Genomic DNA, 56,413 nt, shown 5'->3' on the forward strand with positions numbered 1-56,413 from the left:
TACGTGTCCGGCGTGCGCGTGCTGGTGGTGGCGAACAACAGTGCGATCAAGGGCGGGACCATTTCCCCCAGCGGCCTGAAAAAGTCCCTGCGCCTGCAACAGATCGCCATGGAGAACAAACTGCCGGTGATCACCCTTGCCGAGAGCGGCGGCGCCAATCTCAATTACGCGGCAGAAATTTTCGTCGAAGGGGCGCGGAGCTTTGCCAATCAGGCGCGGATGTCGGCCATGGGGTTGCCGCAAATCACCGTTGTTCATGGTTCGGCCACGGCGGGTGGCGCCTATCAGCCAGGGTTGTCGGATTACGTGGTGGTGGTGCGTGGCAAGGCGAAGCTGTTTCTGGCCGGCCCGCCGCTGCTCAAGGCCGCGACCGGAGAAGTCGCCACCGATGAAGAACTGGGCGGCGCCGAGATGCACGCGCAAACCGCCGGCACCGCCGAATACCTGGCCGAGAACGATGCCGATGGCGTGCGCCAGGTGCGCGAGATTGTCAGTCTGCTGTCGTGGAATGCACGGTTACCGGCAGCGCCCGCCCGTTACTGGGAAGACCCGCTCTACCCGATCGATGAGCTGCTCGGACTGATTCCCGACGACCCAAAGAAACCCTATGACGTGCGCGAGATCATCGCGCGGATTGCCGACGGTTCGAGCTTCCTCGAGTTCAAGGGTGAGTTCGATCAGCAGACCATCTGCGGCCATTTACACATTCAGGGCCGTGCTTGCGGATTCATCGGCAATAACGGCCCGATCACGCCCAAGGGGGCGAGCAAGGCGGCGCAATTTATTCAGTTATGTGACCAGAGCCGGACGCCGCTGCTGTTTTTCCACAACACCACCGGGTTCATGGTCGGCACCGAATCGGAACAGCAAGGCGTGATCAAGCACGGCGCGAAGATGATTCAAGCGGTGGCCAACGCCCGAGTGCCTAAACTGACCATCGTCGTCGGCGGCTCCTACGGCGCCGGCAACTACGCGATGTGCGGCCGCGGCCTCGACCCGCGGTTCATCTTCGCCTGGCCCAACAGCCGCACCGCCGTCATGGGCGGCGCCCAGGCTGGCAAGGTGCTGCGTATCGTCACCGAGGCCAAACAGCTCAAGGACGGCCTGGTGCCCGACCCGAAAATGCTCGACATGCTCGAACAGGTCACCGCGCAGAAACTCGACAGCCAGTCCACCGCGCTGTATGGCAGCGCCAACCTGTGGGACGACGGACTGATCGACCCGCGGGATACCCGGACCTTGCTCGGTTACTTGCTGGACATCTGTCATGAGGCCGAAGTGCGGCCGCTACAAACCAACAGTTTTGGCGTCGCGAGATTCTGATCGCGGATCACAGGAGAACAATAAAAATGATCTTCACCCAGGAACACGAAGCACTGCGTCGCACGGTCCGCCAATTCGTCGATCACGAGATCAATCCCCACGTCGAAGAGTGGGAGAAGGCCGGGCGCTTCCCGATCCACGAGATTTTCCGCAAGGCCGGCGACCTCGGCTTGCTGGGGATTTCAAAACCGGAAAAATTCGGTGGGATGGGACTCGACTACAGCTATTCGATCGTGGCGGCCGAAGAGTTCGGCACGATTCACTGTGGCGGGATCCCGATGTCCATCGGCGTGCAGACCGACATGTGCACGCCCGCCCTCGCCCGCTTCGGTTCCGATGAACTGCGCGAAGAGTTCCTCCGTCCGGCCATTACCGGCGAACAGGTCGGCTGTATCGGCGTCTCGGAAGTCGGTGCCGGCTCCGACGTCGCTGGCTTGAAAACCAGTGCCCGCAAGGACGGCGACGACTACGTGATCAACGGCAGCAAAATGTGGATCACCAACTCGCCGAGCGCCGACTTCATCTGCCTGCTGGCCAACACCTCCGACGACAAACCGCACGTCAACAAATCGCTGATCATGGTGCCGATGAACACCCCGGGCATCAGCCTCAGTTCGCACCTGGATAAGCTCGGCATGCGCAGTTCGGAAACCGCCCAGGTGTTTTTCGACAACGTGCGCGTGCCGCAGCGCAACCGCATCGGCCATGAAGGCGCCGGCTTCATGATGCAGATGCTGCAATTCCAGGAAGAACGTCTGTTCGGCGCGGCGAACATGATCAAGGGCCTGGAATACTGCGTCGACAGCACCATCGAGTACTGCAAGGAGCGCAAAACCTTCGGCAGCGCGCTGATCGACAATCAGGTCATTCACTTTCGCCTGGCCGAACTGCAAACCGAAATCGAATGCTTGCGAGCGCTGGTCTATCAGGCCACCGAGCAGTACATCAAAGGTCAGGACGTTACGCGCCTGGCATCGATGGCCAAACTCAAGGCCGGGCGCCTGGGCCGCGAAGTCAGCGACAGCTGCCTGCAATATTGGGGCGGCATGGGCTTCATGTGGGACAACCCGGTGGCCCGCGCTTACCGTGACGTGAGACTGGTGTCGATCGGCGGCGGGGCCGACGAAATCATGCTGGGGATCATCTGCAAACTCATGGGCATCCTGCCGGGGAAAAAGAAATGAGCGCCCTGCCGGTTTGCCAGACCTTGCTGCTCGAATCCCATAACGGCGTGCTGCACATCACCCTCAATCGCCCGGAAAGCCGCAACGCCATGAGCTTGCAGATGGTTGCCGAACTGCGTGCGGTGCTGGCTGCGGTGCGTGATGATCGAGCCGTTCGTGCACTGGTGATCGGTGGTGCCGGTGGACATTTTTGTGCCGGCGGCGACATCAAGGACATGGCCAATGCCCGGGCTCAAGGCCCGGACGCCTATCGCGATTTGAATCGAGCGTTCGGCGCGCTGCTTCAAGAGGTGCAACACGCGCCGCAAGTGGTCATTACGGTGCTGCAAGGCGCGGTGCTCGGCGGCGGATTGGGGCTGGCGTGCGTCAGCGACGTCGCGCTGGCCGATCACCTGGCGCAGTTCGGTCTGCCGGAAACCAGCCTCGGTCTGTTGCCCGCGCAGATCGCGCCATTCGTGGTCCAGCGTATCGGCCTGACCCAGGCACGTCGACTGGCGCTGACCGCGGCACGTTTCGATGGCACACACGCACGGCGCATGGGGTTGGTGCATTTTGTCGAGCATGACGCGCAAGCGTTGGCCGAGCGCCTCGATGAAATCCTCGCCCATGTGTTGTGCTGCGCGCCGGGGGCGAATGCCACGACCAAAAAACTGTTGCTGGCGAGTGCGGGGCAGCCTTCGGACGCTTTGCTGGATGAAGCGGCCGGGTGGTTCAGCGAAGCGGTGACCGGGGCTGAAGGAGTCGAGGGGACGATGGCCTTCGTGCAAAAACGCAAACCGGGGTGGGCCCTCTAAAAGCTTCGCGGGCAAGCCTCGCGCCTACAGGTTTTGTGCCGAGCACAAATCCCGCGGCAATCGCTGTACCTGTAGGAACGAGGCTTGCCCGCGAAGAGGCCATCGCATTCACCGCAAAACCAAAGGGAAGACCTATGCCCGGACTCAGCAAAATCCTCATCGCCAATCGCGGTGAAATCGCCTGCCGCATCCAGCGCACCGCCCACGCCCTGGGCTACCGCACCGTCGCCGTATTCAGCGATGCCGACGCCGACGCCCTGCACGTCCAAATGGCCGACGAAGCGGTCAACATAGGCCCGGCCCCGGTGCAGCAGTCCTACCTGAACATCCCGGCGATCATCGACGCCGCCCGGCGCAGCGGTGCCGACGCGATCCATCCCGGCTACGGCTTCCTCTCGGAAAACGCCGAATTCGCCCTCGCCTGCCAACACGCCGGCATTACCTTCATTGGCCCGAGCCCCGAAGCGATCAAGTTGATGGGCAGCAAGCGCCTGTCGAAACTCACCATGCTCGCGGCCGGCGTGCCCTGCATCAAAGGCTATCAGGGCGCCGAACAGGACGATGCAACCCTGAGCCGCGAAGCCGCACGCATCGGCTATCCGCTGATGATCAAGGCCAGCGCTGGCGGTGGCGGGCGCGGCATGCGCCTGGTGCACAGCGCCGACGATTTGCTGGAACAGCTGCGAACCGCGCGCTCCGAAGCGCTGCACGGGTTTGGCAGCGACGAGCTGATTCTCGAACAAGCGCTGATCGATCCCCGTCATGTCGAGGTGCAGGTGTTCGGCGACCAGCACGGCAACCTGATCTACCTCGGTGAACGCGACTGTTCGATCCAGCGTCGCCACCAGAAAGTCATCGAAGAAGCGCCCTGCCCGGTGATGACCACCGATTTGCGCCAGGCCATGGGCGAAGCGGCGCTCAAGGCCGGACGCGCGGTGAATTACGTGGGCGCCGGCACCGTGGAATTCCTGCTGGACGCGCGCGGGCAGTTCTACTTCCTGGAGATGAACACCCGGCTGCAAGTGGAACACCCGGTGACCGAATTGATCACCGGCCTCGATCTGGTGGCCTGGCAGCTGCACGTCGCCGAGGGCCTGCCGCTGCCGTTGAGCCAGGAAGAAGTGCAGCTCAACGGGCATGCCATGGAAGTGCGTTTGTACGCCGAAGACCCGGCCCAGGGCTTTTTGCCGCAAACCGGTCGAATCGAGGCATGGGAGCTCGCGTTGCAAGACGGCGTGCGGATCGATCACGGCTTGATCGAAGGCCAGGACATCAGCCCGTTCTACGATCCGCTGCTGGGCAAGATCATCGCCCATGGCGCGACCCGTGAAGAAGCCCGGCGAAAACTGCTGCGGGCCGTGCAGGACAGCGTGCTGCTGGGCGTAAAAAGCAATCAACGCTTGCTCGCCAGCCTGCTGCAACACCCGCAGTTCATCAGCGGCGAATTCAGCACCGGGTTCATCCCGAGCTGTTTCGCCGACCATCCTTGCCTGCATCCGCCGGTTCCAAGCGCTGAAGAACTGGCGATTGCAGCTGCTTTGTTCTATCACGCGTCAGCGCAGGCTCATCCCGCCTCGCTGGCTGGCTGGCGGAACAACGCCAGCGTGCCTCTGCATTACCGCATCGGCCTGGAGGATCGGGACTGGCCGGTGGCATTGAACGCAGCGCCTGATGCACCGTACCGTTTGCACATCGGCGACCGAACCGTCGAATTGAAGGTCATCCAGTGCGACGGGCACTGGGCCACACTGATAATCGATGGCATTCGCCAACGTCATGCCTACCGCCTCGCGGCCGGGCAACTCTGGTTGTTCACCCGCCCCGGCAGTCTGCGTCTGGTCGATCAAACTCAAGCGCTGGTCAGCAGCCAGGCCAGCGTCAGCTCCGGCACCCTCAAGGCGCCCATGGACGGGGCAATCGTCGACGTACTGGTCAGCGAGGGCAGCCCGGTCAGCAAAGGTCAGCTGCTGGTGGTGCTCGAAGCGATGAAAATGGAACATCCACTTAAATCAGGTATCGATGGGGTGTTGAAACGCTTGCAGGTGCGGGTCGGCGATCAGGTGAAGAATCGTCAGATTTTGTTGGAGGTCGAATAAGCCGCTAGGCGGATCCGCCGGCTTTGGCTACGCTCAAGCCCTATCAGGACGCGGATACCAGGAACCCTGCGATGCCTCACTGGCTGGTGATCGATCTGGAAGCCACCACCGATGACGGTGGCTGGCCAGTTACGGAAATGGAAATCATCGAAATCGGTGCCACCCTGGTGGACCGAAAAGGGCGCGAGGTGGATTGTTTCCAGTGCTTCGTGCGGCCGCTGCGTCGGCCTTTGCTGACGCCGTTTTGCCGGGAGCTGACGCACATCACTCAGGCCAACGTCGACGCAGCGCAGACGCTGAGTGAGGTCTGGCCGTCATTCGAGCAATGGCTCGTGCACCATCAACCGGAGCTGGAGGGCTGGGCCAGTTGGGGCGATTACGATCGCAAGCAACTGCTTCAGGAATGGCAGCGACTGCAACTGGACAGCGTTCTTGCCAGCGTGCCGCACATGAATCTCAAACAGCGCTTTGCCAAGGCCCGGCGCCTGGAACGCCCACTGGGGCTCAACGGCGCGCTGCAACTGGCGGGCATGCAGTTCAATGGCCAACAACATCGGGCACTGGAAGATGCGCGCAATACAGCGCGTCTGTTGCCACAGGTTCTCCCCCTGGAGAGGTGACGCCGGCATGGGCCTTGTGCATACTGGCCGGCCCTTTTTAGCCCTTTTCGAGGAATCGCCCATGTTTAAAGTCAACGAGTACTTCGACGGCACCGTCAAGTCGATCGCCTTTGGCACCGCTGAAGGTCCTGCGACCATCGGCGTCATGGCTCCGGGCGAATACGAATTCGGCACCAGCCAGCGTGAAATCATGCACGTGGTGACCGGCGCCCTGACCGTCAAGCTGCCTGACAGCACTGATTGGGAAACCTTCGCCGCCGGCAGCCAGTTCAATGTGCCAGCCAACAGCAAGTTCCAGTTGAAAGTGGCCGTCGACACCGCTTACCTGTGCGAATACCGCGGCTAAACCCCCGGGTTTTCACAGTGACAAAAAAATGCCCGGGGCCTTTATGGTCCCGGGCATTTTTTATCCGGCGTGTTTATTCCAGGATGGTCACTGGCATGCCGACTTCAAGTTGGCCATTGCTGTCGTTGACCAGGTTCTGCCCGAACATCGCGCCGTCCGCCTCGGAGCGGTATTTCTGCAACGTGGCCAAAGGCTCGCGATCACTGTTGCGCTCACCGGTTTGCGGGTCGATGGTGGTCAGGATGCAGCGCGAACAGGACTTGACCACGCGGAACTCGACATCGCCGATGCGGATACGCTTCCAGGTGTCTTCGGCAAACGCCTCGCTGCCCTCGATCACCAGATTCGGGCGAAAGCGCAGCATTTCCAGCGGGCGCCCGACCTTTTGCGACAAGTCTTCCAGGGACGCTTGCCCGATCAGCAACAGCGGGAAGCCGTCGGCGAACGCCACTTGATCGTCGTCCTTGCCGTAGCCGGCTTGGGTGGTGCGCGCGCGATCCAGAGGAATTTGCACCAGACGCGTCGGCTTTCCAATGAACTCGCTGACCCAGGCACCGGCCTTATCACCGGCATCGGGTACGCGCAGAGTGTCTTTGAAGATCGTTACGCCCCGCAGTTCTGCATCGCTGGCGGGTAATGCAATGTCGATGGGGGAGCGGCCGGGAGCGCTGAGGGTCAAGCCACCGTCGGCATTCCACAGCGCCGACAACTGGCTCATCTGCCCCACCGCGCGCTGGGTCAGGAAGCGCCCGCTGGCCTCGTCCACGAGCATCCAGCGTCGATCACCGTCCAGACCAAGCTTGTCGAGGCTGACCTGTTGCAGGGGCTCGCCCTTGCCGGATTTCAACGGATAACGGTAAAGCGCGCTCAGACGCAACATGGCCAGCTCCCTGGTGGGCAAAAAATGCCACCCTATACGAGCTTGGTCGCCGAATCAAAGGCAGAAAATTGATCTCTGCTTACCTTGTAGGGGCGGGCTTGTTCGCGAAGGCGATGTATCAGCCAATATCAATATTGACGGTGATGGCCTCTTCGCGAGCAGGCTCGCTCCTACAAGTTGATCGTGTGCAGCCTTAGATCGAGATCAGGCCGGCACTTCGTCGAGCATCAGGCGCTGGCGCACCACGTCGACGAGTTTGTCCGGCTGGAACTTGGAGAGGAAATTGTCGCAGCCGACCTTCTTGACCATCGAGTCATTGAAGCTGCCCGACAGCGACGTGTGCAGCACCACATAGAGCCCGCGCAGGCGCGGGTCGTTACGAATTTCGGTGGTCAGGCGATAGCCGTCCATTTCCGGCATTTCCGCGTCGGTAAAGACCATCAGCAGTTTGTCGGTCATCGACACGCCCGTATCGGCCCAGGCCTTGAGCATGTTCAGCGCCTTCAAGCCGTCGCTGGCGATGTGCATCTTCACGCCCAACTGGCCCAGGGTATCGCGCAGTTGCGACAGGGCTACGTTGGAGTCGTCAACCAGCAGCACTTCACGACCACGGGCGCGCTCCAGCACCGGGTCGTCGAGTTTCTCGCGCGAGACCTTGGCGTTATACGGCACAATTTCGGCCAGGACTTTTTCGACGTCGATGATTTCCACCAACTGATCGTCCACCTTGCTGATGGCGGTCAGGTAATGCTGGCGGCCGGCGCTGGTGGGCGGCGGCAGAATGGCTTCCCAGTTCATGTTGACGATGCGGTCTACGCCGCCAACCAGGAACGCCTGCACCGAACGGTTGTACTCGGTGACGATGATCGTACTGGTAGGGCTAGGCACCAGCGGACGCATGCCGATGGCTTGGGACAGATCGATCACCGGCAACGTCTGCCCACGCAAGTTGACCACGCCGCAGACAAACGGATGACGCTGAGGCATCAGGGTCAGCTTCGGCAATTGCAACACTTCCTGCACTTTAAAGACGTTGATCGCGAACAATTGCCGACCGGCCAGCCGGAACATGAGAATTTCCAGGCGATTCTCACCCACCAGTTGCGTGCGTTGGTCTACCGTGTCGAGAATGCCGGCCATTAATGACTCCTGGGCTTGTACTGATGAATTCACTAAAGAGAGTTATCGGCTGTTTTTGCCAGACCTTGACCCTTAGACAAAATGCCACGACCGGGCATTGATGTCACATTAACATCATGCTTTACTGGCGCAGTGATTTCATCTGCTTCATCCCCTGCGGCGCGACCTCGGTTTGCACGTTAGGTTCCCCTGTGTAAGGGATTCCCCTAGTAACAATCAGGCCCAACCTGATATTCGCAATATCCAATAGCCATTAATGTGACGCCATTCTCATTGCATGAACGGAGTCAGGCTTTTGTGTGCGATCGCAGGTAAGTGGCCATCCACCCTCTCGAGTTCCCCAGCCTGCGCCCAGGTCAGCCGGAGCGCGATCTCATGCCGGCACGGCAGCGTCGGGACGCTGGACGTCTTCGTCGACACACACGACATCCCCTCATTTGACATGACGTTGTGGAGATAAGCATGCCGAACGACCCTAAACAGTGGGCTCAGCGTTTACCGGAATTTCTGGTCGAAGCTGAAACACTCCTGGCCAAATCGGAGGAGTGCCTGAGCCATCTGCAGCTCATCAGCAATGACAAGGACGCAATCGATTGCATGCTCAGCAGCCTGCTAAAACTGGCCAGCAGAGCCGACGCTCTGGCGCTGGAAGCGGTGTCCGAATTTTCGCTGCACATCCACGGTTTGCTGAACCACGCCCAAAGCCACATGGAACTGCACGACCAGGCCTTGGGCGCACTGAAGGACTGCTTTACGTTGATGGCCTGGCAACTCGAACTCATCGATCAGACCACCGGCCAACTCAGTCTGGATAACAGTGAACAGACTTCCCTGATTGAAGCCTTTGCGTTTCAGGTCGGACAAAGTCATTTTCAGTTAGCGGTTAACTCCAAACCGTTCACGCTCGTTTCCTATTCTGAGCGGCAGGCTTAATTCTTCCGACAACTAGGCTGTGCTGCGTATTCTTATTGCCATGATGCCGCTCATTAACTTGGGTGCGCTCATGTCGCAATTGAATATTTCATACCTGCCAACGACAGTTCGATACAAATAATTATCCCCCCATAAAACTTTTTCCATTGTGGAACTATCGTCCAGAACTTTAATTCCTGACCGAATAGACATATATAGCAAACGCGACCGACGGTATCTTAAGTGGTATTATGCCGACCTTTAGTTGACGCTAATTAATGGCAATGTGATTCCAGATGACAGCAGCCCGATAAGTTGAAGGCTCTGGTTTCAACCCTGGACAGCACTGCTCAAGACGAGTCACTACAGATTTTCAGACAGAGACCCGTCAACCACGATGGCCGGTCTGCCCGCAGCGAACATCCATTGGCTCCATCCGCTATGTACGCCAGTCTCAAGTCAATCACCCTATGGCCACCCTCCCAAACAAACGCGCGACGGTTCACGCTTTTGCTGTGTACCAGCTCGGCGCTTGGCAGCTTGCTGGCCTTCAGCCTGTCTGTGCCACTACCGGTCAGCCTGCTGGTACTCAATCTGGCGGCACTCGTCTGCGTCTGGGTTCAACATTGCCTCTCGCGCAAGTCGATAAAATTTCAGCCGCAAGAGCTGGCCGATCGTCTGCTGGAAGTACAGGAGAACGAACGTCACCGGCTCAGTCGTGAATTGCATGACGACATCGGCCAGTTGCTGACCGCTGCAAAACTTCAAAGTGAGTGGCTAAAACGTCGTATGCCTGAAGACATGCAAGGCCAGTGCTCGGTGCTCTGCGACACACTGGACGAAACCCTGGCCAAAGTTCGTGATGTCTCGGCCATTCTCAATCCCAGGCAGTTGGCCAGTCTTGGACTGGAAGCCAGTTTGCGTGCGCATCTGCTCAAGACGCTGGTCAATACATCGATGCACTGGAGCCTGGAATGCCATCAACGCCTGACCGGCATACCGGAAGAAATGGCGGTGGCAGCCTTTCGAATCACCCAGGAAGCGGTCACCAACATTCTGCGCCACGCCGAAGCGAACAACCTGTTGATCCGCCTGCAACGCACGCCCCAGGGTTTGGCGCTGTTGATCAGCGACGACGGCCTGGGGTTCGCGCCAGCCGCAGACCCCGGTCGAGAGGGACAACGCGGGATGGCCGGGATGGTGGAACGGATCGATCAACTGGGCGGTACCTTGAACGTGACCAGCGAGCCGGGCAAAGGTACTCAAATTGAAGCACTCTTTCCCTGGGCGCCCCGTGCGCTCGAACGGGCCAGTACGAATAAGGTTATGCATTGACTTGTAACTTACTTCTGGTGGATGACCACTCGCTTATCAGGGCAGGCGTGCGCGCTCTGGTGCTGGATATTCCCGGCTACGCGGTCATTGGTGAGGCCAATGACGGCTCGCAGCTACTCGAGATGGTCGAGAAGCTGTCCCCTGACATCGTTCTTCTGGATATCTCCATGAAGGAGACCGGCGGCCTTGAAGCCTTGCAGCGACTCAAGCGGGTCCGCCCGCAAAGCAAGGTGCTGATCCTGTCGATGCACACTGACCCAGCCCTGATCATGCAGGCGCTTGAGTCCGGTGCTCATGGCTATTTGCTCAAAGACACCACGGCCACCGAGCTGGAACATGCCCTGGATGCCTTGCGCAATAACGAACGCTACCTGAGCCCGGCCATTGCCCACACGGTTATCAACCAGGCACTGATCCGCAACCAGAAGCATCAGCCCGAGCCTGCGGACTCGCACAACCTGACGGCCCGCCAGCTGGAAATCCTGCGGCTGATTGTTCGCGGCAAATCCACCCGGGAAATCGCCAATGGCCTGGGCCTCAGCATCAAAACCGTTGAAACCCATCGCTCGCAGATCATGAAGCGCTTGCAGATCTACGACGTGGCCGGCCTGGTGCTGTTTGCCGTGCGCGAGCAAATCATCAGCCTGGACGACTGACCGTTTTCGAAGCGCTCAGCAGAGGCGAGTTCTGCGGCAAATGCACGCGCAATGCCGCCGGACGCGCCGAGAATCGCAGGCTCTCGCTCTCGATAGGTTCGCCATCCAGATTGATGTAGAGGCCTTCCGCAACCTTGATCTCGACCCATGGCAGGCGAGCTCGCACAAACATGTTGTCGATGCCGAAGCCATCGGCCAGCAACGTTTTCAACGTACCGACCACTTCCTGCGGCGCCGGCAAAATGCTGATATCCAGCAGACCATCGTCAGCCAGGGCCTCCGGGCACAGCACATGACCACCGCCAGCCTGCCGGCCATTGCCGATACCCAACGCCAAAAGCTCACCACTCCATTGAAAGTCCGGCCCCTGCAACTCGCCGTAGGCGGCATGCAGTTCGCTGAAGCGCGATAACCCGGTGAACAGATAAGCCGCGCCCCCGAGGACTTTCTTCAAGTCTTCCGAGGTATTCGCCGTGACCTGACTGCCAAAGCCGCCGGTGGCCATGTTCAGAAAAACTTGACCGCCCACCTCGCCCAGATCGATCGCCTGCGGCGCGACCTCCAGCAGGTCCAGCGCCAGAACGGGTTCGAGCGGCACGCCGGCAGCGCGCGCAAAATCGTTGGCGGTGCCCAGCGGCATCAGCACCAGGCTGGCCTGCGTCGAATGGGCTGCCATGGCCTCGGCGATATCACGCAAGGTGCCATCACCGCCGCCAGCAATCAGTTGCGTATAGCCCGCGCTCAATGCTTCTTCCACCAGCCGCTGCGCGTCACCCGCCTCCCAGGTCAGTCGGACGGCCAACTCCCAGCCCTGCTTGCGCTTAACGTCGACGGCCGCGCGGACCTCCTCGTTGAGCGCCTGCTTGCCATGCAGAATCAACAGCGCCTTGCGCTCATTCATTATTGTCGCTCCCATGTTTGGAATCCGTATGGGAGATGTTGACCTCACCACCCCCTAAAAAAGTCGCACGGATTTGTTTTTTTTTGGCGCGTGCAGCCTTGTGGTCCTACAGCGCGGGAAATTTTCTTACAACATGTGCGGAATCGGCTCAATTGACCAACCTTGGCGATTGGTACACCTTGAGGTCCGCAGCATCAGTCATCAACATTCATCACACAGGGATGTGCAAACCATGAGTAGACCGTCTTCAAGGGCCACACAAAGCGCAATCAACAACAGTGTCGGCCACGCAAAGGGATGTAAGGCAAGGAGCGTTTCAGCCCATGCAAAGCCATGACATCAGGTTACCGATCAGTCAGGTCGCGACAATGGCAGACACTCGCGCCAATCATCAGGCTGAATTCAATAACAACGCAAAGCCCGCCGGAGGAGTTGATATGGAACCTCGCGTCATTGAACTCGAAACACACCTCAAATACATCCGAAGAGACATGGAAGAGGTCCGTGGCGATGTTAAATCCATCAAACACAGGCTGGCCTATTCTGCGGGTGGAACAGCCGTGGTCCTGGGGCTGCTGGGCTGGGTCGCCAACAGCCGCTTTGATCAGGTCGTGTCACTTCTGGTTCGTTAAACGCTAGCCATGCACGCAAGCTCGGGCAAGATCAACCGGGCTTGCGTGGCAAGACTTTCGCCAGAATCAGCCCAGAACTTCGCTCAGCGGAATGAAGTTCACGTAATCGCCTTCGATCAGCGTGCGGTCTTCCAGTACTTCAACCAGACCATCGGCCCAGGCGGCACTGCGGAGCACCCCGGAGCTCTGATTCTTGTAGATGATTGCCCGACCATGCTCCAGGCGTCCACGCAAATACTCTCGGCGATTACCAGCCTTTGGCCAGTCGAACCCTGCAGGCACCTGAAACTTTAATGGCTCGACCTCCCTCACACCCTGGCGGCGCAAAAGATAGGGTCTGGCCAACAAGGCAAATGTAACCAGCGTCGACGCAGGGTTGCCGGGCAAACCAATCACGGGGACGCCGCGAAAATGACCGAACGTCAGCGGCTTGCCTGGTTTGATGGCGAGTTTCCACAGGGTCAACTCGCCCTCTTCGCGCAAGGCAATGCCCAGAAAATCGGCCTCTCCCACAGACACGCCGCCGGTAGAAAGGATCAGGTCGACATCCTTCAACTCGCCAAGGCGGGCACGAGTGGTCGCTAAATCATCGGGGAGTATTCCGGCATCAATCACTTCACAGCCCAAGCGCTGCAACCAACTGCACAGCAACACGCGATTACTGTTGTAAATCTGTCCCGGCCCAAGGGGCTGGCCCGGCTCTATCAATTCGTCTCCGGTTGACATGACCGCAACACGAATCTTGCGAATCACGTCCAGCTCAGCACATCCCAGCGACGCCGCCAGGCCCTGCTCGATAGGTCCGAGGCGTGTACCTGCCGGCAAAACAAGTTCGCCAACGGTGGTTTCCTGGCCTTGCGGGCGAATATTTTGACCCGGGGTCATCGTCTCGATAAAACGGACGCGCTCGTCCGCCTGGACCTCGGCGTTCTCCTGCATCTCGACGCAATCGGCACCCGCCGGTACAGGCGCTCCGGTAAAGATCCGGGCGCAGGTACCTGGCTTCAACGGCTCGGGTGCCTGGCCGGCAAAAATCTTTTGACTGACCACCAAGGGTTCGCCCGCCCAGTCAGCGACGCGCAAGGCATAGCCGTCCATGGCACTGTTCGGCCAGGGCGGCAGATCAAGCATCGAGACCAGGTCATCGGCCAGTATGCGCCCCTGAGCCTGCGCCAACGGCAAGCGCTCACGCTCACGTATCGTTGATGCCTCAGCCATTTCCAGCAAACGCGCCAGCGCCACTTCGACCGCCATCAAGCTGCCGGTTTTGCCGGGCTTACCCACGGGATTCACAGGGTGCCGCCTGTTTCAGGTGAGCGACGAAATTGCAGGGACGGTGCCGCGAATCCAGTTGTTCAGCGAGAATGCCATCCCAGCCAGTGCGCACAGCATTGGTCGAACCCGGCAAACAGCAGACCAGCGTGCCATTGGCCAAACCCGCCAGGGCCCGGGACTGAACAGTCGAAGTGCCGATGTCCGCGACCGAAATTTGCCGGAACAGCTCGCCGAAACCGTCGACTTGCTTGTCCAGCAGACAGCTCACCGCTTCCGGCGTGCTGTCGCGCCCCGTGAACCCCGTACCGCCGGTGATCAACACCACCTGCACGACGTCATCGGCAATCCAGTTGGCGACTTGCGCGCGAATTTTGTAGAGATCATCTTTAAGCAAAACCCGAGCAGCCAGGTTATGGCCGGCAGCGCTCAAACGGTCGACGAAAAGTTGTCCTGACGTATCGGTTTCCAGGGTGCGGGTATCGCTGACAGTCAACACCGCGATGTTGAGCGGCGTGAAAGGTACATCAGCCTTGGCTTTCATAGGCTCGTCCAGTTGTAGGATAAACAGCCCGGTGTTATATCACAGCGCCCCGGTTTTTCGCCGCCCCCATGGAGACGTGCCATGACCTCAAATACACATTTGCCGCCCTGCTCCATTCTGCTCCTGGCAGGTGGTAGAGGCCAACGCATGGGCGGTCAGGACAAGGGTTTGCTGGAATGGCATGGCGAGCCGCTGATTGCGCATCTGCATCGCAAGACCCGCGAGCTGAGCGATGACCTGATCATCTCCTGCAACAGGAACCTGGAAAAGTACGCGCCTTATGCCGACCAGTTGGTCCATGACGATGAAGGCGACTTCCCGGGACCTTTGGCCGGTATTCGCGCCGGTCTCAAGGCCGCCCGTCACCCCTATCTGCTGGTGTTGCCGTGCGACGTGCCGCGCATCGATGCGACCCTGCTCCAGAGCATGCGCGAAACCGCCCGCCAGCATCCGGATAAACCGCTGATGCTGCGCCATAACGAACACTGGGAACCATTGCTGTGCATCATCCCCGTGGCGCTCTCGGCAGACTTCGAAACGGCTTGGCACGACGGCGAACGCAGCCCGGGTCGCCTGATGCGTAAACTGGGTGCTACCGCCCTGCAATGCCCCGACAACGATCCTCGCCTGGCCAACCTCAACACGCCAGAGCTGTTAAGTGAACACAACACTGTGTCAGACTGACACGAGAAGGAACTTGCGCGCGTTGTATACGTCTCAAGCTCAGTAACCAAAAGAATTCATATTCGGAGACACACTCATGACTCAACGGACCCTCGCCACTCTCATGCTCGCACTGGGCCTCGCGACCCTCGCCGGTTGTGCATCGCCTACAGTGATCACCTTGAATGACGGTCGCGAAATCCAGGCTGTCGACGCGCCAAAATACGATGAAGAATCGGGTTTCTACCAGTTCGAACAACTGGACGGCAAACAAACCCGCATCAACAAGGATCAGGTTCGTACCGTTAAAGAGTTGTAATCTTTACGGCACCACCGGATACAGAAAAGCCCGCTTATAGCGGGCTTTTTCGTGCCTGAAGCAATGTAATCACCATTGCAGGGTGATCGTGCTCTCGAATTCACGTTGCTGGCCGGTGACCGGGTCGACAAACCGCAAACCCTGGGCCAACAGCTTCAAGGGATTGGCATAGTCGTCCTCGACATCCTTGAGCACCTGCGGGTAGAACGGGTCGTTGCAGATACTGGCGCCCAAAGCGGTCATATGCACCCGCAACTGATGTTTCTTGCCGGTCACCGGATAAAGTCCATAACGCCAGAGATCGCCGTGCTTCTCACGAACCTCGACTGCCGTCTCGGTGTTGCTGGCACCCGGACCTTCCTGCATGCGAAAGAATGGCTCGCCATCGACCAGCCGACTTTTATGAACCAATGGGAAGCTCAGATCAGGCAATGCGCGGGCGATTGCTTCGTAGCGTTTTTCGATATTCCGTGTAGGGAACAACGACTGGTAAGCCGAGCGACTCTCGGGGTTCGCTGAAAACAACACCAGTCCCGCCGTGTGCCGGTCAATCCGATGCAAAGGCACAAGATTCGGGTTATCCAATCGACGGATCAGCCGTCGCAACAACGTCTGCTCTACGTATTCCCCGGCAGGCGTCACTGGCAGAAAATGCGGCTTGTCCGCCACCACCAGGTGGTCGTCGGCGTACAGGATCGATTCGACCACCGGGATCGGTTTTTCGTCAGGCACCTCACGGAAGTAATGAATCCGCAGGCCTTCCTTGTAACGCAGATCAAGGGCGATCGGTTGACCGTGCCCGTCAAGCACGCGACCGCGAGCAATTCGGTCCAGCCATTGTTCTCGACCGATAGCGCTGAAATGCTCACACAAACAATCGAGCACCGTCTGCCACGGCCCCGGTGGCAAGTAGAGCGTGCTGGCCTGGTTGTGTGCAGCAGAAAAAGATGAAGTGGACATACGAACGCTCTGACCCTCAATGCAGGGCAGCATTATCCAACAGCGGCCGGAACGAACCTAGTAGAGAATCCTCACGCCGGTATCTGCGCGCGTGCCGCCGCCTCGGTGAACTCCTTGAGCCAGCGCAGCACATCGACCGCTTCCCAGCGGCCTGGATCATAAAGCGCATACAACAAGCCCTGATAGCCAACGACATCGAGCTGGCGGTGATAACCCGCGCGCTGGAACAACGCTTCGATTTCGGCAAAACAGGTGTTGAAGTGCAGTTTGTTGAAGGGTGTTTTTCCTTCCAGGACCAGACCATCAAGACGCAGTTCGAGGACCGCCTCGCGCACCACATCGGCCGACATCCGGTTCACACTGTTCTTCAATTGCTCGACATTGACCAAGGCTCATCCCTCTGACTTCCGGGATCGCTTGCCCAAACCCGAAACAGGGAAAAACATGGCAGGCGATCAGAGTTACTGTACGGACATACAGTAACTCAATAATCTGCCTTTCGCCAATGCATCAACGTGGACCGCGACGGGCGGGAGTAGTCCCACACCTGCAATCAGCGCAAGAACGCTACTACCTCATCTGCGTTGAATGGCCAGTCAAGTTCTGCGCCGCTATCAATACGCTTCAGCACCGGAATACGTAGACCGTAGTTTTCAACCCAGTCTTCGCTTTCCGCAATATCGACGAGTTCAACCAACAAACCGTGCTCGACAAACTCCATCAGCATGGCTTCAGCGACTTCACAAAGATGGCAACCAAGGGTGCCGAAAAGCTGACATTCAGGAGGCATGACAAAAAGACCAGTCAAGTTTGGCGTTCATTCTAGGCCCGACGGCAACCGCAGTCGAGCCAAGACCCAAGACCTCTGGCACGGCTGTCGATTTCAAAAGATTTCGGCAAATCCCTGACTCAAATCATTCATGCACAATCTCATTTGCGCGATGCTCGCGGCTATTTTGCCTCTACGCTTGAGTAGCCAACACCCATCACCGGAGTTTTTCGTGTTCGCCAACCTCTTGATCATTCTCGCCTCCTCTTTGGTGGTGATCGCACTGTTCCAGCGCCTGCGTCTGCCGCCGGTGCTGGGCTATCTGTGCGTAGGGCTGATGATCGGGCCGACGGCGTTCAACTGGGTGAATGAAAGCGAAGAGTTGCCAGACCTGGCCGAGCTGGGGGTGGTGTTTCTGCTGTTCTCTCTTGGACTGGAGTTCTCCCTGTCGAAGATGATCGCATTGCGTCGGGTGGTGTTCGGCCTTGGCAGCCTGCAAGTGTTGGTGTCCGGGATTTTGATGGGGGCATTGCTGATGCTGTTCGGCATGCCGGCGACGCCCGCGCTGTTACTCGGTGCCGGTCTGTCGCTGTCCTCTACGGCCATTGTCAGCAAGGAGCTGAGCAGCCTCGGCGAGATATTCAGCAGCCACGGCCAGAATGCCATTGCCGTGCTGCTGTTCCAGGATGTGGTGGCGGTGCTGTTGCTGACCCTGGTGCCGGTGTTCGCCGGCAACAGTGATCAGGCCTGGTATTGGGCATTGCCGTTGACGCTGGGCAAGACCCTGGTGCTGTTCGGTGGTTTGCTGCTGGCCAGTCGATGGTTGTTGCCCCGCCTGTTCCATGAAGTAGCCGCCGCTCGCTCCCCGGAGCTGTTCGTACTGTTGGCGCTGGTCATCGTTTTGCTGACCGCGTGGCTGACTCACTTGCTCGGCCTCTCCCCTGCCCTGGGTGCATTTCTCGCCGGCATGCTGCTGGGGGAAAGCCACTATCGGCACCAGATCGAGGCGGACATCCGGCCGTTCCGCGACATCCTGCTCGGGTTGTTTTTCGTCAGCATCGGCATGCTGATCGACTTGCAGCTATTTGCCAGCCACGGCCTGCTGGTTCTCGGCCTGACGCTTGGGTTACTGCTCATCAAGGGCACCGTGGTCGCGCTGCTGGTCAAATGGCGCGGCAGCGACGGCGAAACCGCCTGGCGCAGTGGCCTGGCCTTGGCTCAGGGTGGCGAGTTCTGCTTTGCCTTGATGGCGCAGATGCAGCAAAACAAACTGATGCCCGCCGACTTCGGAGGTCTTCTGCTGGCCGCGACATTCTGCTCGATGCTGGTGACACCGTTGCTGCTGCGCGCCGCCCCCCACATTGCGACACGCCTGCATCGCAAGCCCAACGAAGAAGCAAAACTGGCAGAAATCAGCGCGCTCAATGCCGACTTGCACAACCACGTCGTGATCTGTGGCTACGGTCGCGTGGGTCAGTCCATCGGCCGCGCGCTGCGTAATGCGCTGCAACCTTACCTCGCACTGGACACCGATCCGATACGTGTCCAGGAAGCCGCCGCGGGTGAAACCTGTGTGCATTACGGCGACTCGCGACGCGGTGAATTGTTGCTCGCGGTCGGGCTGGTGCGGGCAAGGCTGCTGGTGATCGCCGTGGACCAGACCGACATCGCGCTCCTGATTCTCCGAGAGGCGCGCCGATTGAACTCGACGATTCCGATCCTGGTGCGCACTCGGGACGACAGCCAACTGACCGAATTGAAAGCGGCCGGTGCCAGCGAAGTCGTGCCCGAGCTGCTGGAGTCGAGCCTGATGCTCGCCTCCCACGCCCTGATCATGCTGGGTTTACCCGCGCATCAGGTACAGGAGCGGGCCGACCAGATACGGCATGACCGCTATCGCCTGCTGCACGGGTTTTATCCCGGGAGTGACGATGAAGAAAAGTGAATCAGTCCTGACTGACGGCGCCGATCTTGTGCACCGACAAGTCCGCACCGTAATACTCCTCTTCCTGGCTCAGGCGCAGACCATGCAACGCCTTGATCACGCCATACACCACAAATCCACCGAGCAGCGCCACGATCACACCCAACGAGGTGCCGATCACCTGGCTGATCAGGCTCACTCCACCCAGACCGCCCAAGGCGCTTTGGCCGAAGATGCCGCAGGCGAGCCCTCCCCAGACACCGCACAAACCATGCAACGGCCAGACACCCAGCACATCGTCGATGCGCCATTTGACTTGAGCCGCGGTGAAGCACCAGACAAACAGGCTTCCGGCGATCACCCCCGTGACCAGCGCGCCCACCGGGTGCATCAGGTCGGAACCGGCGCAGATCGCCACCAACCCGGCCAGTGGGCCGTTATGCAGAAACCCCGGATCATTGCGTCCGACGATCAGTGCCGCCACGGTGCCGCCGACCATAGCCATCAGCGAGTTCACCGCGACCAATCCGCTGACGCCCTGCAGCGTTTGTGCGCTCATGACGTTGAAGCCGAACCAGCCGACGATCAGAATCCACGAACCCAATGCCAGAAAGGGAATGCTCGACGGTGCGAACGCCACCAGCCGCCCTTCGCGATAACGCCCTTGCCTGGGCCCGAGCAGCAACACCGCCGCGAGCGCCAGCCATCCGCCCATGGCGTGGACCACGACCGAGCCCGCGAAGTCATGGAAGCTGGCGCCAAACTGCTCCAGCAACCAGGCCTGCAACCCGAAGTTGCCGTTCCAGATCATGCCTTCAAAGAAGGGATAGATGAACGCCACGATCAGCGCCGTCGCACACAACTGCGGGACGAATCTGGCGCGCTCGGCAATGCCTCCGGAAATGATCGCCGGAATCGCCGCCGCGAAGGTCAGCAGAAAGAAAAACTTCACCAGCCCGTAGCCATGATCGGCGTTGATCACCGCCGCCGGTTGCATGAAGGTGACCCCGTAGGAAATCCAATAGCCTATAAAGAAGTAGGCAAGAGTCGAAATGGCGAAGTCGCTGAGGATCTTCGACAAGGCGTTGACCTGATTCTTTTGTCGAACCGTGCCGACTTCAAGAAAGGCAAAACCGGCGTGCATGGCCAAAACCATGACCGCACCGATAAGGATGAACAACGTGTTGGAGCTATGGACCAGACTGTCCACAGCGCTTTGCAGATTTTCCATGGGGTTGGCAGACCTGAAGGCTAAAAAAGCACCAAAGCGGTTCGCGCAGGGAGTTTGTGCACCAAGTTGCGGCCCGCAGGATCAAGGCGTTGATCCCGATGAACCGCTTTGGCGCACAAGGCTGAAACCCTGACGCGAGTTTTAATTGTTTGAATCAGGGTTTTCCTGAAATCATGCCCGGCAACAGCGCAACGGCGCGGGCTGATGCACCATGACATAGCAAAAGTTGTACCAGTCATTTGTACTGAACCTTCACACAAGGCTCATACTCGAACGCTTCAGAAGCCACTTACGGAGATCACCAATGGCCAGCATCAAAGCAAAGACTGCTCAAGAAATCCTTATGAACGATTTTCAGACTCTGGTCAGCGACACCGAACGGTTGCTGGAACACACCGCAACCCTGGCTGGCGACCAGGCTGATGAGCTGCGCAGCCAGATCCACGAGAGTCTGCTGCGTGCCCGCGAAACGTTGAAGCTGACCGAAGACTCCCTGCGCGAACGCGGCCAGGCCGCCGTTACCGCTGCCGAAGATTACGTGCAGACCAATCCATGGCAATCGGTCGGAATCGCCGCAGGTGTCGGCTTTCTGATTGGCCTGCTGGCCACTCGGCGCTGATATGTCTATCGGTGAATCCAGCTCGTCCGCGACGGGCACAAGCTCTTCATCGCGGCGCCTGGGTGCCGCTTTTCTTGGACTGTTGCACAGCCATGTCGAACTGTTCGGCATCGAGTTGCAGGAACAAAAAGCGCGCACCGTAAGCCTGTTGCTGTTTGCAGGCCTGGCGCTGGTCTTTGCTTTGCTGTTGCTGGTGGGTTTGTCGACGCTGGTGCTGATCCTGTTTTGGGACACCTACCGTCTGCCGGCGATCATTGGGCTCTGTGTGTTCTACACACTGGCAGCAATATTCTGTGCCATGCGCCTGAAGGCCGCGATTTTCGATGAGTCCTCGCCCTTCCACGGCACCCTGGAAGAATTGGCCAACGATAGGGAGCGCCTGCTGCCATGAGCCTGCCTGAATTGCCCCATAACAGCTCGCGCACCGAAATGCGCAAGGCGCTGATACGCCTGCGCATGGAAATGCATCGCCAGGAAATTCGTCACGAATCCGCGCAACTGCTGCAACCCTTGCAGCGGGTACGCGGGATGACGCAAAACCTGCACGACGGCTTCGGCATCAAGCACGCCCCGCTCTGGGGCATGGCGGCCGTGACGCTGCTCGGTTTTCTGACCGGGAAAGGCGCCAAAGGCGGCGGTACCAGCAGCCTGACTCGACTGGTTCGCTTGGGCACAACGCTGGGCCCCTTGATCAAATTGGTCATGCAGGGTTCTTCGCGCAAAGATTGAATAGCCACTATCTGGCTGCATTCTTGCAACACCACCGGGATTAACCTCTTTATCGAGAGGTTCAATCCTGTGTGCCTACCCGGCGTACAGGTCAATCCAAAAACAAGACCTTACTAAGGAGGCCTCGTGATCGACGGGCAACCGCTCGCCTGCTTTCAACCATTTATCGATACCGCCACGGGCCGTATCGCGGGTGTGGAAGCGCTGGGTCGACTGCGACAGGCCGATGGTCAACTGGCTTCGGTGGGGCCGTTGTTCGCCGACCCGCGAACGCCCGCGATCGCCCTTCGTCGCCTTGACCGGCAGATCCGCGACAACGCTCTGAGCCGTTTGCATGAAGCGCCATCGGACTGGTTTTTGAGCCTGAACATATCACCGCGATGGATCAACCGCTTACGGCCGGACCAGGCGCTACCGAGCCTCAAGCAATTGAGCCGACACAACGTTGATCCGCAACGCATCGTCTTCGAGATCACCGAACTGGGGGGCGACATCCAGCGCCTGGCCGACGTCGTGGCACGCTATCGACACGCCGGGGCACGGATCGCCATCGATGATTTCGGTGCCGGTTACTCGCAACTTGATCGCGTGCTGGCCCTGCAACCGGACATTCTCAAGCTCGATATGCGACTGTTCCAGGCTGCGGCATTGGGCGGACCCAGCAGCGACGTGGTGAAAGCCCTGGCGCAAATGGCCGAGAAAACCGGGTGCTGGATCATTGCCGAAGGGGTGGAAACCGAAGATCAGCTCAATTTCGCCCTGGAATGCGGCTCGCGTTACGTACAGGGGTTTCTGTTCGCCCGGGCGCAGGAGGAATTCTTCGCCACCGACGCTTTTGTCGAACGTTTCGCGCAACTGCGCCAGCGTTATGTTCAGCAGAAACTGGGCGAACGCAGTCGACTGATGATCATGCGCCAGCAACTCTGCGAACTGATGGCGATCCTGCAGGCCTGGGCCCTGGCCCGTGCGCCGCTGAGCGCCTTGCCACAGTTGCACGCGTTTCCATGGCTATTGCGCTTCTATCAATGCGACCGTCACGGCACCCAGTTGACGCCCAATCTGGAATGGCGCAACAACGGCTGGGAGGCCGATAACCGCTACCTGGGTCATAACTGGTCGTGGCGGCCTTATTTCTATCACTTGCTGGCCGAAGGCTGGGAAGAACGGCGCCTGACACTGTCCACGACCTACCGCGATGCCACCAGCAATCAGTACTGCCTGACTGCCGGGCAATTTTTCGACAACGGCGAGCGACTGCTGCTCATCGACATCGACGCCGCCGGGCTCTAGTTCCGCTTGCAGGGGCAGGCACGAACCCGGAAGCTAGGGGCTCAGTCACCTGACGGAGAGTCCAGCCTTGGATTGGCAAACCCTGCTTACCCGCGAACGCCTCGGAAAGCCGCTGCACAGCCCGGAAGAACTCGGCCGCAGCCCTTTCCACAAAGACCACGACCGCATCATTTTCTCGGGTGCTTTTCGCCGCCTCGGGCGCAAGACTCAGGTCCATCCGGTCACCAGCAACGATCACATCCACACGCGCCTGACCCATTCGCTGGAAGTCAGTTGCGTCGGTCGATCCCTGGGCATGCGCGTCGGTGAAACCATTCGCAGCGCCCTGCCCGACTGGTGCGAACCGAGCGATCTGGGGATGGTGGTGCAATCGGCTTGCCTGGCCCATGACATCGGTAATCCACCCTTCGGGCATTCCGGCGAAGACGCAATCCGTCACTGGTTCCAGCAGGCCGCCGGCCGTGGCTGGCTGGACGCCATGAGCGAAGTCGAACGCAATGACTTCCTGAATTTCGAAGGCAACGCCCAAGGCTTCCGGGTGCTCACCCAGCTCGAATACCATCAATTCGACGGCGGCACCCGACTGACCTACGCCACGCTGGGCACCTATCTGAAATACCCGTGGACGGCAAAGCACGCCGATTCACTGGGCTACAAGAAGCACAAGTTCGGCTGCTATCAGAGCGAACTCCCGCTGCTGGAGCAGATCGCGCTTAAGCTCGGCCTGCCGCAACTGGAGGAACAGCGCTGGGCGCGCCATCCACTGGTGTACCTGATGGAGGCCGCCGATGACATCTGTTACGCGCTGATCGATCTGGAAGATGGCCTGGAAATGGACCTGCTGGAGTACGCCGAAGTCGAGTCTTTGCTGCTCGACCTGGTGGGCGATGATCTCCCGGAAACCTATCGCCAACTGGGCCCACTGGATTCGCGTCGGCGCAAACTGGCGATCCTGCGGGGCAAGGCCATCGAGCACCTGACCAATGCCGCCGCCCGGGCCTTCGTCGAGCAACAGGACTCGCTGCTGGCCGGCACGCTGCCCGGCGATCTGGTGGAGCACATGCATGGTCCGGCCAAGCGCTGCGTCTTGAATGCCAAAGACATGGCGCGCAAAAAGATATTCCAGGACAAGCGCAAGACGCTGCACGAAATCGGCGCTTATACCACCCTCGAAATCCTTCTCAACGCGTTCTGCGGCGCGGCACTGGAACAACACAACGGTCGGACACCGTCCTTCAAGAGCCGGCGCATTCTCGACCTGCTAGGCAACAATGCGCCCGATCCTCATGGCCCTTTACACACTTCGTTTCTGAGAATGATCGACTTCATCGCCGGCATGACCGACAGCTATGCCAGTCAAATGGCACTGGAAATGACCGGTCGCTCAAGCCACGGATGACCGTGCATCGTTCAGCCGCGTCAGGGCCTCCTGACCGGCTGATCGACGTTCTGCGCATTTCTCGTTTCAATCCGCGCGTCAACAGAATCGCCCTACACCCTGTGCAGAGCCGACTGATCGAATGAACGGTCTGACCGCGAAATAATCATGCTCCCTCTGCTCGACAGATGAAGCATGAAAAATCCCATGTCTGAACACGATTGGCGCATCTTGCTGGTGGAAGACCACCCCTTCCAGCTCAGGGCAACCCAATGCTTGCTGGAGAGTTACGGCTTCAATCAACTGACCGCCACTGATAGCGCCGAAGCCGCCTTGCAGCAAATGCTCAAGGCGTCGCAACCCTTCGACATCCTTCTGTGCGATCAATGCCTGCCCGACCTTCCCGGTCTGGATCTGATCGAATACGCCAGCCAGCGGGGAATGATCAGACAGGCCATTCTGCTGAGCAGTCTGACATCCATTGAACTGGACGGTCTTGAAAGAATAGCCATCGAACACGGGCTGCCCTTGTTGGGCTATTTGATAAAACCCTTGAAACAATCAGACCTTAGAAACTTATTGACCTTGGCTTCACTATAAAAACACTCAAACAAAGACATACTAAAAAAACATTTAAACACCTATCTAATACATCTCAAATCAACCTGTCCTACCCACCAAACACACATACAACGACTTGACTGATCCTCATGCAAAACCTAGTTGATCCGTAGTCCGATTCTTCTTCGACTGTAGGAATTATCTTATATTGCCACTACAGGCCTGTCAGTTCATGCCCCCCTCAACTATCTGAGCTAAGGTGCGCGCTTTATTTGAGCGCGTATGGGATTTGATTATGAACTCCGTTTTTATTGTCGACGATCACCCCGTCATCCGTCTTGCCGTCCGAATGTTGCTCGAACATGAGGGTTACAAAGTCGTCGGCGAAACTGATAATGGGGTCGATGCCATGCAGATGGTTCGTGAATGCATGCCAGACCTGGTCATTCTTGACATCAGCATCCCCAAACTGGATGGGCTGGAAGTTCTCTCCCGTTTCAACGCAATGAGTACCCCCCTCAAAACCCTGGTGTTAACGGCACAGTGCCCGACGCTTTTCGGTATTCGCTGCATGCAATCCGGCGCGTCCGGGTATGTATGCAAACAGGAAGACCTTAGTGAACTGGTGAGCGCAATTAAAGCCGTACTATCAGGTTACAACTATTTCCCCAGCCAGGCCTTGAATCCTGTCCGTGCTGACGATGAGCGATATGCCGACCTCGAACTGTTCAAGTCAGTGAATGACCGAGAGCTGATGGTATTGCAACTTTTTGCCCAAGGCCGCACTAACAAGGAAATTGCCAAGGGCATGTTCCTGAGTAACAAGACTGTCAGCACTTACAAAAAACGCCTCATGCAAAAACTCAAGGCCAAATCACTCGTTGAACTCATTGATATGGCAAAACGCAACGCGTTAGTGTGAGAAACAGGATGCCCAGTCGTTTAATGGATTATCTGATACCGCTGACTGCAGGTTTATACCTGAGCACCTCAGCGCACGCGGCACCAACGGCGAGCGAGCATTACACCCTGCTCAGTCGTTCAATGACCGGACACATGGAAGTCCAACTGGATAAATCGCAACAACAATGGCTTAACAATAAGCGTGAACTGATTCTGGGCACCTCTGCCCCCGACTACCCTCCTTTCGACCTGACCATCAGCGGCCATGACTACGAAGGTTTCACTGCTGATTACGCGGGCATCCTGGGCAAGGCCACCGGCCTGCCAGTCAAGGTCCAGCGCTACGTTTCCCGGGGAGATGCGATCGAGGCCCTGGACAAAGGCGAGGTCGACATGCTCGGCAGCGCCAATGGTTTTGAAGCCCGCAATGCCGACATCGTACTGTCCTTGCCCTATGCCGTGGATCAACCGGTTCTGGTGACACGGGAAGGCGAAACCAGATCCCTGAGCGACGGCCTCGCCGGGCTGCGCCTGAGCATGGTGTATCACTACTTGCCGCTGGACGAAGTCAAAGCCCTGTACCCGAAAGCGATCATCACGTCCTACCCCTCCTATCAGAATGCAATCAATGCGGTGGCTTTCGACCAGGCCGATGTTTTTCTGGGCGATACCATTTCAACCCATTACATCATCAACAAGGGGTATCTGAACAACATCCGCATGGCCAACTTCGGTAAACACGAGGCCCACGGCTTCAGCTTTGCCGTGCATAAGGGCAACCCGGCGCTGCTCGGGATCATCAACACCATCCTGAAAGCGACCCCTGGCAGCGAACGCGAAAACATCGCCAAACGCTGGAGTGCGGGCAGTGACATTCTTCTCACTGATCAGAAACTGCAACTCACCGACCGTGAACAACGCTGGCTGGCGCAACATCCTGTGGTGCGCGTCGTGGTCAACGAAGCGTTGGCGCCGCTGACTTTTTTCGACAGCGACGGCAACTTTCGGGGCGTATCCGCCGATTTGCTCGAGCTGATCAGATTGCGCACCGGTTTGCGCTTCGAGATCCATCGCAGCCGCAACGATGACGAGATGATCGCGCAGGTCAACAGCCATCAGGCCGACCTGATTGCTGCCCTGCTCCCCAGCACCCAACGTGAAACCATGCTGAACTTCAGCCGTCCTTATCTGGAAAACTCCGTTGTCCTGCTCACTCGCAAAGCTGCCGACAGCCCATCAAATCTGGCGCAACTCACGGACAAACGCCTGGCCATCGCCCAAGGTAATCCAATGGCGGATTACCTGCGCCGCGAGTTCCCGCGAATCCATCTGATCGAAACGCCAGACACCTTCAGTGCCGTGGAATTGCTCGCCGAGGGTCAGGCTGAAGGGACAGTGAGTTCATTGGTGATTGCCAACTATTTCATCTCATCGCGAATTTTCGAGCACACACTTCAAATAAGCACCACCATTGGCACCCGGCAAGCCGCGTTCTCCCTGGCGACCGGGCGCGACGCCAAAGAGCTGGGTTCGATCCTCGACAAGGCACTGCTGAGCATCGCGCCGGAAGAGCTGGGCATAATCAACAGCCGCTGGCGAGGCTACTCATCGGCCTCTCAAAGTACCTGGCGCAACTTTCACCGGCTGTTCTATCAAATCGTTCTGGGTGTTGGCGTGCTGCTGCTGATTTCCATGACCTGGAACGCTTACATGCGTCGCCAGATCAATCAGCGCCTGGCCGCCGAGCTCGCCCTGAACGACCAACTCGAGTTCATGGGATCGCTGGTCAACGGCACGCCTCATCCCATCTACGTGCGTGATCGCCAGGGCTTGCTGCAAAGCTGTAACGACAGTTACCTGGAGGCCTTCTGCGCCAAACGCGAAGACGTGATTGGTAAAAACGTCATGCAGGGCAGCTTGGGCAACTCATTTGAAGCCCAAGAATATCAGGCGGATTACCAACGCGTCGTGGCCGAAGGAACTCCGCTGATTCTCGACCGGCCATTGCATATCGGTGGCCGCACACTGACGATTTATCACTGGATACTTCCCTACCGGGACTCCAGTGGTGACGTCCAAGGCGTCATTGGCGGCTGGATCGACATCAGCGAGCGCCGACAACTGTTCGATGACCTGCGTGCCGCGAAAGAGCGTGCGGATGAAGCCAACCGTGCCAAAAGCACCTTTCTGGCGACCATGAGCCATGAAATCCGCACGCCGATGAACGCCATCATCGGCATGCTCGAACTGACCCTCAAGCGTATCGATCACAGCCACCCAGATCGCCCGGCCATCGACGTGGCCTACCACTCGGCGAAAGACCTGCTGAACTTGATTGGCGACATTCTTGATATTGCGCGAATTGAATCCGGACGACTGAGCCTGAGCCCGGAGCGGGTCAACCTGAGAGAAACCGTAGCCTCGGTGGTACGGATCTTCGACGGACTGGCCCGCCAGAAAAATCTGGGCCTGCGGCTGGACTTCAACCTGGCAGAACCACCCTCCGATGTCCTGTTGGACCCGATGCGCTTCAAGCAGGTGCTGTCCAACCTCGTCAGCAACGCCATCAAGTTTACCGAACAGGGTAAGGTCCGGGTTGTGGTCGAGCTGCATCCAACCGACGAACCCGACCGGGTGCTGTTGCAGTTGGAGGTTCAGGACAGCGGGGTCGGGATCAGCGAACAGGATCAACGGCGTTTGTTCGAGCCTTTCGCCCAGGCCGATCATTCCGGGCAGGCGGCCAGAGGCGGCGCGGGGCTTGGCCTGGTCATCAGCCGCAATCTGTGCGAGATGATGGGCGGCAATCTGCAATTGAGCAGCCAGGCCGGTATCGGCACTCAGGTCCGGATCTCGCTGAACCTTGCAACACTGCCGGCCGAGCGGGTGTCGATAACCGCTGAACCGTCCCTCCACACGACCTCGGCTGTACTGAACGTCCTGGTGGTCGACGACCATCCCGCCAATCGCTTGCTCATGTGTCAGCAACTGGAGTTCCTGGGACATCGTTCCAGCGCCGCACCGGATGGCGAAGCGGGGTTGAAGGCCTGGAAGGACGAGGTGTTCGATCTGGTGATCGTCGATTGCAACATGCCGATCATGGATGGATACGAACTGGCTCGCTCCATTCGCCAACATGAACAGCAAACGCAGAGCCGACCTTGTACCGTATTGGGCTTCACCGCCAACGCACAACCGGAAGAAATACAACGCTGCAAACAAGCCGGAATGGACGACTGCCTGTTCAAGCCCCTGAGCCTGACAGCCTTGAGTCAATGGGTTAAAGGCGTTGCGCCGACGGTCCGCGCCCCGGCCTTCAGCCTTGAAGGCCTGCATCTGCTGACGGGTGGCAGCCCGACACTGGACCAGCGCCTGTTGTCCGAACTGCTGAACAGCAACCGTCTGGATCGGCAAGAGTTGCTGACCTTATCCCCCACAGAAGATCGGCAGGCTTTCATCGAGGTGGCCCATAAAATCAAGGGTGCTGCGCGAATCGTCCAGGCTTGCCGATTGATCGACAGCTGCGAGGCGCTGGAAAACGCCTGTCATGACGTGTTCCACCCTGACGTAGTCGTCAATTGCACCCAGGCCATGGACCGCGCGATGGTCGAACTGGAGCAGGCATTGGAGCAACAGATAGGCCGCAACGAGAAAAGCAGAATGATGGAGCCTTAACTATGCTTGGACGCTGAGCAGTGTGTTAACCATCATGGAGAGAACCGCAATGCCCAGCCCACTGCGCCCGGATCAACGCCGGTTTCCCCTGCACATCCATATCAGTGTGATGTTCACCTTCCTGTTATTGCTGACCGGCGTGGTGCTGGGCATTTTCAACTATGGGCAAACCACGCAGATCATTCTTTCGAGCAGTGAGAAGCTCTTCAATCGCATCGAGCAAGATGTCCGCCTGGACCTGCAAGGCACCTATGAACCGATTCGCCATCTGCTGAGCCTGCTGGCGGACTACCCGGCGACCCGGGCAGCGAATCTGGAACAGCGAATGGCGTTGCTCCAGCCGTTCAGCCAATCGCTCAAGGACAATCCCAACCTGGCATCGTTGTATCTGGGCTACGGCAACGGTGACTTCTTCATGGTTCGCCCCCTGCGGACCACTGCCCTGAGAACCGAGCTGAAAGCCCCTGACACCGCAGCGTTTCAAGTCTGGAGCATCGAGCACAGCAGCAGTGGTCAGATCCGCTCTCAATCGCTGTTTTTTGATCAATCCCTGACACTCATCAACCGTCAGGACAATCCCGACGAAACCTACGATCCCCGCACCCGCGCCTGGTTCTCCAGCGCGAGCGGCGATATGGACCAGATCACCACCGAACCCTACGTTTTTTTCTCCACCCACAACGTCGGCACCACCCTGGCCCGGCGCAGTGGTGAAAACGCGGTGATAGGTGCCGACCTGACCCTGGCCGAATTGTCGGCCACCCTGGCCAAACACGTGGTGACGCCCCATACCGAAATCGTGCTGTTCGATGCCCAGGGTAATGCCATCGCCTACCCCGACAGTAACAAGCTGATCATCGACGACCAGACCGCTCGCCTGAACAAGGCTGCCGACCTGAGCCCCGGCCTCGGCGCCCTGCTCTCCAATCCTCCTGCCGGCAATCGGCTGGACGCCGCCGGGCGTCAATGGATCGTGGCGCGCAGCAGCATGATGGAGGGCGGCCCCCAGGGACTGCAACTGGCGCTGCTGGTGCCGGAGGACGAATTGCTCGCCGATGCCTACCGCATGCGTTGGCAAGGCGCGCTGATTACCCTGGCGACCTTGCTGTTGTGCCTGCCCGTAGGTTGGTTGACCTCCAGAGTCCTGGTCAAGCCCCTGCGCGCGTTGGTGGAGGAAGCCGATGCGGTGCGCAGTTTCAATTTCAACTTTCCGATCGGCCGCAGTTCGCCGGTGCTTGAAATTGACCAACTGGGCGTATCGATGGCGCGGATGAAGGACACCCTCGGCAGTTTTTTCCAGATCACCGATAGCTTGAGCGCCGAGACCCGTTTCGCGCCGTTGCTCCAGCGGGTGCTGTTTGAAACCGTGAAAATCGGGCAAGCCCAGGCCGGTCTGATTTACCTGCGCGAACGTGACAGCGATCGCATGGAGCCCCAGGGTCTGGTCATCAATGGTACTTCACAGGCATTGCCCTCGTTCGGTGTTCAGGGACATGAACTCCAGGATCCGCAAAGTCCACAGTGGCTTCAGCGGTTGTCGAACGCCGACAATATCGTGACCAATCTGGGTTTCGAACAGGCGGGGGATTTGCAGAAGGTGATGCTCGCGCTGGAATGCCCACGGGTGCACCTGATCGGCATCCGTTTGCACAATCGGCACAACGAAACCGTGGGCCTGCTGATCCTGCTTTTGACCGACAGCGGCACACAAAGCGACCTGGAAAAACTGCGCCCGGACCGCATCGCGTTTCTCCAGGCTGTGTCCGGCGCCGCGGCCGTGAGCATTGAGAGTCAGCGCCTGCAAACCAAACAGAAACAACTGCTGGACGCCTTCATTCAACTGCTGGCCGGCGCGATCGATGCCAAGAGCCCTTATACCGGAGGCCACTGCCAGCGAGTGCCGGAGCTGACCCTGATGCTTGCCCATGCGGCTGCCGCCAGTCAGGCCCCGGCCTTCAGCGACTACCAACCCACCGAAGATGAGTGGGAAGCCCTGCACATTGCGGCCTGGCTGCACGACTGCGGAAAGGTCACGACGCCTGAATACGTGGTCGACAAAGCCACCAAGCTGGAGACCCTGAACGACCGCATTCATGAAATCCGCACCCGTTTCGAAGTCCTCAAGCGCGATGCCTGGATCAATTATTGGCAGGCCATCGCCCTGGGCGGTGACGAGCAACACCTGGCCCAATTGCGCAATGCCAACCTGGCCGGGCTGGATGATGATTTCACCTTCGTCGCCCGCTGCAATCTGGGCGCCGAGGCCATGGCCGAGGCCGATCTGCAACGGCTGCGCAGCATTGCCCAGCGCAACTGGACCCGAACCCTGGACGATCGAATCGGTGTGTCCTGGGAGGAAAACCGCCGCCAGGCACGAACCCCGGCACCGACCTTGCCGGTCAGCGAGCCGCTGTTGGCGGATAAACCCGAACACCTGTTCGAACGCGCCGAAAGCGAGCTGATTCCGGAAGACAATCCCTGGGGTTTCAAGCTCGATGTGCCACGCTACAAATACAATCGGGGCGAGCTCTACAACCTGAGCATTTCCCGAGGCACGCTGACCCGCGAGGAGCGTTACATCATCAATCACCACATGGTGCAGACGATCCTGATGCTCAGCCACTTGCCCTTCCCCGGCCACCTCAACAACGTCGCGGAAATTGCCGGCGGCCACCACGAGAAAATGGACGGCACCGGTTACCCCAAACAGTTGAAGCGCGAAGAAATGAGCCTGCCGGCACGGATGATGGCGATTGCCGATATTTTCGAGGCGCTGACCGCCGCCGACCGCCCTTACAAGAAGGCCAAAACCTTGAGCGAAGCGCTGGGCATCATGGCCACCATGTGCCGTGACGCCCATATCGATCCGGAGTTGTTCGGCTTGTTCATCAACGCCGGCATCTATCTGCAATACGCCGACCGATTCCTCGATCCACGCCAGATCGATGCGGTCGACCCGTCAAGCCTGCTGGTCAAGGCCGGCTTGGGGGCGTGATCAGCAATCGGTCAGACGCAGGAAAATCGCCGCCAGTTGCTCGATACCGGCCTGGTCGTCAGCGGTAAACCGCGCCAGGCTCGGGCTGTCGAGGTCCAGCACGCCGATCAGGCGACCGTCCTTGACCAGCGGCACGACCAGCTCGCTGTTCGAGGCGCTGTCGCAGGCAATGTGCCCGGGGAACGCGTGAACATCTTCGACCAGTTGGGTCTGCAAGGTCGCCGCCGCCGTCCCGCACACGCCGCGACCGAACGGAATCCGCACACAGGCGATCTGCCCCTGAAACGGGCCAAGCACCAATTCTTCGTTGCGATTGAGGTAGAAACCGGCCCAGTTCAAGTCGTCGAGCTGGCTATACAGGAACGCCGAAAACTGCGCGGCGTTGGCGATAAAGTCACGCTCGTCCGCCAGTAGCGATTCCAGCTGCGCCCATAACATGCCGTAACCGTCCAGGCCTTGGCCGCTCTTCTGTAAATCGATCATGCTTTGTGCTCCAACAGCTTCAGCCCCACCCAATAGCGGGCAAATTGATACGCGCAACGTCCATTGCGGTTGCCCCGGCCCGTCGCCCAGCGCACGGCGAGGATGTCCAGCTCTTCGTTACGCTGCCACTCAAGGCCGGATTTTCCGGCCAATTGCCCGATCCAGTGCTCGACGACGTCAAGGAAGTGCTCTTGAGTAAACGGATAGAACGACAGCCACAATCCAAAACGGTCCGACAGCGCGATCTTGTCTTCCACCGCCTCGCTGGGATGCAGTTCGCCATCGACCCGTTTCCAGTTTTCGTTATCGCTTTCCTTCTCCGGCACCAGGTGGCGACGGTTGGAGGTGGCGTACAGCAAGACGTTATCCGGCGCCTGTTCGAGCGAGCCGTCGAGCACGCTCTTGAGCACGCGGTAGTCGCCTTCGCCCGACTCAAACGACAGGTCATCGCAGAACAGCACGAAACGCTGAGGCAGCCTGGCGATCTGTTCGACCACGCGCGGCAGGTCCGCCAGGTGATCGCGCTCGATCTCGATCAACCGCAGGCCGGCCTTGGCGTGCTCGGCCAGCAAGGCGCGCACCAGCGACGATTTGCCGGTGCCGCGCGAGCCCCAGAGCAGTGCGTGGTTGGCGGGCATACCGTCGAGGAACTGCTGGGTGTTGCGCCCCAGTTGCTCCACTTGGCGGTCGACACCGATCAGGTCGGACAACCGCGTGTCGAGGCTGACCTGCAGCGGCAGCAGAAACCCGCTGCGGCCCTCGCGTTGCCAGCGCGCGGCAAGGCATTGCGTCCAGTCGATGGCTTGCCGAGGTGCAGGCAAGAGCGGTTCGATACGGGCCAGAACAGCATCGGCGCGTTCAAGAAAAGCATTCAATCGGGAATCCACGTCTTCTCCTCGGGCACGTTCACAGTGATGATGGCACTACAGCGACGCAACACGGCATTCGGCACCCGGTTCATCCCTTGTTGCACAAGGGCTCGCGAGAACATCGGTATCCATGCATGATCGACTATGCTTGAGCAGCGAAGGGATACGGAAGTGGTTCAACACCCCATGGATATCAAGTTCACCCACCGGCTGTCATACAAACAAGCCAGGCTTACCGTGCTTGTCGGTTTCATTCTGGGCACGCTGCTCAGTCTGCTGCAAATAGGCATCGATTATGCCAGCGAAGACGCTTCCATCAACCGCGAAATACTGTCTTTGCTGGAAATCAGCCATAACCCCGCGTCCCGTATCGCCTACAACATCGACGCCGAACTCTCCCAGGAACTGACCATGGGCCTGTTGCGCTCTCCGGCGATCGTCGGTGCGCAATTGACTGACAACAACGGCACCGTACTGGCCAGCGTCAAACGCCCGACCCTGCAAAGCAACTATCGGATGATCAGCGACTTCCTGTTCGGCGCCAACCGCCAGTTTGAAGACCGCCTCTACCTCGACCACTTGCCGAACGAATCCCTCGGCACCTTGCGACTGGAAGTCGATACCTACGCCTTCGGCAGCCGTTTCCTGCGCCGGGCCGAGGTGACGCTGCTCAACGGCTTCGCTCGCAGCCTGATTCTGACCGGCATCCTGTTGGCGCTGTTCTACGTGATGCTGACGAAACCGCTGGTGCGGGTCATCCGCGAACTCAGCGGGCGCGATCCCCGTAGCGCGGAACCGACCTGGCTGGAATACCCGAGCGGGCATAAAAACGATGAAATCGGTGTGCTGGTCAAAGTGGCCAACCAGCAGTTCGAAAACATCGCTACCGAAATCCAGCAGCGGCGCAACGCCGAAAACCGCCTGACCGACTACCTCGGGCAACTGGAAAACATCGTCTCGGCCCGCACCGCGGAGCTCAAGGCGATCAATGCCCGGCTCAGCCAATCCAACCAGGAGCTGGAAGTCGCACGAAGTACCGCCCTCGACATGGCCGAAGCACGCTCAGTGTTCCTCGCCAATATGAGCCATGAAATCCGCACACCGCTCAACGGCCTGCTGGGCATGATCGCGCTCTCGCTGGATGGCCCACTCAACGCCGAACAACAGCAACAGCTGTCCATCGCCCATGACTCGGGCAAAGTGCTGGTGGAACTGCTCAACGATATTCTCGACCTGTCGAAATTCGATGCCGGCCAGCTTGAACTCGAACACATTCCGTTCGACCTCGGGTCGCTGATCGAAGACACCGCCAACCTGCTGTCGCAGAACGCCGCGCCCAGCGTCGAGTTGACCTGCCTGATCGATCCGCACTTTCCGGCGTTGGTCCTGGGGGATCCGACCCGCGTCCGGCAGATCGTCAGCAACCTGTTGTCCAACGCCCTCAAGTTCACCCGTTTCGGTCGGGTCGACGTGCGCCTTTCAACCTTTGAAGACGGCGTCAGAATCGAAGTCTGCGACACCGGCATCGGGATTGCCCAGGATGCTCAGGTCAAAATCTTCCAGCCTTTCACGCAGGCCGGCGCCGGCATTACCCGCCAATTTGGCGGCACCGGGCTGGGCCTGGCGCTGACCTATAACCTCTGCGAAGCGATGCAGGGGCGGCTGACCATCAGCTCGGAAGCGGGTTTCGGCAGCCAGTTCTGCGCCGACCTGCCGTTACCCTGCCACACCCGGGCCATCCCCCCGCAGCCTTTACCGGGCAAGGTCATTGCCATCACCGCGGCCAATAGCGGCCTGGCGGAACTGTTGAAAAACCTGTTGCCCGGCTGGGGTCTCGAGTATCAGCAACGTTCCATCGATGACTCGTTCATCGGCCTCGACCCGGACGTGCTGATCACCGACTGCCCCGAATGCCTGTTTGGCCTGCGCCCGACCCTCGACGCGCCTATCTTGCTGGTAACCGCCTATGGCAGCTTCATGCCGAGCGAAGAAGCGAGCGCCCTGGCGCCCCTGCAACAACAGGCACGTCCTTTGGCGCGCAATGCGCTTTACCAGACATTGCGCCGGGTGCTGCTGCCTGAAAGCAACCTGATCAACGGTGCCCGAGTCGAAGCCCTTACCCCCCAACGGCGCGGACGTGTCCTGCTGGTCGAGGACAACCCGGTCAATCAACTGGTGGCCAAAGGCATGCTCGGCAAACTCGGTTGCGAGGTGATCGTCGCCGCTCACGGTGCCGAAGCCCTGGATCAGCTTGAGCACAGCGAATTCGATCTGGTGCTGATGGACTGCAACATGCCGGTGATGGATGGCTATGAAGCCAGCCGACAAATCCGTCGCAGCGGGCGCTGGCCACAATTGCCCATCGTGGCCTTGACTGCCAACGCCATGTCCGAGGAACGCGAACGCTGCCGTGTGGCGGGCATGAGCGATTACCTGGCCAAGCCCTTTCGCCGAGAAGAACTGGCCGCGCTGCTCGACCTGTGGATACCGACTACGACAGCGCTTTGATTTGCCCCAGCAGGTGATCGAGACCGTCGCGCAGATCATGCAGGCGATCCAGATCGACGCCGCTGTCGCACAGCAACCGGGCCTTGAGCGGCCCGACCTGATCCCGCAAGGCCTTGCCGGTTGGCGAAAGACTCAGGTGCACTTCTCGCTCATCGCGCGCCGAACGCTGGCGCTGCACCAGTTGCAGCTGCTCAAGGCGCTTGAGCAACGGCGTCAGGGTGCCGGAATCCAGCGCCAGGCGTTCGCCCAGCGCCTTGACCGTCGGCTGCTCCGGCGCCGTCTCCTGCCATTCCCACAACACCAGCATCGCCAGGTATTGCGGATAGGTCAGGCCCAGTTGATCGAGCATCGGCTTGTAGGCGCGGATCACCGCCCGAGAAGCGGCATACAGCTTGAAGCAGAGCTGGCTGTCGAGCTTCAGCGAATCGACGGACAGCGTGTTCATTTGAGCAGGGCTTCGATCTCGCGGCTCAGGTCCTGCGGCTTGGTCGCCGGAGCGAAGCGCTTGACCAACTGGCCGTCCTTGCCGATCAGGAACTTGGTGAAGTTCCATTTGATGCCCTGGGAGCCCAACACGCCCGGTGCGCGCTTCTTCAACTGCACAAACAGCGGATGAGCGCCGGCACCATTGACGTCAATCTTCTTGAACAGCGGGAAGCTGACACCGAAGTTCAATTCGCAGAACTCGGAAATCGCCCCTTCGTTACCCGGTTCCTGCTTGCCGAACTGATTGCAGGGGAAGCCGAGCACCACCAGGCCTTGATCCTTGTAGGTCTGCCACAACGCTTCGAGGCCTTTGTACTGAGGGGTGAAACCGCATTTGCTGGCGGTGTTGACCACCAGAACGGCTTTGCCGGCGAAATCGGCCAGGGTTTTTTGTTCACCTTTGATGGTGGTCACCGGGATGCTCAGCAGGTTGTCGCTCATGGGTTTGGCTCGAATTGAAGGAACAAGCCCTGAACATAGCGAGCAATTCAATTGTGTGCAATTTAAATTGTGGGAGGGGGCACCGATCATCGGCAGCAGGCATGGCTTGCCTGCGACAGGGCCCTTTAGGCCGCTATCGCGGGCAAACCCGGCTCCCACACGGCTCGCATTACTCGCGCGGCACCAAGTCCAGGCACACCGAATTGATGCAATAACGCAGACCGGTCGGCGGCGGGCCATCCGGGAACACGTGCCCCAGGTGCGCGTCGCATTTGGCGCAGACCACTTCAGTGCGGACCATGCCGTGGCTGACATCACGGATCTCGACCATGGCGCTGTCGCCGATCGGCGCGTAGAAGCTCGGCCAGCCGCAGCCGGAGTCGAATTTGGTTTTGGCGTCGAACAGCGGCTCGTTGCAGCAGATGCAGTGGTAGACGCCGTCAGTTTTGGTGTCGTTGTATTTGCCGGAGAACGGCCGTTCGGTGCCCTTGAGACGGCAAACGTTGTACTGCTCTGGATCGAGCATCGCCTTCCATTCTTCCAGGGTTTTATCCAACTTTTCCATCGTCACACCTCAGCAGCTGAAAAAGCCCGATCTGTACCTTTTCCACGGATCGGGCGGCACGTATGATTGCGCCTCGTCAAACGCCAGTCTGGCAGCCAGACCACGCGCATTCAAACGGATTTATGGGTGCTGCATCTCAAGGCGTCAGGCCTGTGTGAATACGCAGGATTCCCAGTACGGTAGTTCATACGCCGCCTGGATCGTTCATTTTCGGGAACACATCGCCATGCAGGTCAGCAAATCGAACAAGCTCGCCAACGTCTGCTACGACATTCGCGGCCCAGTGCTCAAGCACGCCAAACGCCTGGAAGAGGAAGGTCATCGCATCCTCAAGCTGAACATCGGCAACCCGGCGCCCTTTGGTTTCGAAGCGCCGGACGAAATCCTCCAGGACGTGATCCGCAACCTGCCGACCGCTCAGGGCTACAGCGACTCCAAAGGCCTGTTCAGCGCGCGCAAGGCCGTCATGCAGTACTACCAGCAAAAGCAGGTGGAAGGCGTCGGCATTGAAGACATCTACCTGGGCAACGGCGTTTCCGAGCTGATCGTGATGTCGATGCAGGCTTTGCTGAACAATGGCGACGAAGTGCTGGTGCCAGCGCCGGACTATCCGCTGTGGACGGCTGCCGTGAGCCTGTCCGGCGGCAACCCGGTGCATTACCTGTGCGACGAGCAGGCCAACTGGTGGCCGGACCTGGCCGACATCAAGGCCAAGATCACTCCGAACACCAAAGCCCTGGTGATCATCAACCCGAACAACCCGACCGGCGCCGTGTACTCGAAGGAAGTGCTGCTGGGCATGCTGGAACTGGCTCGCCAGCACAACCTGGTGGTGTTCTCCGACGAGATCTACGACAAGATCTTGTACGACGATGCCGTGCACATCTGCACCGCGTCCCTGGCGCCGGATCTGCTGTGCCTGACCTTCAACGGTCTGTCCAAGTCGTATCGCGTGGCCGGTTTCCGTTCCGGCTGGATTGCCATCTCCGGCCCGAAACACCACGCCCAGAGCTACATCGAAGGCATCGACATGCTGGCCAACATGCGCCTGTGTGCCAACGTGCCGAGCCAGCACGCGATCCAGACTGCACTCGGCGGATATCAGAGCATCAATGACCTGGTGTTGCCGCAAGGTCGCTTGCTGGAACAGCGCAATCGCACCTGGGAACTGCTCAACGATATTCCGGGCGTGAGCTGCGTCAAGCCGATGGGGGCGTTGTATGCGTTCCCGCGGATCGACCCGAAAGTCTGCCCGATCCACAACGACGAGAAGTTCGTGCTCGACCTGCTGCTCTCCGAGAAGCTGCTGGTGGTGCAAGGCACGGCCTTCAACTGGCCTTGGCCGGATCACTTCCGTGTCGTGACCCTGCCACGGGTGGACGAGCTGGACATGGCCATCGGCCGGATCGGCAACTTCCTCAAATCCTACCGCCAGTAACCTGGACTTCACCGTGCGACGCATGCGTCTGTCGCACGGTGATCAATTCAGCAACATATCTTTGCGCCCCGCCAGACCTCACCGCCCTTATCGCTGACTCATGCCACGTTTCGTAGCCGCGCCTAACAAAGACGGGGCCTGAGACGCGAATTGTCTGTCAAACACGTCCGGCATCGCCGTCGGAATTGCCCTGCAAGCAGCTAGACTGTTGCCGTAGGACACAGTTTGAAATAGTCACTCGGTTGAATAGCCCGGTGCAGCACCTTATATACCCCGCAGTACGCTACATCTTTAGCATGAGGAGATTTCTACAACCATGATGCGCATCCTGCTGTTTTTGGCCACTAACCTGGCGGTCGTGCTGATTGCCAGCATCACCCTGAGCCTTTTCGGCTTCAACGGGTTCATGGCGGCCAACGGGGTTGATCTCAACCTCAATCAGCTGCTGATTTTCTGTGCGGTCTTTGGTTTCGCCGGTTCCCTGTTCTCGCTGTTCATCTCCAAGTGGATGGCGAAGATGAGCACCAGCACCCAAATCATCAGCCAGCCGCGCACACGTCACGAGCAATGGCTGCTGCAAACCGTCGAGCAACTGTCCCGCGAAGCCGGGATCAAGATGCCCGAAGTCGGGATTTTCCCCGCCTACGAGGCCAACGCGTTCGCCACGGGCTGGAACAAGAACGACGCACTGGTCGCGGTCAGCCAAGGCCTGCTCGAACGTTTTTCGCCGGATGAAGTGAAGGCCGTCCTGGCCCACGAAATCGGCCACGTGGCCAATGGCGACATGGTCACCCTGGCGTTGATCCAGGGCGTGGTGAACACCTTTGTGATGTTCTTCGCACGGATCATCGGCAACTTTGTCGACAAGGTGATCTTCAAGAACGAAGAAGGCCAGGGTATCGCCTACTACGTGGCGACCATCGTCGCCGAACTGGTCCTGGGCATTCTGGCCAGCTCCATCGTCATGTGGTTCTCGCGCAAACGTGAGTTCCGTGCCGACGAAGCCGGCGCACGCCTGGCCGGCACAAGTGCGATGATTGGCGCCTTGCAACGCCTTCGTGCAGAACAGGGCCTGCCGGTGCACATGCCGGATACGCTGAATGCCTTTGGCATCAACGGTGGCATCAAACAAGGGTTCGCTCGCATGTTCATGAGCCACCCGCCGCTGGAAGAGCGTATTGACGCGTTGCGTCGTCGAGGCTGATAGCTCTCGCACTACGCATTAAAAGAAAAGGCCCGCAGTGAATGCGGGCCTTTTTTTGTCTGCTGGTTTTGTGGTGTTCATTCGAACCCCATCGCGAGCAAGCTCGCTCCCACAGGTGACAAAGTTGAATCACAATTCTGTGAACGACACAGATCCCCTGTGGGAGCGAGCTTGCTCGCGATGAGGCCAGTTAAACCACTACAAATCTATCGGCTGGAAACCCGATAAACCCGCTCTTCAAGCCGAGTAACACCGCTCTCGACAAATTTCCAGCTCTCGCCCAGCACATCCTGGTCTTCCAGAATCTTCAGCTCCCAGGTTGCCCCGAACAACCGTTGCACTTCGTCATCCAGCACGGCAAATGGCGGGCCTTCCTTCTGCGCCTGGTCGTAATCCAGGGTAATCAAAAGCCCCAGCGAATCTTTCGGCAGTATCCGCTTCAAATGCTCGGCGTACTGTTCACGCATGGTCGGCGGCAAGGCGATCAGCGCCGCGCGGTCGTACAGTGCGCTGCAATCGGCGACATCGCCGGCCGTCAACGCGAAGAAGTCGCCGCACCAGACCTCGATCGAACCCGCCCGATAGACCGTGAAAGGACCCTGGTCACTGACGTCCGGATCAAATTGATGCTCGTGAAAAAAGTCTTCCACCGCCTTTTCCGACAATTCGATGCCCAACACTTCGTGACCGCATTTAGCCAGCCAGAGCAGATCCAGGCTTTTCCCACATAGCGGCACCAGTACGCGCGCGCCCTCCTCCAGGCCCAGCTGCGGCCAGTAGCGTTGCAGATATGGATTCACTTCCGGCAGGTGAAAGCCGATCTGATTCGACGTCCACCGCTTGTGCCAAAACTCCGGCTGCATAATTAATCCCGAAAATTCGATCAAAAGACCCTAAAACTTATATTAGATTTAGATCAATGATCTGACTGAAGATGCTGCCATCTTACCCCTCAGGAGCTCTTTCATGTTCCCCAGCCTCTACATATCCCATGGCTCGCCCATGTTGGCACTGGAACCGGGTGCCAGCGGGCCCGCCCTCGCTCGCCTGGCCGCCGAATTGCCGAAACCGAAAGCCATCGTGATTGTGTCGGCGCACTGGGAAAGCAACGAGCTGCTGGTCAGCGGCAATCCCCAGCCCGAAACCTGGCATGATTTCGGCGGCTTCCCGAAAGCACTGTTCGAAGTGCAATACCCGGCGCCCGGCAATCCTCAACTGGCTGACGAGGTGGTCGAGCTGCTGAAAGCCGGCAACCTGCCGGCACGGATTGATACCAAACGGCCCTTCGACCACGGCGTCTGGGTGCCTTTGTCGTTGATGTATCCGCAGGCCGACATCCCGGTGGTGCAAGTCTCGTTGCCTACCCGTGGCGGCCCTGCCCTGCAAACCCGGGTCGGCCATGCCCTGGCCAGCCTGCGCGAACACGGCGTATTGTTGATCGGCTCCGGCAGCATCACCCATAACCTGCGCGAACTGGACTGGCACGCCGGCCCGGAAAGCGTTGAACCGTGGGCCAAGGTGTTCCGCGACTGGATGATTGAAAAACTCGCCGCCAACGATGAAGCCGCGCTGCACGATTATCGCGAGCAGGCGCCGAACGCAGTGCGCAACCATCCCAGCGATGAGCATTTGCTGCCGCTGTACTTTGCTCGCGGGGCTGGGGGGAAGTTCAGCATCGCCCATCAAGGTTTTACGATGGGCGCGCTGGGAATGGATATTTATCGCTTTGGCTGATCGGTAAACCGAGTCGCCCAGGCCAGGCACAAACAGCAGGCCAAAAAAATCCCCGAACCAGTCGGGGATTTTTTATGTTCGATCAATCAGCCCGGGAGCGGATCAATCTTCGCGATAGCGACGCAGCTTCAACTGCTTACCGGCAACGCGAGTGTCCTTCAGTTTGGTCAGCAGACGCTCCAGACCATCTTCCGGCAGCTCGACGAGGCTGAAGCTGTCACGCACCTGGATGCGACCGATTGCTTCGCGAGCCAAGCCACCCTCGTTGAGGATAGCGCCCAGCAGGTTCTTGGCAGCGATGCCATCACGCGCACCCAGCGCGGTACGGCAACGAGCACGACCTTCGGCCAATGGAACCGGAGCACGACGCTCACGATCACCACGGTCCGGACGGTCACCGGTACGCTCTGGACGATCGCCACGCGGTGCGTTGTTCGGCACCAGTGGACGTTCTTTCTCGATCGCGGCCAGGGTCAGCGCCTGAGCGTTGGTTGCCTTGCGCAACAGAGCAGCGGCCAGTGCACGCGGGGTGCAACCGATGTCGGCAGTCAGGCGATCCAGCAGATCACCGTGGGTCGATTCGGCATCAGCAACCAGTGGCGACAGGCTGTTGGTCAGTTTCTTGATGCGAGCATCGAGAACGGCCTGAGCATCCGGCAGGCGGACTTCGGCAACTTTCTGACCGGTTACACGCTCGATCACTTGCAGCATGCGGCGCTCACGCGGAGTCACCAGCAACAGTGCACGACCTTCGCGACCGGCACGGCCAGTACGGCCGATACGGTGAACGTAGGACTCTGGATCGTATGGCATGTCAACGTTGAACACGTGAGTGATGCGCGGAACGTCCAGGCCACGAGCAGCAACGTCGGTCGCTACAACGATGTCCAGACGGCCATCCTTGAGGGATTCGATCACGCGCTCACGCTGGTTCTGAGCAATGTCACCGTTCAGCGCAGCGGCTTTGTAGCCTTTGGCTTCCAGGGCACTGGCCAGGTCCAGGGTCGCTTGCTTGGTGCGCACGAACATGATCAGGGCGTCGAAGTCTTCCACTTCCAGCAGGCTCAATACAGCCGAGGTCTTCTGGTCAGCGTGAACCAACAGGTGAGCCTGTTCGATCGCGGTAACGGTCTGAGTCTTGGTCTGGATCTTCACGTGTTGCGGATCGCGCAGATGGCGTTCGGCAATGGCACGGATCGACTGCGGCAGGGTGGCCGAGAACAATACGGTCTGGCGGGTTGGTGGCAGAGCCTTGAAGATAACTTCGAGGTCGTCCATGAAACCCAGTTTGAGCATTTCGTCCGCTTCGTCCAGAACCAGGTGGTTCACGGTCGACAGGACTTTTTCGTCACGACGCAGGTGGTCGCACAGACGGCCCGGCGTGGCGACAACGATCTGCGCGCCATTACGGATTGCTTTCAGTTGTGGGCCCATCGGGGCGCCGCCGTAAACGGCCACAACGGTAACGCCCGGCATTTGCTTGGCGTAGGTTTCGAAAGCGGTTGCTACTTGCAGCGCCAACTCACGGGTTGGCGCCAGGATCAGGGCTTGCGGCTCGCGCTTGGCAGGATCGATGCGGTGCAGGATCGGCAGGGCGAACGCGGCGGTTTTACCGGTACCGGTTTGCGCTTGGCCAATCATGTCATGGCCGGCCATGATGATCGGGATCGATTGCTGCTGAATAGCCGAAGGCTCTTCGTAGCCAGTCGCGATGACGGCTGCAAGAATATTCGGATTAAGATTAAAAGCGGCGAAGCCGCCGGTTTCCTGGGTCATGGGTCTGCCTCTAAGTGCATCCGCAAAGACCCATGCTCCAAAGCTGCGCATGCCGTGTAAGACTCAAGAGTCGCCCTGGCTGCTTTGTCGGCGGGGATTTGCGAAAACGAATGAATGAAAAAGATTCGTCAAGGGAGAGTCCGCTGTGCGGACGTGCAGCCGAAGCTGACTTCGGGAAATTGCGCTACCTAAACGCGGCCCGGTTAAAGGCCGGCGCGCACTATACCGGAAATCGCCCAAAAAGGGAGCATTATTTGTCGGAAAACTGACGTATACGCCGTTGTGTCACACGCTTTGCGGATAATCGTGCAACGGTCTATTTTTCAAAGGCCCGGCCCTGCTGGCGATGGCGCTAAAACGGTTCATCCTTGCGACCCAGACCCGCGGTCTTGACCAGCGGTCTGGCACACCCTTCCCGCCCGAGGAAATGCTCCATGAATCAGCCCGGCTCCAGTCGTGTCACCCGCGAACGACACGGTCATGTCCTGATGATCGGCCTGGATCGAGTGGCCAAGCGCAACGCCTTCGACCTCGATCTGCTCAACGCACTGAGTCTGGCCTACGGCGAGTTCGAGGCCGACAGCGAAGCGCGCGTGGCGGTGGTGTTCGCTCACGGTGAGCATTTCACTGCCGGGCTCGACCTGATCAATGCCAGCGCTGCCCTGGCTGAAGGCTGGCAAGCACCGCCCGGCGGTTGCGATCCGTGGGGCGTGTTTGCCGGGCCCCGGGTGAGCAAACCGGTGATTGTCGCCGCGCAAGGCTACTGCCTGACCATTGGCATCGAGTTGATGCTGGCCGCGGACATCAACCTCTGCGCCAGCAATACCCGTTTTGCCCAGAAGGAAGTGCAGCGCGGGATCTTTCCCTTCGGTGGCGCCACGTTGCGCCTGCATCAAGTCGCCGGCTGGGGCAATGCCATGCGCTGGCTGCTGACCGGCGATGAATTCGATGCTCACGATGCGTTGCATCTGGGGTTGGTGCAGGAAGTCATGGCCAGCGAGGATCTGCTGCCACGCGCGATTGAGCTGGCTGAGCGAATTGCCCGGCAGGCGCCGCTGGGGGTTCAAGCGACGTTGATGTCGGCCCGACAGGCGCGTTACGAAGGGGAAACGGCGGCGGCGCAGGGGTTGCCGGCGCTGGTGAAGAAGTTGCTGGCGAGTGAGGATGCCCGGGAAGGTGTGCGGTCGATGATCGAGAAGCGACCGGGCGTTTTCAAAGGGCTTTAGTCTTGTGTTGGCTTTGAAGGCCCCATCGCGGGCAAGCCCGCTCCCACAGTGATTTGCGCCGTTCACAAAACCTGTGGGAGCGGGCTTGCCCGCGATGGGGCCCTCACAGACACCGACTTATGTCGCCGGGCGGATTGCCTTGATTAACGACTGCAGCGAATAGCCCAACTGCGGCGCCAGCCCTTCCGCCCGGGCGATCAATCCGCCCATGTCCAGCTCCTGATCCAGTTCCGAAGGCACAATCAGAATCACGTTGCCCTCCTTCACCGGCAGCTCCCAGTAATGCCGGTGATAAAGCCCGCGCAACAACGCAGCACCCAAGGGCTTGCCGTCGTCGGTGGCCCATTGATTGATCACCAGCCAGCCGCCCGGATTCAAGCGTTTCTGACAGTTTTCCAGGAAGCTCCAGGCCAGATGCCCGACACCCGGACCGACATCGGTATAAAGGTCGACGAAGATCAGGTCCGCCGGTTCAGCGGTATCGAGCAACTCCAGCGCATCGCCGACGCGGATGTACAACCGCGGATCGTCATCGAGCCCCAGGTATTCGATGGCCAGACGCGGTACGTCGGGGCGCAACTCGATGGCTTCGACATCTTCAAGGGGCAGAAACTTGAGGCACGCCTGGGTCAACGTGCCGGCGCCGAGCCCAAGAAACAGCGCGCTTTCCGGCTGTTCGTGGCACAGCGCGCCAATCAGCATCGCCCGGGTGTAATCGTACTCGAGCCAGCTCGGGTCAGCCGTGAACACGCAGCTCTGCTCGATGGCATCACCGAACTCGAGAAAACGGTAATCGGCCACTTCCAGCACGCGAATCACGCCGAACTCATCCTGTACCTCGGCGAGCAGATGCTCGACGCGCTCCTCAGTCATTTCGTCTCCAGATCGTCGCCGACCCCGGCAACGCGATAAACCGCAACATTAAGCGGCAAAGGCGCGATTGTCCGCGAAGCAAGCGGAACAGGTCACGCACTAATTTGCTGATAACATGAACGTCCGAGCGTAAAACAACCGAGACCGTGATGAGCCAACCCTGGAGCCCTGACAGCTGGCGCGCCCTGCCGATCCAGCAACAACCCCACTACCCCGACGCGGCGCATCTGCTGCAGGTCGAGCAAACCCTGGCGAGTTATCCGCCCCTGGTGTTTGCCGGTGAGGCCCGGGAGTTGCGCCGTCAGTTTGCCCAGGTCACTCAGGGCCGCGCGTTTCTGTTGCAAGGGGGCGACTGCGCCGAAAGCTTCGCCGAGTTCTCGGCCGCGAAAATTCGCGACACCTTTAAAGTCTTGTTGCAGATGGCGATCGTCATGACCTTCGCCGCGGGCTGCCCGGTGGTCAAGGTCGGGCGCATGGCCGGCCAGTTCGCCAAGCCTCGCTCGGCCAACGATGAAACCATCGACGGTGTAACCCTGCCGGCCTACCGTGGCGACATCGTCAACGGCATCGGTTTCGACGAAAAAAGCCGCGTGCCGGACCCGGAGCGCTTGCTCCAGTCCTACCACCAGTCCACCGCGACCCTGAACCTGCTGCGTGCTTTCGCCCAAGGCGGTTTTGCCGACCTGCATCAGGTGCACAAGTGGAACCTGGACTTTATCGCCAACTCGGCGCTGGCTGAAAAATACAGCCACCTGGCCGATCGCATCGATGAAACCCTGGCCTTCATGCGTGCTTGCGGCATGGACAGTTCGCCACAACTGCGCGAAACCAGTTTTTTCACGGCCCACGAAGCGCTGCTGCTGAATTACGAAGAAGCCTTCGTGCGCCGCGACAGTCTGACTAACGATTACTACGATTGTTCAGCTCACATGCTGTGGATCGGCGACCGCACCCGTCAGCTCGACGGCGCCCACGTCGAATTCCTGCGCGGCGTGAACAATCCGATCGGGGTCAAGGTCGGTCCGAGCATGAACCCCGAAGACCTGATTCGCTTGATCGACGTGCTTAACCCGGACAACGATCCAGGCCGCTTGAACCTGATCGCACGCATGGGCGCGAACAAGGTTGGCGATCACCTGCCGGCATTGATCCGCGCGGTGCAGCGTGAAGGCAAGCAGGTGCTCTGGAGCTCGGACCCGATGCACGGCAACACCATCAAGGCCAGCAGCGGCTACAAGACCCGCGACTTTGCGCAGATCCTCGGTGAGGTGAAGCAGTTCTTCCAGGTTCACGAAGCGGAAGGCAGCTACGCTGGCGGTATCCACATCGAGATGACTGGGCAGAACGTGACCGAGTGCATTGGTGGCGCGCGGCCGATTACTGAAGACGGGTTGTCGGACCGTTACCACACCCATTGCGATCCGCGGATGAATGCCGATCAGTCATTGGAGTTGGCGTTCCTGATTGCCGAGACGCTGAAGCAGGTTCGACGCTAAACCGCGTCGCCCCCATCGCGAGCAGGCTCGCTCCCACAGGATTCGCGCCGTACACATAATTCATGATCGGCGCGGTCACTGTGGGAGCGGGCTTGCCCGCGAAGGCGTCAGGTCAGCCACCACCAATCTGTGCCAACGCTACTCGCAACCGCGCCGCACTCGCCCGCGGGCAATTCAATTGAACCTGCTCAAGCCCCAGCCAATCCGCCATCTGCCGCAGATTGACCGCCAACGCCAACATCCCCGCCTCGTCCAGCCCTGACTCCTCTTCATGCACGGCATGCACCGCCAGCCGGCCCAACGCTCGTTCGGCACGCAGATCAACCCGCGCAGCAATCCGTTCATTGTGCAAAAACGGCAGCACGTAATAGCCGTAGACCCGTTTGTCCTGCGGCGTGTAAATCTCCAGTCGATAACGGAAATCGAACAGCCGCTCGGTGCGGCTGCGCTCCCAGATCAACGAGTCGAAAGGTGAAAGCAAGGCACTGGAATCGACCTTGCGCGGCACTTTCGGCTCGGGCAAGCAGTAGGCCGGTTGACGCCAGCCCTGAACCTCGCAGGCCAGCAACTCACCCGCCTCCACCAATTCCGCCAGACGCGGCCGGCTGTCTGCCGGGTTCAGGCGGAAATAATCGCGCAGGTCCTTTTCCGTGCCAACCCTCAATGCCGTCGCGGCATGCAGCAACAGCCCCCGCTGAGCCTCGGCTTCACTGAGCAACGGCTGCTGCAGAACCGCCGAAGGAATCACCCGTTCCGGCAGGTCATAAAGCCGCTCGAATCCACGACGGCCGGCGACCGTGACTTCACCGGCGGCGAATAACCACTCCAACGCATGTTTTTCAGCGCTCCAGTCCCACCAGGGCCCCGCCCGTTCCTGACGAGTCGACAAGCTTCCGGCCCCCAGTGCGCCGAGTTCCTGAACCGAGGCCAGCACCCGGCGAATCGTGTCCTGCTGCTCGCGACCGAAACGCGCCAGTTGCTGATAGATGTCTTCGCCGCGCGTCGCACGCTGCATGCGCCAACGCATCAAGGGGTACATCGACATAGGCAGCAACGAAGCTTCATGGCCCCAATATTCGAACAACGTGCGACGTCGGCCCTGACTCCAGGCAGCCTGATCAAGCAAATCGGGGGAGTAATTTCCGAGGCGGGAAAACAAGGGAAGGTAGTGCGAACGCACCAACGCATTGACCGAGTCGATCTGCAGAAAGCCCAGCCGTTCAATCAGCCGGTTGAGCTGAACCGGTTTGATCGCCGCTGGCGGTTGCCGCCCGTTGAACCCTTGGGCGGCCAGCGCCAGACGTCGAGCCTGTTTGTTGGAAAAGGACAGCGTTGCGGGCATGAATACCTCCGTGTCTGCTCGCAACCTACCTCACCAGAGAGGGGTTTGTGTAGCGATGGCCTCATCATTTATGCATCGGATCATCCCAGAACGGCCTGATCGACTCATGTTCCACATCGGCACGACTCACGCCAATGTCCTTCAATGCTTCGTCGCTCAAACTCGCCAGCAGCTCGCGCTCACGGTGAAGTTCGTACCAGCGACTAAACTTGTGCAACAGATCGGAGACCGCGTGGATTGAGAATTTTTCTTCCGTTACATGCTCGTTATGACCTTTCATCTTGTTGCCCTCCTTTAGGGATGGCTCAAGTCTCGCCTCAGCGCTAAGATCAATCCAACGAATGTTTCTGATGGTAACCATCTCGGAGATTGATGGATGTCGGCGTACCCCAGTATCGATACGGATGTGCTGCGTACCTTCGTCGCCATTGCCGACCAGGGTGGGTTTACCCGTGCCGGTGAAATGGTTAACCGCACGCAGTCAGCGGTGAGCATGCAGATGAAACGCCTGGAAGAAGACGTGTTGCAGCGCCAACTGTTCGAACGTGATGGTCGCCAGGTCAAGCTGACCGCCGAGGGCCAGGTATTGCTGGGTTACGCGCGGCGCATCCTCAAACTCCACAGCGAAGTCTTCAATACCCTGCGCGAACCGCACATGGTCGGCACCGTGCGCATCGGCACGCCCGACGATTACGTCATGCGTTTCCTGCCGGGGATCCTGTCGCGCTTCGCCAAGTTCTACCCGCTGATCCAGATCGAGGTTCACTGCGAATCAACCAAGCAACTGTTGCAGCGCCAGGACCTGGACTTGTCGATCGTCACCCGCGAGCCCGGTACTGAAATCGGCCAGTTGCTGCGCAAGGAGCGTTTTGTCTGGGCCGAAGCACAATGCTTCAACGCCCACGAGCAGACGCCGCTGCCCCTGGCGATGTTCAACAGTGATTGTTTCTGCCGGCTGTGGGCGTGCAATGCGCTGGACGCCATGGGTCGCGACTACCGCATTGCCTACAACAGTTCGAGCCTGTCGGCGTTGATGGCCGTGGTCAGTGCGGGCCTCGCGGTGACCGCGCAACTGGAAAGTCTGATCACACCGGACATGCGCATCCTGGGAGAAGCCGAAGACCTGCCGCTGTTGCCGGAAGCCTGCATCATGCTGGTGCGCAACCTGCACAACCCGTCACCGATCACCGAGTGCCTGGCCGAGCACATCGTCGAAGGCTTCAAACTTTAAACGCGAGCATCACCGCACACAGCACCAGGAAACCGCAGAACAGCCCGCGCAATAGCCGCTCCGGCATGGCGTGGGCGATCTTCACGCCCCAGCTGATGCTCATCAACCCGCCGGCGGCCAACGGCAACCCGATCATCCAGTCCACTTGGTGATGCACGGCGTAAGTCACCAGTGTGACGCCGGTGCTGGGCAGAGCCAGGGCCAGCGACAAGCCTTGGGCCACCACCTGGGTGGTGCCGAACAGGCTGGTCAGCACCGGCGTCGCCACCACCGCACCGCCAACCCCGAACAACCCGCCCATGGTGCCGGATGCCGCGCCCAGCACACCCAGCCATGGCCAGGAATAACGCATCTGGGCAGAGGCCGGCGCGTTGGCGGTAAACATGCGCACCAGGTTGTAGGCCGTCAGGGCAATCAGGAACGCGACAAAGCCCACGCGCATGGTTTGCGCGTCGATGCCCACCGCCCAGATCGATCCAATCCAGGCGAAGCAAAACCCCATCGCCGCCAAGGGCAGCGCGTGACGCATTTCGATGCGATTGCGTTGGTGGTACCGCCACAGCGCCAGCATTACGTTAGGCACGACCATGACCAACGCCGTGCCTTGGGCAATTTGCTGATCGAGACCGAACAGCACACCCAGCAACGGAATCGCGATCAAGCCACCGCCAATGCCGAACAGCCCGCCGAGTGTTCCCAGGGCTGCGCCGAAGACCAGATACATCAAGAACTCAATCACAGGCGATTTTCCTTTTGTCAGGCTGATCATCCTACGCAGTCGACGCTGGCGGGGAAACGCACAGCAACGCACAATGGCTATGCCAACTTCGCATAAGCGCTGACACACCATGAACCCCAATCAATTGACCGAACAGCTGGGCCTTTTCCTCGATGTGCTGGAAACCGGAAGCTTTTCCGCTGCGTCCCGCCGGCATCCGCTGACGCCTTCGGCCGTGGCGCGGCGCATCGACAGCCTGGAAAGTGCGGTCGGTAGCCAGCTGTTCATCCGCAGCACCCACGCCGTGCGCGCGACTCCCGCAGGCTTGGCGTTTGCCGAGCGGGCGCGGCGGATTGTGACGGAATTGCGTCTGGCCCGCGCTGAAGCGGTGTCCCTGAGCAGCGCGCCGGAAGGCTTGATCCGCATCGATGCGCCAGCGGCGTTCGGCCGACGGCATCTGGCGCCGGTGATTGCCGACTTCCTGATGCTCTACCCCGGCCTCGACGTGCAATTGCATTTGATCGACAGTTTTGTCGACATGCAGGGGCTGAATCTGGGCAAGGTTGACCTGGTGCTGCGCGCCGGGCAAATGGCCGACACAAGGCTGGTGGCCACGCCGCTGGCGAGTATGGTGCGCATTGCCTGCGCCAGCCCCGAGTACCTGAAACGTCGTGGCGTCCCGACCGAACCCACGCAGTTGATCGAACATGACGGCCTCGACTGGGACGGCCTGGCGCCACCTTTCGCCTGGCGCTTTGAACGCGACGGGCACATGCACTTGCATCGCCCGGCGCGCATCCGCATGAGTGCCAACAATGCCGAGGCACTGGTTTGCGGTGCGTTGGCCGGACTGGGCATCGCGCATTTGCCGTCCTGGTTGGCCAGCGAATACCTATTACGCGGCGAGCTACTGCCGCTGTTTTGTGAAAACGGCCTACCCCCCGCGGAATCCACCGGCATCTATGCGTTGCGACTGTCGCAACAACCCAATTCGCGCAGCCGCCTGCTTCTGGAATACCTGAAAACCCGCTTCAGCCCCATTCCACCGTGGGACCTGGCACTGCAAAACACCCTGGACCGGCACTAGTCTAGAATTGTCTGGTGCATTAAAGATTCGTCCGCTAGATTCATGACGATCACTGATCAAGGCTTTGAAATGACCACCGAGCGCAACACCCCGGATAACTGCGATGACCTGCTGCTGGATAATCAGGCTTGCTTCGCCCTGCATTCCACCTCGCTGCTGATGACCAAGGTGTACAAGCCGCTGCTGCAAGCGCTGGGCCTGACCTACCCGCAGTATCTGGCAATGATGGTGTTGTGGGAGCGTGACGGGCTGACTGTAGGCGAAATCAGCACGCGACTGCTGACAGACCCCGGCTCACTGACACCCTTGCTCAAACGCTTGGAGGCCGAGGGATTGCTCAGCCGTACTCGCAGCCGTGAGGATGAACGGGTGGTGATTGTCGAGCTGACAGAACAGGGGCGCGCATTGCGGGAGAAGGCGCGTGGTATTCCCCAATGCATCCTCGGTGCAAGCGGAATGACACTTGAGCGGCTGCAGAAACTTCAAGCGGAGCTGCAAGCGTTGCGCAGCCATTTGCAAGACAGCCTCTAATCCTCAAACCGCCCCCAAATCCCCTGTAGGAGTGAGCCTGCTCGCGATAGCAGTGTGTCATTCAGCATTGATGTTGACTGACACTCCGCCATCGCGAGCAAGCTCGCTCCCACATTTGCTTCGCGGTGTCCTGCCGACCTCATTACCCCCCTTTCGAAAAAACTTTTCGCTGAAAAAACCCTGCCGCAACCGCTCTAACTCAGCACTTCCAGTCCGCGCCTTGCTCCAATCCAAAACTTTTTCAAAAATTTATATTGCGCACTAAATATTTGCGCGATACATTCATCTCGCACTTACTTAGCGCGCAAACATTTAGCGCAAACAAATCAGACCCGAACGAGGCTTACACCATGCAAACTCTCTACACCGCAATCGCAACCTCCACTGGCGGCCGTGACGGTCGTGCGGTTTCCAGTGACAACATCCTCGACGTCAAACTCGCCACCCCGAAAGAACTCGGTGGTGCCGGCGGCGCAGCGACCAACCCTGAGCAACTGTTTGCAGCCGGCTACTCCGCCTGCTTCATCGGCGCGCTGAAATTCGTCGCCAGCCAGACCAAACGCAGCATCCCGAACGACGCGTCGATCACCGCCCATGTCGGCATCGGCCAGATCCCTGGCGGTTTCGGCCTGGACATCGACCTGCACATCAGCCTGCCGGGTCTTGAACAAGCCGACGCGCAAAGCCTGGTCGAGGCGGCCCACCAGGTCTGCCCGTACTCGAACGCGACCCGTGGCAACGTCGATGTGCGCCTGCACGTCACCGTCTAACCGCCGACTACCAAGCCCGAACAGGAAATGAACATGAACACTTTCAGCAAAGTCTTGACCGGCACCCTTCTCGCTATGTCCATCAGCAACGCATTCGCGGGCGACGGGGTTGAACACAACACCCAGGCGTTCCTCGATGCCCTGAATGCCGGCACCGGCAAACCGATGGAACAACTCACCCCCAAAGAAGCCCGTGCGGTGCTGGTGGGTGCGCAAGCCTCGGTGAAACTGACACTGCCAAAAGCCGATGTCAGCGAGAAGACCATTCAAGTCGACGGCCAACCGCTCAGCCTGACCATCGTCCGGCCGGCCGGGGTCAAAGGCGAGCTGCCGGTGTTCATGTTCTTCCACGGCGGAGGTTGGGTGCTGGGTGACTTCCCGACCCACGAACGTCTGGTTCGCGACTTGGTGACGGGGTCGGGTGCGGCGGCGGTGTTCGTCAATTACACCCCGTCGCCGGAAGCGCATTACCCGGTGGCGATCAACCAGGCTTACGCCGCGACCAAATGGGTGGCCGAGCACGGTAAAGAGATCAACGTCGACGGCAAACGCCTGGCCGTGGCCGGCAACAGCGTCGGTGGCAACATGGCGGCCGTGGTTGCCCTGATGGCAAAAGACAAGGGCACGCCGGCGATCAAGTTCCAAGTGCTGCTGTGGCCGGTGACCGATGCCAGCTTCGAAACCGCGTCCTACAACCAGTTTGCCGAGGGGCACTTCCTCACCAGAAACATGATGAAGTGGTTCTGGGACAACTACACCACCGACGCTAAACAACGTAACGAGATCTACGCCTCGCCGCTGCGGGCGACCACTGCGCAACTAAAAGGCCTGCCACCTGCCCTGGTGCAAACAGCCGGTGCCGACGTGTTGCGCGATGAAGGTGAAGCCTATGCCCGCAAACTGGACGAGGCTGGTGTACCGGTTACCGCGGTTCGTTACAACGGGATGATTCACGACTACGGCTTGCTTAACGTAGTGAGCAAGGTGCCGGCGGTGCGGTCGGCGATGCTGCAAGCGTCCGAAGAGCTCAAGCAACACCTGAAATAACACCGCCCCCTGTAGGAGTGTGTTTCAGACAGGCACAAAAAAGCCCGACTCAATGGTCGGGCTTTTTCATTCCTGAAGCAGTGCTTATTTAGCACGGCCTTTGTAGGAACCGCCTTCGCGGGTATCGATTTCGATCATGTCGCCGATTTCGATGAAGTCAGCAACCGACAGCTCGGTACCGTTCTTCAGTTTGGCAGGCTTCATCACCTTGCCGGAAGTGTCGCCGCGAGCGGAACCTTCGGTGTAGTCAACCTGACGCACGATGGTGGTCGGCAGTTCTACGGAAACCAGACGCTCTTCGAAGAAGATCGCTTCGCAAACATCGGTCATGCCTTCTTCAACGAAAGGCAGAACGGCTTCGATGTCTTCAGCGTTCAGCTCGTACATGGTGTAGTCGGTGGTGTCCATGAACGTGTAGGTGTCGCCGCTGATGAACGACAGGGTCGCTTCTTTGCGGTCGAGGATTACGTCGTCCAGTTTGTCGTCAGCGCTGTAAACGATCTCGGTCTTGTAACCGGTCAGCAGGTTTTTCAGCTTGGTCTTCATGATCGCGCTGTTACGACCCGACTTGGTGAATTCAGCTTTCTGAACCAGCCAAGGATCGTTTTCGAGACGGATCACGGTACCGGGTTTCAGTTCTTTACCAGTTTTCATTGCGAATATCCGAATTTGGATGGGATTTACAAAAATCTAGGCCGCGTATCATATCCAATTTAGGTAAAACTGTACCAGCGCTGCGGCAAGATCGGCCTGCAAGGCCTGTTCCAGACACCACGCCTCGGCGTGTTTTTGCAGCTCCGGCCAGTGTTTACGGGTAGTCAGCCAGTGGTCGGACATATCAAGGTCTGCATTCCACGCACGCCAAAGACCGCTGATCGCCTCGCGGGCAGGCTCGGACAGGCCTTTCGTGTAAAGAGTCAGGAAGGCGTCGAGCTTGTCCAGGTGGATGTCTTCGTCCTGCTGATAGATGTGCCAGAGCAGCGGCCGCCCTGCCCATTGCGCGCGGACAAAGGAATCTTCGCCGCGCACGGCGTTGAAATCGCAGCACCAGAGCAGGTGGTCGTATTGATCCTGTCGGACGAACGGCAACACTTGCACGGTCAACTCTCCGCGCACATGCACTGCGCCGGCAGCCAGCTGATCGACACCAAGCCAACGCTCTACATCCCCTAGAATCCGGCCTTCGGGCACCAGCAGATGCGTGGGTATCGAATCGGCGGCCATCGTGTCCAGCCAATTGGCCAAGCCACTGTTTTCATACGCGAACAGTGAGATCAGTTGGGCGTTCGGTGTGCGATCAATCCCCAGGCCTTGCAGGAATGCTCGCTGTGCCTCGGGGCTTTGCTGAAACTGCCTGCGCCGTTCAAGCAAACCGCTTTCACGCAGCAAGCCTCCCGTGCCTTTTTGGAACCCCGGGAAGAAGAAGTACTTCTGCACAGTCTTGTACTTCACCGACGGCAAACCGTGACAACCGACCACCCAGTCTTCGGCGCTCAGATAGTCGAGGTTCATCCACAGCGGCGGCTTTTCCCGCGAGGCCATGGCGTCCATGTAGGCGCTCGGCAACTGGCAGGCGAACGCGGCGATCACGACATCGGCGGCTTCAGCAGGTTGCCATTCAGCGGACCACTGACGTACTTCGACACCCTGCTGCCATTGCTGCGCGGCGCTGATGTCGACTTCAGGACAGATACGTTCGAAGGCCCGCAGGTCATCGACCCACAAGCGCACCGTCACGGCATGTTCGGCCACCAGCTGTCGGGCCAGGCGCCAGGTCACGCCGATGTCGCCAAAGTTGTCGACCACAGTGCAAAAAATATCCCAGCGCCAGCGGTTTTTCATTTGAGGCATCACAGGCATTCCAGGCTCCCATTGGCAAAGGCGCCGATTGTCCGCATAAATTACCTCGCGCAGAAGAGCCGACGGCGATTAATCTTCGT

Annotated in this window: 55 protein-coding genes (1 of these 55 running past the window's edge); 33 read left to right on the forward strand and 22 right to left on the reverse strand. The window is 59.3% G+C overall.

Annotated features, from left to right (window positions below; all coding sequences use genetic code 11):
- From atuC to K0F88_RS12865, 6 genes are all read left to right on the forward strand, one after another.
- Nucleotides 1-1,323: the 3' portion of a geranyl-CoA carboxylase subunit beta gene (atuC, locus tag K0F88_RS12840; RefSeq protein WP_219095291.1), read on the forward strand. It extends 294 nt beyond the left edge of the window; 1,323 of the gene's 1,617 nt are visible here — the last part of the coding sequence; its start codon lies off the left edge, out of view; it ends in the stop codon at nucleotides 1,321-1,323.
- A 26-nt stretch (nucleotides 1,324-1,349) separates the two neighbouring features.
- Nucleotides 1,350-2,507, forward strand: coding sequence for a citronellyl-CoA dehydrogenase (atuD, locus tag K0F88_RS12845; protein ID WP_083374689.1), 1,158 nt, complete (start codon nucleotides 1,350-1,352; stop codon nucleotides 2,505-2,507).
- A complete protein-coding gene (locus K0F88_RS12850) occupies nucleotides 2,504-3,301 on the forward strand; it encodes an enoyl-CoA hydratase/isomerase family protein (protein ID WP_094468324.1) in 798 nt (265 codons plus the stop codon). Before atuD ends, K0F88_RS12850 begins: the two co-directional genes overlap by 4 nt.
- Before the next feature lie 134 nt (nucleotides 3,302-3,435).
- Nucleotides 3,436-5,397, forward strand: a complete 1,962-nt coding sequence (locus K0F88_RS12855) for an acetyl/propionyl/methylcrotonyl-CoA carboxylase subunit alpha (RefSeq protein ID WP_219095292.1) — start codon at nucleotides 3,436-3,438, stop codon at nucleotides 5,395-5,397.
- 71 nt (nucleotides 5,398-5,468) lie between these two features.
- Nucleotides 5,469-6,017: an exonuclease domain-containing protein gene (locus tag K0F88_RS12860; RefSeq protein ID WP_219095293.1), complete on the forward strand. Its 549-nt coding sequence runs from the start codon at nucleotides 5,469-5,471 to the stop codon at nucleotides 6,015-6,017.
- A 61-nt stretch (nucleotides 6,018-6,078) separates the two neighbouring features.
- Nucleotides 6,079-6,363 (forward strand): pyrimidine/purine nucleoside phosphorylase, encoded by a 285-nt coding sequence (locus tag K0F88_RS12865; RefSeq protein ID WP_010461229.1) that lies wholly within the window; start codon nucleotides 6,079-6,081, stop codon nucleotides 6,361-6,363.
- Between the two features lie 73 nt (nucleotides 6,364-6,436).
- Here K0F88_RS12865 and K0F88_RS12870 read toward each other — a convergent pair whose 3' ends face one another.
- Both K0F88_RS12870 and K0F88_RS12875 read right to left on the reverse strand, forming a co-directional pair.
- Nucleotides 6,437-7,243 (reverse strand): MOSC domain-containing protein, encoded by an 807-nt coding sequence (locus K0F88_RS12870; protein ID WP_219095294.1) that lies wholly within the window; start codon nucleotides 7,241-7,243, stop codon nucleotides 6,437-6,439.
- Nucleotides 7,244-7,447: 204 nt separating this feature from the next.
- Nucleotides 7,448-8,383, reverse strand: a complete 936-nt coding sequence (locus tag K0F88_RS12875; RefSeq protein WP_131060074.1) for a chemotaxis protein CheV — start codon at nucleotides 8,381-8,383, stop codon at nucleotides 7,448-7,450.
- A gap of 462 nt (nucleotides 8,384-8,845) precedes the next feature.
- Here K0F88_RS12875 and K0F88_RS12880 point away from each other — a divergent pair, with 462 nt between their 5' ends.
- From K0F88_RS12880 to K0F88_RS12890, 3 genes are all read left to right on the forward strand, one after another.
- Entirely contained in the window at nucleotides 8,846-9,316 is a 471-nt protein-coding gene (locus K0F88_RS12880) for a hypothetical protein (protein ID WP_094468329.1), read from the forward strand.
- A gap of 420 nt (nucleotides 9,317-9,736) precedes the next feature.
- Nucleotides 9,737-10,630 carry a sensor histidine kinase gene (locus K0F88_RS12885; protein WP_219095407.1) on the forward strand — a complete coding sequence of 298 codons (894 nt, stop codon included), beginning with the start codon at nucleotides 9,737-9,739 and terminating at the stop codon, nucleotides 10,628-10,630.
- On the forward strand, nucleotides 10,627-11,286 hold the full coding sequence (locus tag K0F88_RS12890) for a response regulator transcription factor (protein WP_219095295.1): 660 nt from the start codon (nucleotides 10,627-10,629) through the stop codon (nucleotides 11,284-11,286). Before K0F88_RS12885 ends, K0F88_RS12890 begins: the two co-directional genes overlap by 4 nt.
- Here the strand turns inward: K0F88_RS12890 and yegS are convergent.
- Entirely contained in the window at nucleotides 11,270-12,187 is a 918-nt protein-coding gene (gene yegS / locus K0F88_RS12895; protein WP_219095296.1) for a lipid kinase YegS, read from the reverse strand. The two genes, K0F88_RS12890 and yegS, sit on opposite strands and share 17 nt — an antisense overlap.
- 323 nt (nucleotides 12,188-12,510) lie before the next feature.
- On the opposite strand from yegS, the gene K0F88_RS12900 reads away from it, so the two are divergent.
- Nucleotides 12,511-12,819, forward strand: a complete 309-nt coding sequence (locus K0F88_RS12900; protein WP_094468333.1) for a hypothetical protein — start codon at nucleotides 12,511-12,513, stop codon at nucleotides 12,817-12,819.
- A gap of 66 nt (nucleotides 12,820-12,885) precedes the next feature.
- Here the strand turns inward: K0F88_RS12900 and glp are convergent, their stop codons facing one another.
- Complete coding sequence (gene glp, locus K0F88_RS12905) at nucleotides 12,886-14,112, reverse strand: gephyrin-like molybdotransferase Glp (protein WP_094468334.1); 1,227 nt, start codon at nucleotides 14,110-14,112, stop codon at nucleotides 12,886-12,888.
- On the reverse strand, nucleotides 14,096-14,635 hold the full coding sequence (moaB, locus tag K0F88_RS12910; RefSeq protein ID WP_094468335.1) for a molybdenum cofactor biosynthesis protein B: 540 nt from the start codon (nucleotides 14,633-14,635) through the stop codon (nucleotides 14,096-14,098). The genes glp and moaB overlap by 17 nt, the downstream gene beginning before the upstream one ends.
- 81 nt (nucleotides 14,636-14,716) lie before the next feature.
- Between moaB and mobA the strand changes: the two genes are divergently transcribed.
- Nucleotides 14,717-15,319, forward strand: coding sequence for a molybdenum cofactor guanylyltransferase MobA (gene mobA, locus K0F88_RS12915; RefSeq protein WP_094468336.1), 603 nt, complete (start codon nucleotides 14,717-14,719; stop codon nucleotides 15,317-15,319).
- A 76-nt stretch (nucleotides 15,320-15,395) separates the two neighbouring features.
- Nucleotides 15,396-15,617, forward strand: a complete 222-nt coding sequence (locus K0F88_RS12920) for a YgdI/YgdR family lipoprotein (RefSeq protein WP_219095297.1) — start codon at nucleotides 15,396-15,398, stop codon at nucleotides 15,615-15,617.
- 69 nt (nucleotides 15,618-15,686) lie between these two features.
- Here K0F88_RS12920 and K0F88_RS12925 read toward each other — a convergent pair whose 3' ends face one another.
- From K0F88_RS12925 to K0F88_RS12935, 3 genes are all read right to left on the reverse strand, one after another.
- Nucleotides 15,687-16,577, reverse strand: coding sequence for a pseudouridine synthase (locus tag K0F88_RS12925; RefSeq protein ID WP_094468338.1), 891 nt, complete (start codon nucleotides 16,575-16,577; stop codon nucleotides 15,687-15,689).
- A gap of 71 nt (nucleotides 16,578-16,648) precedes the next feature.
- Entirely contained in the window at nucleotides 16,649-16,966 is a 318-nt protein-coding gene (locus K0F88_RS12930; protein ID WP_219095298.1) for a transcriptional regulator, read from the reverse strand.
- Nucleotides 16,967-17,130: 164 nt separating this feature from the next.
- Entirely contained in the window at nucleotides 17,131-17,367 is a 237-nt protein-coding gene (locus K0F88_RS12935) for a glutaredoxin family protein (RefSeq protein ID WP_094468340.1), read from the reverse strand.
- A gap of 211 nt (nucleotides 17,368-17,578) precedes the next feature.
- Between K0F88_RS12935 and K0F88_RS12940 the strand changes: the two genes are divergently transcribed.
- Complete coding sequence (locus K0F88_RS12940; protein WP_219095299.1) at nucleotides 17,579-19,291, forward strand: monovalent cation:proton antiporter-2 (CPA2) family protein; 1,713 nt, start codon at nucleotides 17,579-17,581, stop codon at nucleotides 19,289-19,291.
- A 1-nt stretch (nucleotide 19,292) separates the two neighbouring features.
- Here the strand turns inward: K0F88_RS12940 and K0F88_RS12945 are convergent, their stop codons facing one another.
- Complete coding sequence (locus K0F88_RS12945) at nucleotides 19,293-20,501, reverse strand: ammonium transporter (protein WP_219095300.1); 1,209 nt, start codon at nucleotides 20,499-20,501, stop codon at nucleotides 19,293-19,295.
- Between the two features lie 304 nt (nucleotides 20,502-20,805).
- Between K0F88_RS12945 and K0F88_RS12950 the strand changes: the two genes are divergently transcribed.
- The 9 genes from K0F88_RS12950 (at nucleotide 20,806) to K0F88_RS12990 (ending at nucleotide 32,648) form a co-directional block, all read left to right on the forward strand.
- Nucleotides 20,806-21,120 carry a YqjD family protein gene (locus K0F88_RS12950; RefSeq protein WP_090186370.1) on the forward strand — a complete coding sequence of 105 codons (315 nt, stop codon included), beginning with the start codon at nucleotides 20,806-20,808 and terminating at the stop codon, nucleotides 21,118-21,120.
- A gap of 1 nt (nucleotide 21,121) precedes the next feature.
- Nucleotides 21,122-21,511, forward strand: a complete 390-nt coding sequence (locus K0F88_RS12955) for a phage holin family protein (protein ID WP_094468343.1) — start codon at nucleotides 21,122-21,124, stop codon at nucleotides 21,509-21,511.
- A complete protein-coding gene (locus K0F88_RS12960; RefSeq protein ID WP_219095301.1) occupies nucleotides 21,508-21,849 on the forward strand; it encodes a hypothetical protein in 342 nt (113 codons plus the stop codon). Before K0F88_RS12955 ends, K0F88_RS12960 begins: the two co-directional genes overlap by 4 nt.
- A 126-nt stretch (nucleotides 21,850-21,975) precedes the next feature.
- Complete coding sequence (locus tag K0F88_RS12965) at nucleotides 21,976-23,139, forward strand: EAL domain-containing protein (protein ID WP_094468345.1); 1,164 nt, start codon at nucleotides 21,976-21,978, stop codon at nucleotides 23,137-23,139.
- Between the two features lie 67 nt (nucleotides 23,140-23,206).
- Nucleotides 23,207-24,538 carry a deoxyguanosinetriphosphate triphosphohydrolase gene (locus K0F88_RS12970; protein WP_219095302.1) on the forward strand — a complete coding sequence of 444 codons (1,332 nt, stop codon included), beginning with the start codon at nucleotides 23,207-23,209 and terminating at the stop codon, nucleotides 24,536-24,538.
- Between the two features lie 186 nt (nucleotides 24,539-24,724).
- Nucleotides 24,725-25,117 (forward strand): response regulator, encoded by a 393-nt coding sequence (locus tag K0F88_RS12975; protein ID WP_257605249.1) that lies wholly within the window; start codon nucleotides 24,725-24,727, stop codon nucleotides 25,115-25,117.
- A 256-nt stretch (nucleotides 25,118-25,373) separates the two neighbouring features.
- Nucleotides 25,374-26,000: a response regulator transcription factor gene (locus tag K0F88_RS12980; RefSeq protein WP_094468347.1), complete on the forward strand. Its 627-nt coding sequence runs from the start codon at nucleotides 25,374-25,376 to the stop codon at nucleotides 25,998-26,000.
- Between the two features lie 8 nt (nucleotides 26,001-26,008).
- The gene (locus K0F88_RS12985; RefSeq protein WP_094468348.1) at nucleotides 26,009-29,653 is read left to right on the forward strand and encodes a transporter substrate-binding domain-containing protein; all 3,645 of its coding nucleotides are present in this window, start codon (nucleotides 26,009-26,011) and stop codon (nucleotides 29,651-29,653) included.
- Between the two features lie 49 nt (nucleotides 29,654-29,702).
- Nucleotides 29,703-32,648 (forward strand): HD domain-containing phosphohydrolase, encoded by a 2,946-nt coding sequence (locus K0F88_RS12990; protein WP_094468349.1) that lies wholly within the window; start codon nucleotides 29,703-29,705, stop codon nucleotides 32,646-32,648.
- Here K0F88_RS12990 and K0F88_RS12995 read toward each other — a convergent pair whose 3' ends face one another.
- Together K0F88_RS12995 and K0F88_RS13000 are read right to left on the reverse strand one after the other, a co-directional pair.
- Nucleotides 32,649-33,131, reverse strand: a complete 483-nt coding sequence (locus tag K0F88_RS12995) for a GAF domain-containing protein (RefSeq protein ID WP_094468350.1) — start codon at nucleotides 33,129-33,131, stop codon at nucleotides 32,649-32,651.
- Nucleotides 33,128-34,018, reverse strand: a complete 891-nt coding sequence (locus K0F88_RS13000) for an ATP-binding protein (RefSeq protein WP_219095304.1) — start codon at nucleotides 34,016-34,018, stop codon at nucleotides 33,128-33,130. Before K0F88_RS13000 ends, K0F88_RS12995 begins: the two co-directional genes overlap by 4 nt.
- 168 nt (nucleotides 34,019-34,186) lie before the next feature.
- Here K0F88_RS13000 and K0F88_RS13005 point away from each other — a divergent pair, with 168 nt between their 5' ends.
- Entirely contained in the window at nucleotides 34,187-36,508 is a 2,322-nt protein-coding gene (locus K0F88_RS13005) for a response regulator (protein ID WP_219095305.1), read from the forward strand.
- On the opposite strand, the gene K0F88_RS13010 is transcribed toward K0F88_RS13005, so the two are convergent.
- From K0F88_RS13010 to msrB, 3 genes are all read right to left on the reverse strand, one after another.
- Nucleotides 36,492-36,953 (reverse strand): MarR family winged helix-turn-helix transcriptional regulator, encoded by a 462-nt coding sequence (locus K0F88_RS13010; protein ID WP_010461278.1) that lies wholly within the window; start codon nucleotides 36,951-36,953, stop codon nucleotides 36,492-36,494. The two genes, K0F88_RS13005 and K0F88_RS13010, sit on opposite strands and share 17 nt — an antisense overlap.
- Complete coding sequence (locus K0F88_RS13015; protein ID WP_219095306.1) at nucleotides 36,950-37,435, reverse strand: glutathione peroxidase; 486 nt, start codon at nucleotides 37,433-37,435, stop codon at nucleotides 36,950-36,952. The genes K0F88_RS13010 and K0F88_RS13015 overlap by 4 nt, the downstream gene beginning before the upstream one ends.
- A gap of 169 nt (nucleotides 37,436-37,604) precedes the next feature.
- Nucleotides 37,605-38,000: a peptide-methionine (R)-S-oxide reductase MsrB gene (gene msrB / locus K0F88_RS13020; RefSeq protein ID WP_219095307.1), complete on the reverse strand. Its 396-nt coding sequence runs from the start codon at nucleotides 37,998-38,000 to the stop codon at nucleotides 37,605-37,607.
- A gap of 226 nt (nucleotides 38,001-38,226) precedes the next feature.
- On the opposite strand from msrB, the gene K0F88_RS13025 reads away from it, so the two are divergent.
- Nucleotides 38,227-39,438 carry a pyridoxal phosphate-dependent aminotransferase gene (locus K0F88_RS13025; RefSeq protein ID WP_219095308.1) on the forward strand — a complete coding sequence of 404 codons (1,212 nt, stop codon included), beginning with the start codon at nucleotides 38,227-38,229 and terminating at the stop codon, nucleotides 39,436-39,438.
- Nucleotides 39,439-39,754: 316 nt separating this feature from the next.
- Complete coding sequence (gene htpX / locus K0F88_RS13030; RefSeq protein WP_109633611.1) at nucleotides 39,755-40,642, forward strand: protease HtpX; 888 nt, start codon at nucleotides 39,755-39,757, stop codon at nucleotides 40,640-40,642.
- Nucleotides 40,643-40,848: 206 nt separating this feature from the next.
- Here the strand turns inward: htpX and K0F88_RS13035 are convergent, their stop codons facing one another.
- A complete protein-coding gene (locus tag K0F88_RS13035; protein WP_094468357.1) occupies nucleotides 40,849-41,505 on the reverse strand; it encodes a thiopurine S-methyltransferase in 657 nt (218 codons plus the stop codon).
- A 103-nt stretch (nucleotides 41,506-41,608) separates the two neighbouring features.
- On the opposite strand from K0F88_RS13035, the gene K0F88_RS13040 reads away from it, so the two are divergent.
- Nucleotides 41,609-42,376, forward strand: coding sequence for a class III extradiol ring-cleavage dioxygenase (locus K0F88_RS13040; protein ID WP_219095309.1), 768 nt, complete (start codon nucleotides 41,609-41,611; stop codon nucleotides 42,374-42,376).
- Nucleotides 42,377-42,478: 102 nt separating this feature from the next.
- Here K0F88_RS13040 and K0F88_RS13045 read toward each other — a convergent pair whose 3' ends face one another.
- Nucleotides 42,479-44,152 carry a DEAD/DEAH box helicase gene (locus tag K0F88_RS13045; protein WP_008146183.1) on the reverse strand — a complete coding sequence of 558 codons (1,674 nt, stop codon included), beginning with the start codon at nucleotides 44,150-44,152 and terminating at the stop codon, nucleotides 42,479-42,481.
- A 434-nt stretch (nucleotides 44,153-44,586) separates the two neighbouring features.
- On the opposite strand from K0F88_RS13045, the gene K0F88_RS13050 reads away from it, so the two are divergent.
- On the forward strand, nucleotides 44,587-45,378 hold the full coding sequence (locus tag K0F88_RS13050; protein ID WP_094468360.1) for a crotonase/enoyl-CoA hydratase family protein: 792 nt from the start codon (nucleotides 44,587-44,589) through the stop codon (nucleotides 45,376-45,378).
- Between the two features lie 117 nt (nucleotides 45,379-45,495).
- Here the strand turns inward: K0F88_RS13050 and K0F88_RS13055 are convergent, their stop codons facing one another.
- On the reverse strand, nucleotides 45,496-46,251 hold the full coding sequence (locus K0F88_RS13055; RefSeq protein ID WP_219095310.1) for a spermidine synthase: 756 nt from the start codon (nucleotides 46,249-46,251) through the stop codon (nucleotides 45,496-45,498).
- Between the two features lie 149 nt (nucleotides 46,252-46,400).
- Here K0F88_RS13055 and K0F88_RS13060 point away from each other — a divergent pair, with 149 nt between their 5' ends.
- Nucleotides 46,401-47,747, forward strand: a complete 1,347-nt coding sequence (locus tag K0F88_RS13060) for a class II 3-deoxy-7-phosphoheptulonate synthase (protein WP_109633622.1) — start codon at nucleotides 46,401-46,403, stop codon at nucleotides 47,745-47,747.
- 112 nt (nucleotides 47,748-47,859) lie between these two features.
- On the opposite strand, the gene K0F88_RS13065 is transcribed toward K0F88_RS13060, so the two are convergent.
- Entirely contained in the window at nucleotides 47,860-49,089 is a 1,230-nt protein-coding gene (locus tag K0F88_RS13065; RefSeq protein WP_219095311.1) for a winged helix-turn-helix domain-containing protein, read from the reverse strand.
- A 64-nt stretch (nucleotides 49,090-49,153) separates the two neighbouring features.
- A complete protein-coding gene (locus K0F88_RS13070) occupies nucleotides 49,154-49,369 on the reverse strand; it encodes a DUF1127 domain-containing protein (RefSeq protein WP_094468364.1) in 216 nt (71 codons plus the stop codon).
- 96 nt (nucleotides 49,370-49,465) lie between these two features.
- On the opposite strand from K0F88_RS13070, the gene K0F88_RS13075 reads away from it, so the two are divergent.
- Nucleotides 49,466-50,320, forward strand: a complete 855-nt coding sequence (locus K0F88_RS13075; protein ID WP_010461304.1) for a LysR substrate-binding domain-containing protein — start codon at nucleotides 49,466-49,468, stop codon at nucleotides 50,318-50,320.
- Here K0F88_RS13075 and K0F88_RS13080 read toward each other — a convergent pair.
- The gene (locus tag K0F88_RS13080; RefSeq protein ID WP_219095312.1) at nucleotides 50,310-51,059 is read right to left on the reverse strand and encodes a sulfite exporter TauE/SafE family protein; all 750 of its coding nucleotides are present in this window, start codon (nucleotides 51,057-51,059) and stop codon (nucleotides 50,310-50,312) included. The genes K0F88_RS13075 and K0F88_RS13080 overlap by 11 nt on opposite strands.
- Before the next feature lie 109 nt (nucleotides 51,060-51,168).
- Between K0F88_RS13080 and K0F88_RS13085 the strand changes: the two genes are divergently transcribed.
- The 4 genes from K0F88_RS13085 (at nucleotide 51,169) to K0F88_RS13100 (ending at nucleotide 54,473) form a co-directional block, all read left to right on the forward strand.
- The gene (locus K0F88_RS13085) at nucleotides 51,169-52,125 is read left to right on the forward strand and encodes a LysR family transcriptional regulator (protein ID WP_219095313.1); all 957 of its coding nucleotides are present in this window, start codon (nucleotides 51,169-51,171) and stop codon (nucleotides 52,123-52,125) included.
- 69 nt (nucleotides 52,126-52,194) lie between these two features.
- Nucleotides 52,195-52,656 (forward strand): MarR family winged helix-turn-helix transcriptional regulator, encoded by a 462-nt coding sequence (locus K0F88_RS13090; RefSeq protein ID WP_094468368.1) that lies wholly within the window; start codon nucleotides 52,195-52,197, stop codon nucleotides 52,654-52,656.
- 350 nt (nucleotides 52,657-53,006) lie between these two features.
- On the forward strand, nucleotides 53,007-53,426 hold the full coding sequence (locus K0F88_RS13095) for an organic hydroperoxide resistance protein (protein ID WP_010461312.1): 420 nt from the start codon (nucleotides 53,007-53,009) through the stop codon (nucleotides 53,424-53,426).
- A gap of 33 nt (nucleotides 53,427-53,459) precedes the next feature.
- Nucleotides 53,460-54,473: an alpha/beta hydrolase gene (locus K0F88_RS13100; protein WP_094468369.1), complete on the forward strand. Its 1,014-nt coding sequence runs from the start codon at nucleotides 53,460-53,462 to the stop codon at nucleotides 54,471-54,473.
- Between the two features lie 84 nt (nucleotides 54,474-54,557).
- On the opposite strand, the gene K0F88_RS13105 is transcribed toward K0F88_RS13100, so the two are convergent.
- Both K0F88_RS13105 and earP read right to left on the reverse strand, forming a co-directional pair.
- Nucleotides 54,558-55,127, reverse strand: a complete 570-nt coding sequence (locus K0F88_RS13105; RefSeq protein ID WP_007943632.1) for an elongation factor P — start codon at nucleotides 55,125-55,127, stop codon at nucleotides 54,558-54,560.
- Nucleotides 55,128-55,175: 48 nt separating this feature from the next.
- The gene (gene earP / locus K0F88_RS13110; RefSeq protein WP_374039715.1) at nucleotides 55,176-56,333 is read right to left on the reverse strand and encodes an elongation factor P maturation arginine rhamnosyltransferase EarP; all 1,158 of its coding nucleotides are present in this window, start codon (nucleotides 56,331-56,333) and stop codon (nucleotides 55,176-55,178) included.
- Nucleotides 56,334-56,413 lie beyond the last annotated feature (80 nt).

Source organism: Pseudomonas sp. UMAB-40, assembly GCF_900095275.1.
Classification (GTDB): Bacteria; Pseudomonadota; Gammaproteobacteria; order Pseudomonadales; family Pseudomonadaceae; genus Aquipseudomonas; species Aquipseudomonas mandelii_B.

Bases quoted from the DNA above. Each gene is read 5' to 3' on its own strand.
- atuD (WP_083374689.1), top strand. From the start codon at position 1,350: ATGATCTTCACCCAGGAACACGAAGCACTGCGTCGCACGGTCCGCCAA.
- K0F88_RS12850 (WP_094468324.1), top strand. From the start codon at position 2,504: ATGAGCGCCCTGCCGGTTTGCCAGACCTTGCTGCTCGAATCCCATAAC.
- K0F88_RS12855 (WP_219095292.1), top strand. From the start codon at position 3,436: ATGCCCGGACTCAGCAAAATCCTCATCGCCAATCGCGGTGAAATCGCC.
- K0F88_RS12860 (WP_219095293.1), top strand. From the start codon at position 5,469: ATGCCTCACTGGCTGGTGATCGATCTGGAAGCCACCACCGATGACGGT.
- K0F88_RS12865 (WP_010461229.1), top strand. From the start codon at position 6,079: ATGTTTAAAGTCAACGAGTACTTCGACGGCACCGTCAAGTCGATCGCC.
- K0F88_RS12870 (WP_219095294.1), bottom strand. From the start codon at position 7,243: ATGTTGCGTCTGAGCGCGCTTTACCGTTATCCGTTGAAATCCGGCAAG.
- K0F88_RS12875 (WP_131060074.1), bottom strand. From the start codon at position 8,383: ATGGCCGGCATTCTCGACACGGTAGACCAACGCACGCAACTGGTGGGT.
- K0F88_RS12880 (WP_094468329.1), top strand. From the start codon at position 8,846: ATGCCGAACGACCCTAAACAGTGGGCTCAGCGTTTACCGGAATTTCTG.
- K0F88_RS12885 (WP_219095407.1), top strand. From the start codon at position 9,737: ATGTACGCCAGTCTCAAGTCAATCACCCTATGGCCACCCTCCCAAACA.
- yegS (WP_219095296.1), bottom strand. From the start codon at position 12,187: ATGAATGAGCGCAAGGCGCTGTTGATTCTGCATGGCAAGCAGGCGCTC.
- K0F88_RS12900 (WP_094468333.1), top strand. From the start codon at position 12,511: ATGCAAAGCCATGACATCAGGTTACCGATCAGTCAGGTCGCGACAATG.
- moaB (WP_094468335.1), bottom strand. From the start codon at position 14,635: ATGAAAGCCAAGGCTGATGTACCTTTCACGCCGCTCAACATCGCGGTG.
- mobA (WP_094468336.1), top strand. From the start codon at position 14,717: ATGACCTCAAATACACATTTGCCGCCCTGCTCCATTCTGCTCCTGGCA.
- K0F88_RS12920 (WP_219095297.1), top strand. From the start codon at position 15,396: ATGACTCAACGGACCCTCGCCACTCTCATGCTCGCACTGGGCCTCGCG.
- K0F88_RS12925 (WP_094468338.1), bottom strand. From the start codon at position 16,577: ATGTCCACTTCATCTTTTTCTGCTGCACACAACCAGGCCAGCACGCTC.
- K0F88_RS12935 (WP_094468340.1), bottom strand. From the start codon at position 17,367: ATGCCTCCTGAATGTCAGCTTTTCGGCACCCTTGGTTGCCATCTTTGT.
- K0F88_RS12945 (WP_219095300.1), bottom strand. From the start codon at position 20,501: ATGGAAAATCTGCAAAGCGCTGTGGACAGTCTGGTCCATAGCTCCAAC.
- K0F88_RS12950 (WP_090186370.1), top strand. From the start codon at position 20,806: ATGGCCAGCATCAAAGCAAAGACTGCTCAAGAAATCCTTATGAACGAT.
- K0F88_RS12955 (WP_094468343.1), top strand. From the start codon at position 21,122: ATGTCTATCGGTGAATCCAGCTCGTCCGCGACGGGCACAAGCTCTTCA.
- K0F88_RS12960 (WP_219095301.1), top strand. From the start codon at position 21,508: ATGAGCCTGCCTGAATTGCCCCATAACAGCTCGCGCACCGAAATGCGC.
- K0F88_RS12975 (WP_257605249.1), top strand. From the start codon at position 24,725: ATGTCTGAACACGATTGGCGCATCTTGCTGGTGGAAGACCACCCCTTC.
- K0F88_RS12980 (WP_094468347.1), top strand. From the start codon at position 25,374: ATGAACTCCGTTTTTATTGTCGACGATCACCCCGTCATCCGTCTTGCC.
- K0F88_RS12985 (WP_094468348.1), top strand. From the start codon at position 26,009: ATGCCCAGTCGTTTAATGGATTATCTGATACCGCTGACTGCAGGTTTA.
- K0F88_RS12990 (WP_094468349.1), top strand. From the start codon at position 29,703: ATGCCCAGCCCACTGCGCCCGGATCAACGCCGGTTTCCCCTGCACATC.
- K0F88_RS12995 (WP_094468350.1), bottom strand. From the start codon at position 33,131: ATGATCGATTTACAGAAGAGCGGCCAAGGCCTGGACGGTTACGGCATG.
- K0F88_RS13005 (WP_219095305.1), top strand. From the start codon at position 34,187: ATGGATATCAAGTTCACCCACCGGCTGTCATACAAACAAGCCAGGCTT.
- K0F88_RS13010 (WP_010461278.1), bottom strand. From the start codon at position 36,953: ATGAACACGCTGTCCGTCGATTCGCTGAAGCTCGACAGCCAGCTCTGC.
- K0F88_RS13015 (WP_219095306.1), bottom strand. From the start codon at position 37,435: ATGAGCGACAACCTGCTGAGCATCCCGGTGACCACCATCAAAGGTGAA.
- msrB (WP_219095307.1), bottom strand. From the start codon at position 38,000: ATGGAAAAGTTGGATAAAACCCTGGAAGAATGGAAGGCGATGCTCGAT.
- K0F88_RS13025 (WP_219095308.1), top strand. From the start codon at position 38,227: ATGCAGGTCAGCAAATCGAACAAGCTCGCCAACGTCTGCTACGACATT.
- htpX (WP_109633611.1), top strand. From the start codon at position 39,755: ATGATGCGCATCCTGCTGTTTTTGGCCACTAACCTGGCGGTCGTGCTG.
- K0F88_RS13035 (WP_094468357.1), bottom strand. From the start codon at position 41,505: ATGCAGCCGGAGTTTTGGCACAAGCGGTGGACGTCGAATCAGATCGGC.
- K0F88_RS13040 (WP_219095309.1), top strand. From the start codon at position 41,609: ATGTTCCCCAGCCTCTACATATCCCATGGCTCGCCCATGTTGGCACTG.
- K0F88_RS13045 (WP_008146183.1), bottom strand. From the start codon at position 44,152: ATGACCCAGGAAACCGGCGGCTTCGCCGCTTTTAATCTTAATCCGAAT.
- K0F88_RS13050 (WP_094468360.1), top strand. From the start codon at position 44,587: ATGAATCAGCCCGGCTCCAGTCGTGTCACCCGCGAACGACACGGTCAT.
- K0F88_RS13055 (WP_219095310.1), bottom strand. From the start codon at position 46,251: ATGACTGAGGAGCGCGTCGAGCATCTGCTCGCCGAGGTACAGGATGAG.
- K0F88_RS13060 (WP_109633622.1), top strand. From the start codon at position 46,401: ATGAGCCAACCCTGGAGCCCTGACAGCTGGCGCGCCCTGCCGATCCAG.
- K0F88_RS13065 (WP_219095311.1), bottom strand. From the start codon at position 49,089: ATGCCCGCAACGCTGTCCTTTTCCAACAAACAGGCTCGACGTCTGGCG.
- K0F88_RS13070 (WP_094468364.1), bottom strand. From the start codon at position 49,369: ATGAAAGGTCATAACGAGCATGTAACGGAAGAAAAATTCTCAATCCAC.
- K0F88_RS13075 (WP_010461304.1), top strand. From the start codon at position 49,466: ATGTCGGCGTACCCCAGTATCGATACGGATGTGCTGCGTACCTTCGTC.
- K0F88_RS13085 (WP_219095313.1), top strand. From the start codon at position 51,169: ATGAACCCCAATCAATTGACCGAACAGCTGGGCCTTTTCCTCGATGTG.
- K0F88_RS13090 (WP_094468368.1), top strand. From the start codon at position 52,195: ATGACCACCGAGCGCAACACCCCGGATAACTGCGATGACCTGCTGCTG.
- K0F88_RS13095 (WP_010461312.1), top strand. From the start codon at position 53,007: ATGCAAACTCTCTACACCGCAATCGCAACCTCCACTGGCGGCCGTGAC.
- K0F88_RS13100 (WP_094468369.1), top strand. From the start codon at position 53,460: ATGAACACTTTCAGCAAAGTCTTGACCGGCACCCTTCTCGCTATGTCC.
- K0F88_RS13105 (WP_007943632.1), bottom strand. From the start codon at position 55,127: ATGAAAACTGGTAAAGAACTGAAACCCGGTACCGTGATCCGTCTCGAA.
- earP (WP_374039715.1), bottom strand. From the start codon at position 56,333: ATGCCTGTGATGCCTCAAATGAAAAACCGCTGGCGCTGGGATATTTTT.